General features: G+C 71.1%; 54 protein-coding genes and 3 pseudogenes (1 of these 57 cut by a window edge). 29 read left to right on the top strand and 28 right to left on the bottom strand.

The features are described from left to right. Positions 1-133 precede the first annotated feature (133 nt). The 4 genes and pseudogenes from ACIA77_RS16265 to ACIA77_RS16280 form a co-directional block, all read right to left on the bottom strand. Positions 134-866 (bottom strand): annotated as a pseudogene (locus ACIA77_RS16265) (IS5 family transposase). Positions 867-891: 25 nt separating this feature from the next. Then, positions 892-2064, bottom strand: a complete 1173-nt coding sequence (gene solA, locus ACIA77_RS16270) for an N-methyl-L-tryptophan oxidase (RefSeq protein WP_395886684.1) — start codon at positions 2062-2064, stop codon at positions 892-894. Then, entirely contained in the window at positions 2061-4487 is a 2427-nt protein-coding gene (locus tag ACIA77_RS16275) for an FAD-dependent oxidoreductase (protein WP_395886685.1), read from the bottom strand. Before ACIA77_RS16275 ends, solA begins: the two co-directional genes overlap by 4 nt. Positions 4488-4705: 218 nt before the next feature. Beyond that, positions 4706-5491 carry an IclR family transcriptional regulator gene (locus tag ACIA77_RS16280; protein WP_395886686.1) on the bottom strand — a complete coding sequence of 262 codons (786 nt, stop codon included), beginning with the start codon at positions 5489-5491 and terminating at the stop codon, positions 4706-4708. Between the two features lie 164 nt (positions 5492-5655). On the opposite strand from ACIA77_RS16280, the gene ACIA77_RS16285 reads away from it, so the two are divergent. From ACIA77_RS16285 to ACIA77_RS16320, 8 genes are all read left to right on the top strand, one after another. Then, positions 5656-5985, top strand: coding sequence for a bifunctional 3-phenylpropionate/cinnamic acid dioxygenase ferredoxin subunit (locus tag ACIA77_RS16285; RefSeq protein WP_395886687.1), 330 nt, complete (start codon positions 5656-5658; stop codon positions 5983-5985). 101 nt (positions 5986-6086) lie between these two features. Continuing rightward, complete coding sequence (mtrA, locus tag ACIA77_RS16290) at positions 6087-6764, top strand: MtrAB system response regulator MtrA (RefSeq protein WP_204093576.1); 678 nt, start codon at positions 6087-6089, stop codon at positions 6762-6764. Between the two features lie 7 nt (positions 6765-6771). Then, a complete protein-coding gene (mtrB, locus tag ACIA77_RS16295; RefSeq protein ID WP_395886688.1) occupies positions 6772-8544 on the top strand; it encodes an MtrAB system histidine kinase MtrB in 1773 nt (590 codons plus the stop codon). After that, the gene (locus tag ACIA77_RS16300; protein WP_395886689.1) at positions 8541-10295 is read left to right on the top strand and encodes an LpqB family beta-propeller domain-containing protein; all 1755 of its coding nucleotides are present in this window, start codon (positions 8541-8543) and stop codon (positions 10293-10295) included. Before mtrB ends, ACIA77_RS16300 begins: the two co-directional genes overlap by 4 nt. 89 nt (positions 10296-10384) lie before the next feature. Then, positions 10385-11095, top strand: coding sequence for a ComF family protein (locus tag ACIA77_RS16305; protein ID WP_395886690.1), 711 nt, complete (start codon positions 10385-10387; stop codon positions 11093-11095). A 611-nt stretch (positions 11096-11706) separates the two neighbouring features. Next, positions 11707-12408, top strand: coding sequence for a ribosome hibernation-promoting factor, HPF/YfiA family (gene hpf / locus ACIA77_RS16310; RefSeq protein ID WP_395886691.1), 702 nt, complete (start codon positions 11707-11709; stop codon positions 12406-12408). A 239-nt stretch (positions 12409-12647) separates the two neighbouring features. Further along, positions 12648-15563 (top strand): preprotein translocase subunit SecA, encoded by a 2916-nt coding sequence (gene secA / locus ACIA77_RS16315; RefSeq protein ID WP_395886692.1) that lies wholly within the window; start codon positions 12648-12650, stop codon positions 15561-15563. 61 nt (positions 15564-15624) lie between these two features. Next, positions 15625-16830 carry a cytochrome P450 gene (locus tag ACIA77_RS16320; protein WP_395886693.1) on the top strand — a complete coding sequence of 402 codons (1206 nt, stop codon included), beginning with the start codon at positions 15625-15627 and terminating at the stop codon, positions 16828-16830. A 534-nt stretch (positions 16831-17364) separates the two neighbouring features. Here the strand turns inward: ACIA77_RS16320 and ACIA77_RS16325 are convergent. Beyond that, positions 17365-17844, bottom strand: a complete 480-nt coding sequence (locus ACIA77_RS16325) for an Rv3235 family protein (protein ID WP_395886694.1) — start codon at positions 17842-17844, stop codon at positions 17365-17367. 158 nt (positions 17845-18002) lie between these two features. On the opposite strand from ACIA77_RS16325, the gene ACIA77_RS16330 reads away from it, so the two are divergent. Further along, on the top strand, positions 18003-18386 hold the full coding sequence (locus tag ACIA77_RS16330) for an HAD-IA family hydrolase (protein WP_395886695.1): 384 nt from the start codon (positions 18003-18005) through the stop codon (positions 18384-18386). Here the strand turns inward: ACIA77_RS16330 and ACIA77_RS16335 are convergent. Beyond that, positions 18379-19143 (bottom strand): TrmH family RNA methyltransferase, encoded by a 765-nt coding sequence (locus ACIA77_RS16335; protein WP_395886696.1) that lies wholly within the window; start codon positions 19141-19143, stop codon positions 18379-18381. The genes ACIA77_RS16330 and ACIA77_RS16335 overlap by 8 nt on opposite strands. 34 nt (positions 19144-19177) lie before the next feature. Between ACIA77_RS16335 and ACIA77_RS16340 the strand changes: the two genes are divergently transcribed. Genes ACIA77_RS16340 through ACIA77_RS16350 form a run of 3 tightly spaced genes read left to right on the top strand, consistent with a single transcriptional unit; the run spans position 19178 to position 21626 of the window. Further along, a complete protein-coding gene (locus tag ACIA77_RS16340) occupies positions 19178-20584 on the top strand; it encodes a wax ester/triacylglycerol synthase family O-acyltransferase (protein ID WP_395886697.1) in 1407 nt (468 codons plus the stop codon). Then, positions 20581-21072, top strand: a complete 492-nt coding sequence (locus ACIA77_RS16345) for a DUF6912 family protein (protein ID WP_395886698.1) — start codon at positions 20581-20583, stop codon at positions 21070-21072. Before ACIA77_RS16340 ends, ACIA77_RS16345 begins: the two co-directional genes overlap by 4 nt. 38 nt (positions 21073-21110) lie before the next feature. Beyond that, the gene (locus ACIA77_RS16350) at positions 21111-21626 is read left to right on the top strand and encodes a DUF4240 domain-containing protein (RefSeq protein WP_395886699.1); all 516 of its coding nucleotides are present in this window, start codon (positions 21111-21113) and stop codon (positions 21624-21626) included. 64 nt (positions 21627-21690) lie between these two features. On the opposite strand, the gene ACIA77_RS16355 is transcribed toward ACIA77_RS16350, so the two are convergent. From ACIA77_RS16355 to rsgA, 4 genes are all read right to left on the bottom strand, one after another. Beyond that, positions 21691-22575: an NAD-dependent epimerase/dehydratase family protein gene (locus tag ACIA77_RS16355; RefSeq protein ID WP_395886700.1), complete on the bottom strand. Its 885-nt coding sequence runs from the start codon at positions 22573-22575 to the stop codon at positions 21691-21693. A gap of 56 nt (positions 22576-22631) precedes the next feature. Then, positions 22632-23390: a hypothetical protein gene (locus tag ACIA77_RS16360; protein ID WP_395886701.1), complete on the bottom strand. Its 759-nt coding sequence runs from the start codon at positions 23388-23390 to the stop codon at positions 22632-22634. Between the two features lie 153 nt (positions 23391-23543). Continuing rightward, the gene (locus ACIA77_RS16365; RefSeq protein ID WP_395886702.1) at positions 23544-24425 is read right to left on the bottom strand and encodes a hypothetical protein; all 882 of its coding nucleotides are present in this window, start codon (positions 24423-24425) and stop codon (positions 23544-23546) included. Between the two features lie 132 nt (positions 24426-24557). Beyond that, positions 24558-25604, bottom strand: coding sequence for a ribosome small subunit-dependent GTPase A (gene rsgA, locus ACIA77_RS16370; RefSeq protein ID WP_395886703.1), 1047 nt, complete (start codon positions 25602-25604; stop codon positions 24558-24560). A 113-nt stretch (positions 25605-25717) separates the two neighbouring features. Here rsgA and ACIA77_RS16375 point away from each other — a divergent pair, with 113 nt between their 5' ends. Together ACIA77_RS16375 and ACIA77_RS16380 are read left to right on the top strand one after the other, a co-directional pair. After that, positions 25718-26467 (top strand): SOS response-associated peptidase, encoded by a 750-nt coding sequence (locus ACIA77_RS16375; RefSeq protein ID WP_395886704.1) that lies wholly within the window; start codon positions 25718-25720, stop codon positions 26465-26467. After that, positions 26467-27075, top strand: coding sequence for an alpha/beta family hydrolase (locus ACIA77_RS16380; protein ID WP_395886705.1), 609 nt, complete (start codon positions 26467-26469; stop codon positions 27073-27075). Before ACIA77_RS16375 ends, ACIA77_RS16380 begins: the two co-directional genes overlap by 1 nt. Positions 27076-28105: 1030 nt before the next feature. Here the strand turns inward: ACIA77_RS16380 and ybaK are convergent. Then, entirely contained in the window at positions 28106-28582 is a 477-nt protein-coding gene (ybaK, locus tag ACIA77_RS16385) for a Cys-tRNA(Pro) deacylase (RefSeq protein WP_395886706.1), read from the bottom strand. Positions 28583-28783: 201 nt separating this feature from the next. Between ybaK and ACIA77_RS16390 the strand changes: the two genes are divergently transcribed. Together ACIA77_RS16390 and rsrA are read left to right on the top strand one after the other, a co-directional pair. Continuing rightward, on the top strand, positions 28784-29410 hold the full coding sequence (locus ACIA77_RS16390; RefSeq protein ID WP_395887032.1) for a sigma-70 family RNA polymerase sigma factor: 627 nt from the start codon (positions 28784-28786) through the stop codon (positions 29408-29410). Next, the gene (rsrA, locus tag ACIA77_RS16395) at positions 29407-29736 is read left to right on the top strand and encodes a mycothiol system anti-sigma-R factor (protein ID WP_395886707.1); all 330 of its coding nucleotides are present in this window, start codon (positions 29407-29409) and stop codon (positions 29734-29736) included. Before ACIA77_RS16390 ends, rsrA begins: the two co-directional genes overlap by 4 nt. 72 nt (positions 29737-29808) lie before the next feature. Here the strand turns inward: rsrA and ACIA77_RS16400 are convergent, their stop codons facing one another. Next, on the bottom strand, positions 29809-29883 hold the full coding sequence (locus ACIA77_RS16400; protein ID WP_098515123.1) for a 50S ribosomal protein bL37: 75 nt from the start codon (positions 29881-29883) through the stop codon (positions 29809-29811). 205 nt (positions 29884-30088) lie between these two features. On the opposite strand from ACIA77_RS16400, the gene ACIA77_RS16405 reads away from it, so the two are divergent. Beyond that, entirely contained in the window at positions 30089-31609 is a 1521-nt protein-coding gene (locus ACIA77_RS16405) for a sensor histidine kinase (RefSeq protein ID WP_395886708.1), read from the top strand. Here the strand turns inward: ACIA77_RS16405 and ACIA77_RS16410 are convergent. The 7 genes from ACIA77_RS16410 to ACIA77_RS16440 all read right to left on the bottom strand — a co-directional run bounded on the left by ACIA77_RS16410 (position 31606) and on the right by ACIA77_RS16440 (position 37044). Beyond that, the gene (locus tag ACIA77_RS16410; protein WP_395886709.1) at positions 31606-31884 is read right to left on the bottom strand and encodes a hypothetical protein; all 279 of its coding nucleotides are present in this window, start codon (positions 31882-31884) and stop codon (positions 31606-31608) included. The genes ACIA77_RS16405 and ACIA77_RS16410 overlap by 4 nt on opposite strands. A 74-nt stretch (positions 31885-31958) precedes the next feature. Then, positions 31959-32684 (bottom strand): SDR family NAD(P)-dependent oxidoreductase, encoded by a 726-nt coding sequence (locus ACIA77_RS16415; RefSeq protein WP_395886710.1) that lies wholly within the window; start codon positions 32682-32684, stop codon positions 31959-31961. Continuing rightward, a complete protein-coding gene (locus ACIA77_RS16420) occupies positions 32681-33355 on the bottom strand; it encodes a VC0807 family protein (protein WP_395886711.1) in 675 nt (224 codons plus the stop codon). The genes ACIA77_RS16415 and ACIA77_RS16420 overlap by 4 nt, the downstream gene beginning before the upstream one ends. Continuing rightward, positions 33352-34314, bottom strand: a complete 963-nt coding sequence (locus tag ACIA77_RS16425) for a permease prefix domain 1-containing protein (RefSeq protein ID WP_395886712.1) — start codon at positions 34312-34314, stop codon at positions 33352-33354. Before ACIA77_RS16425 ends, ACIA77_RS16420 begins: the two co-directional genes overlap by 4 nt. A gap of 34 nt (positions 34315-34348) precedes the next feature. Then, positions 34349-34726 carry a PadR family transcriptional regulator gene (locus tag ACIA77_RS16430; RefSeq protein WP_395886713.1) on the bottom strand — a complete coding sequence of 126 codons (378 nt, stop codon included), beginning with the start codon at positions 34724-34726 and terminating at the stop codon, positions 34349-34351. A gap of 876 nt (positions 34727-35602) precedes the next feature. Then, a complete protein-coding gene (locus ACIA77_RS16435) occupies positions 35603-35857 on the bottom strand; it encodes a WhiB family transcriptional regulator (protein WP_204096875.1) in 255 nt (84 codons plus the stop codon). A 275-nt stretch (positions 35858-36132) separates the two neighbouring features. Further along, positions 36133-37044, bottom strand: a complete 912-nt coding sequence (locus ACIA77_RS16440) for a diacylglycerol/lipid kinase family protein (RefSeq protein WP_395886714.1) — start codon at positions 37042-37044, stop codon at positions 36133-36135. Positions 37045-37379: 335 nt separating this feature from the next. On the opposite strand from ACIA77_RS16440, the gene ACIA77_RS16445 reads away from it, so the two are divergent. Continuing rightward, positions 37380-37862 (top strand): hypothetical protein, encoded by a 483-nt coding sequence (locus ACIA77_RS16445; RefSeq protein ID WP_395886715.1) that lies wholly within the window; start codon positions 37380-37382, stop codon positions 37860-37862. A gap of 3 nt (positions 37863-37865) precedes the next feature. Here ACIA77_RS16445 and ACIA77_RS16450 read toward each other — a convergent pair whose 3' ends face one another. Both ACIA77_RS16450 and ACIA77_RS16455 read right to left on the bottom strand, forming a co-directional pair. Next, positions 37866-38348, bottom strand: coding sequence for a GNAT family N-acetyltransferase (locus ACIA77_RS16450; protein ID WP_395886716.1), 483 nt, complete (start codon positions 38346-38348; stop codon positions 37866-37868). 4 nt (positions 38349-38352) lie between these two features. Next, positions 38353-38943, bottom strand: coding sequence for an acid phosphatase (locus ACIA77_RS16455; RefSeq protein ID WP_395886717.1), 591 nt, complete (start codon positions 38941-38943; stop codon positions 38353-38355). Between the two features lie 86 nt (positions 38944-39029). On the opposite strand from ACIA77_RS16455, the gene ACIA77_RS16460 reads away from it, so the two are divergent. Both ACIA77_RS16460 and ACIA77_RS16465 read left to right on the top strand, forming a co-directional pair. Beyond that, positions 39030-39500: a hotdog fold domain-containing protein gene (locus ACIA77_RS16460; protein WP_395886718.1), complete on the top strand. Its 471-nt coding sequence runs from the start codon at positions 39030-39032 to the stop codon at positions 39498-39500. A 143-nt stretch (positions 39501-39643) separates the two neighbouring features. Continuing rightward, a pseudogene (locus tag ACIA77_RS16465) lies at positions 39644-41044 on the top strand (GMC oxidoreductase). Here the strand turns inward: ACIA77_RS16465 and ACIA77_RS16470 are convergent. Further along, positions 41041-41643: a dTDP-4-dehydrorhamnose 3,5-epimerase family protein gene (locus tag ACIA77_RS16470; RefSeq protein ID WP_395886719.1), complete on the bottom strand. Its 603-nt coding sequence runs from the start codon at positions 41641-41643 to the stop codon at positions 41041-41043. The pseudogene ACIA77_RS16465 and the gene ACIA77_RS16470 sit on opposite strands and share 4 nt — an antisense overlap. Positions 41644-42104: 461 nt before the next feature. On the opposite strand from ACIA77_RS16470, the gene ACIA77_RS16475 reads away from it, so the two are divergent. The 3 genes from ACIA77_RS16475 (at position 42105) to ACIA77_RS16485 (ending at position 45214) form a co-directional block, all read left to right on the top strand. Then, positions 42105-43292 (top strand): NADP-dependent malic enzyme, encoded by a 1188-nt coding sequence (locus ACIA77_RS16475; protein ID WP_395886720.1) that lies wholly within the window; start codon positions 42105-42107, stop codon positions 43290-43292. A gap of 123 nt (positions 43293-43415) precedes the next feature. Continuing rightward, positions 43416-44291, top strand: a complete 876-nt coding sequence (locus ACIA77_RS16480) for a TIGR03620 family F420-dependent LLM class oxidoreductase (protein WP_395886721.1) — start codon at positions 43416-43418, stop codon at positions 44289-44291. Between the two features lie 47 nt (positions 44292-44338). Continuing rightward, entirely contained in the window at positions 44339-45214 is an 876-nt protein-coding gene (locus ACIA77_RS16485; protein WP_395886722.1) for a TIGR03620 family F420-dependent LLM class oxidoreductase, read from the top strand. Here the strand turns inward: ACIA77_RS16485 and ACIA77_RS16490 are convergent. After that, positions 45211-46635: a bis-aminopropyl spermidine synthase family protein gene (locus ACIA77_RS16490; protein WP_395886723.1), complete on the bottom strand. Its 1425-nt coding sequence runs from the start codon at positions 46633-46635 to the stop codon at positions 45211-45213. The two genes, ACIA77_RS16485 and ACIA77_RS16490, sit on opposite strands and share 4 nt — an antisense overlap. A gap of 94 nt (positions 46636-46729) precedes the next feature. On the opposite strand from ACIA77_RS16490, the gene ACIA77_RS16495 reads away from it, so the two are divergent. Genes ACIA77_RS16495 through ACIA77_RS16510 form a run of 4 tightly spaced genes read left to right on the top strand, consistent with a single transcriptional unit; the run spans position 46730 to position 50107 of the window. Further along, complete coding sequence (locus ACIA77_RS16495; RefSeq protein ID WP_395886724.1) at positions 46730-47818, top strand: ABC transporter ATP-binding protein; 1089 nt, start codon at positions 46730-46732, stop codon at positions 47816-47818. Next, entirely contained in the window at positions 47818-48513 is a 696-nt protein-coding gene (locus ACIA77_RS16500) for an ABC transporter permease (protein WP_395886725.1), read from the top strand. The genes ACIA77_RS16495 and ACIA77_RS16500 overlap by 1 nt, the downstream gene beginning before the upstream one ends. Next, the gene (locus ACIA77_RS16505; RefSeq protein ID WP_395886726.1) at positions 48510-49214 is read left to right on the top strand and encodes an ABC transporter permease; all 705 of its coding nucleotides are present in this window, start codon (positions 48510-48512) and stop codon (positions 49212-49214) included. Before ACIA77_RS16500 ends, ACIA77_RS16505 begins: the two co-directional genes overlap by 4 nt. Beyond that, positions 49211-50107, top strand: a complete 897-nt coding sequence (locus ACIA77_RS16510) for an ABC transporter substrate-binding protein (RefSeq protein WP_395886727.1) — start codon at positions 49211-49213, stop codon at positions 50105-50107. Before ACIA77_RS16505 ends, ACIA77_RS16510 begins: the two co-directional genes overlap by 4 nt. Here ACIA77_RS16510 and ACIA77_RS16515 read toward each other — a convergent pair whose 3' ends face one another. Beyond that, positions 50108-50833, bottom strand: a complete 726-nt coding sequence (locus ACIA77_RS16515) for a TetR/AcrR family transcriptional regulator (protein ID WP_395886728.1) — start codon at positions 50831-50833, stop codon at positions 50108-50110. Between the two features lie 43 nt (positions 50834-50876). On the opposite strand from ACIA77_RS16515, the gene ACIA77_RS16520 reads away from it, so the two are divergent. Further along, positions 50877-52295, top strand: coding sequence for an MFS transporter (locus ACIA77_RS16520; RefSeq protein WP_395886729.1), 1419 nt, complete (start codon positions 50877-50879; stop codon positions 52293-52295). Positions 52296-52578: 283 nt separating this feature from the next. Here the strand turns inward: ACIA77_RS16520 and ACIA77_RS16525 are convergent. From ACIA77_RS16525 to ACIA77_RS16535, 3 genes and pseudogenes are all read right to left on the bottom strand, one after another. After that, positions 52579-52803 (bottom strand): annotated as a pseudogene (locus tag ACIA77_RS16525) (IS481 family transposase); the annotation flags it as partial. 36 nt (positions 52804-52839) lie between these two features. After that, the gene (locus ACIA77_RS16530; protein ID WP_395886730.1) at positions 52840-53175 is read right to left on the bottom strand and encodes a hypothetical protein; all 336 of its coding nucleotides are present in this window, start codon (positions 53173-53175) and stop codon (positions 52840-52842) included. A 10-nt stretch (positions 53176-53185) separates the two neighbouring features. Beyond that, positions 53186-53704, bottom strand: a complete 519-nt coding sequence (locus ACIA77_RS16535; protein WP_395886731.1) for a GNAT family N-acetyltransferase — start codon at positions 53702-53704, stop codon at positions 53186-53188. A 190-nt stretch (positions 53705-53894) separates the two neighbouring features. Here ACIA77_RS16535 and ACIA77_RS16540 point away from each other — a divergent pair, with 190 nt between their 5' ends. Beyond that, positions 53895-55460, top strand: a complete 1566-nt coding sequence (locus ACIA77_RS16540) for a S8 family peptidase (RefSeq protein WP_395886732.1) — start codon at positions 53895-53897, stop codon at positions 55458-55460. Between the two features lie 120 nt (positions 55461-55580). On the opposite strand, the gene ACIA77_RS16545 is transcribed toward ACIA77_RS16540, so the two are convergent. Further along, positions 55581-55654 carry the final stretch of a multifunctional oxoglutarate decarboxylase/oxoglutarate dehydrogenase thiamine pyrophosphate-binding subunit/dihydrolipoyllysine-residue succinyltransferase subunit gene (locus tag ACIA77_RS16545; protein ID WP_395886733.1) on the bottom strand. The gene runs 3646 nt beyond the window's last position, so the window shows 74 of its 3720 coding nt (coding positions 3647-3720); the start codon falls outside the window, past its right edge; it ends in the stop codon at positions 55581-55583.

A 55654-nucleotide genomic window follows, 5' to 3' on the forward strand; every position in this document is an offset into this window, starting at 1 on the left:
CGCGTCACGCCACGACGTCTATACCATCACCAGCACGAACACCCGAAAATCCCAGCACGGCAAGAACACCAAGTCGAGCAACCCACGACCCCGCCGAACAGGTTAAAACTCAAGCTAGGTGCTGTCCTGTAAGTCATCGGAGCCAGAGGATGATGGTGGCGATGGTGAGTTCGGCCTGGTAGTAGGCGGTGCGTTGGGCGTTGCGGGTGGCCAGGTCCCGGAACTGGTCGAGCCGGTTGAAGCAGCGTTCGACCACGTTGCGCTGCCTGTAGACGTGGGCGTTGAAGGCCGGTGGTCGCCCGCCGCGGGAGCCTTTCGCCGCGCTGCGGGCGGTCTGGTCATTGCGCTGCGGGTTGTCGCCGGTCTGGCCCGGGGTCAGCAGGAACCGCATCGGCAGGCCGCGGCCGTCGACGGCGAGGTGGATCTTGGTGCTCAGCCCGCCGCGGGATCGGCCGAGTCCTTCCCCGTCGAGTGCGACGGCTTCGCTTCCGTCGCTGCATCCCTCTTTTTCCGGGCCCGGCGGAGTGTTGGTGGGCCCGGAAAAACGCTGGAGTCGACCGAGACGATCCAGTCGAGGTCGCCGACGGCGTCGTCTTTGACGATCACCCGGTCGAGGATCCGGCTCCACGTGCCGTCCTTGGTCCACAGCCGCAGCCGTTCATGCGCAGTTTTCAGGGTCCATAGCGTTCGGGCAGGGCACGCCACGGGGCGCCGGTGCGCAGTTTCCACAGGATCGCGTTGATCACCTGACGGTGCTCCCGCCATCGCCGGTCGCCGCCCCGCTGCGGCAGCAACGGCTCGATCACCGCCCACGCCTTGTCCGTCAGCTCACCCGACCAACCACCGCGCACAACTACCAGACCCACAACTCAACCACTCACAGGACAAGCGCTAGGGCCCGAGCGGTTCGGCCGGCGCCGGCTGGGCCGGCGCCGGGTCGGCGAACCGCGCCGGGTCGAACAGCGCGATCGGGTGCGCGGTCGTCCCGTCGACGACCAAGTCGGCCAGGATCTCCCCGACGACGGGCACGAACTTGAAGCCGTGCCCGGAAAACCCGCACGCCACGACCACGCGCGGGTGCGCCGGGTGCGGCGCGATCACGAAGTGCTCGTCGGGCGTGTTCGTGTACAGGCAGGTCACCGCGCGGCGGAACCGCGCGGGCAGCGTCGGCAGGCGCGAACCCACGACGTCCGCGAGGTGGCGCACCTCGTCCTCGTGCACGGTCCGGTCGATCGTGTCGGGCGCGCACGGGGTGCCGGCGATGTGCGAAGCCACCTTCACGCCCTGCGGTGTGTGCGCGGGGAAGCCGTAGAACTGTTCGCCCTCCTCGGTCTCCCACAGGTAGACCGGGTGCCGCTCGGCCGCGAACGGCGCGGCGTCGGCCGGGTCGAACCAGTACTGCACCTGCCGCTGCACCTCGAACTCGACCCCGAGCCCGGTCAGCAGGTGCGGCGCCCACGCGCCCGGGCACAGCACCAGCCGGTCGGCCGTGTAGTAGCTCGACGCGGTGCCCACGCGCACCCCGGATTCTGACGTGCTCCACGTGAACACCTGCTCCTCGTGGTGCAATTCGGCACCGTGCCTCGCGGCCAGCTGCAGGTGCGCGGCGACGCTGCCCTCCGGCGACACGAACCCGGCGCCGGGTTCGTAGAGCGCCACTTCGTCACGGCGCGGGGCCATCGTCGGGAAGCGGCGGCGGATGTCGGCCGCGTCCAGCAGCTCGTGCGGGATGTCGAACTTCTCGGCCGAGAGCACGCTGCCGGTGATCGTGCGCGAGTCCGGCGGCCCGGCCATCAGCCCGCCGCAGCGCGTGAACAGGTGCCGGCCCGTGTCGTGTTCCAGCTCGGCCCACAGCTCGTGCGCGCGCAGCAGCAACGGCACGTAGTCGGGGCCTTCGAGGTAGGCCTGGCGCGTGATGCGCGAGCCGCCGTGGCTCGAGCCGAGGTTGTGCACGGGCGCGAACTGGTCCAGTCCGAGGACCCGTTGTCCGCGTTGCGCGAGCCGGTAGGCCGCGGCGCTGCCCATGCCGCCGAGTCCGATCACGATCACGTCGTAGTGCGTCAAGCGGCGCTCCTCAGCCGGGTCAGCTCGGCGTCGAACAGCGGTTGCGCGGCCACGACCGCGGGGACCCGTTCGCCGAAGTACTCGATCTCCACCGGTGTACCAGGTTTCGCGCACTCCACGGGGAGCCAGGCGTACGCGATGTTCTCGCCGACCGTGTAGCCGTACGCCGCGCTCGTGACGTACCCGGCCGGGCGGCCCTGGAAGTACACGGGTTCCTTGCCCAGCACCAGGCCTTCGGCGACGAGGCAGGTCAGCTTCCGCCCGACGGTGGCTTCGGAACGGCCGCGCAGCGCGTCGCGGCCCAGGAAGTAGCCCTTGTCCGTGCGGACCGCGAACCCGAGCCCGGCTTCGTACGGGTCGTGCTCGGCCGTGAGGTCGGTGCCCCACTCGCGGTAGCCCTTCTCCAGCCGCATGCTCGTGAGCGCCGCGCGCCCGGCGGCGATGATCCCGTGCGGCCGCCCGGCTTCCCACAGCGTGTCCCACAGCAGGCGGCCGAGGTCCGCGCTCGTGTGCAGCTCCCAGCCGAGCTCGCCAACGGCGGACACGCGCAGCGCGATCACGGGCACGTTGCCGACGTACGCGTGTTTCGCGGTGTAGCAGCCCATCGCGTCGTGCGAGAAGTCCGTTGTGGACAGTGGCTGCAGCACGCGCCGCGCGAGCGGTCCCCAGAGCCCGATGCAGCACGTGCCCGCCGTGGTCTCGTGGATCTGCACCGCCCCGTCGCCGGGCAGGTGGCGGCGCAGCCAGTCGACGTCGAGGGCGCCGTTGACGCCGACCTGGAACCGTTCGGCGCCCAGCCGCGCCACCGTGAGGTCGCTGCGCACCCCGCCGTCTTCGCCGAGCAGCAGCGTGTACGCGACGGCGCCGGGTGGCTTCGCTAGGTCGTTGGTGGTCATGGTCTGCAGGAACGGCAGCGCGCCGGGACCGGTGACCGCCAGTCGGTTCAACGGCGTCAGGTCGAACATCGCCACGCGCCCGCGGGCGGCCAGCGCTTCGGCGCCCACGATCGGGGACCAGTGCCGCGCGGCCCAGCCCGTGCGCGGCGGCACGCGGTCGACTTCCGGCAGGTTGTCGTTGGCGCTGAACCACTGTGGCCGCTCCCAGCCGCCGGCTTCGAGGCACACCGCACCGAGTTCCGCGTGGCGCTCGTGGAACGGCGACGTGCGCACCGCGCGCGGCTCACCCGTGGGCTGCAGCGGGTGCACGACGTCGGCCACCTCGGCGTAGGTGCGGCAGCTGCGCGCGTGCACGTGGCCGGGCGCGAGCTGCACCTGTTCGAACCGCGCGAGATCGCACGTGTGCAGGTCGAGCCGCGGCTGCCCGTCGACGAGCCAGCGCGCCAGCTCCCGGGCGGCCCCGGCGGAGTACGCGAGTCCCACGGCCCCGGCGACCCAGAACCCGTCGAGATCCGGGTGCTCGCCGAGCAGCGGCCTGCCGTCGGGGGTCACGGCGAACAGGCCGTTCACGCCCATCTCGACCTTCGCGTCGGCCAGCGCGGGCAGCAGGTCGGCGGCCGCGGTCCAGGACTCCGCGAAGTCGGCCGCGGTGAAGGGCAGCTCCGCGGAGCCGCCGAGGTAAGCGGGCTCGACCGGCATCGGCCGGTGCGCGTGGCTGCCGATGCCGAGGCGGTCGACGTGCTCGCGGAAGTACAGGCCGGCGTCCTGGTGGCGCAGGATCGGCTTGCCGGCCTCGGTGAAGTCGTCGTTGTCCCCGGCGAGCACCGGCAGCGGGGTGGTGCGCGCGTACTGGTGCGCCATCGGCACCAGCGGCACGACGAGGTCCACGAGCCGCCCGACGAGCGGTCCCCACACACCGGCGCACGACACCACCACATCGGCGCGGAAGCGGTCGGTTTCGGTGACCACGCCGGTTACACGCCCGGCGCTGCGCTCGATCGCCGTGACCCGTTGGCGGGCCAGGAACTTCGCCCCGCGCTCAGCCGCGCGGCGGGCCTGGGCTTCGGCCGCACGCAGCGGTTTCGCCACGCCGTCGCCCGGCGTGTGGAAGCCGCCGAGCACCTTCGCCGGGTCGAGCAGCGGGTGCAGTTCGGCGCACTCCGCGGGCGAGCGCAGGTAACCGCGCACGCCCGACGCGGTCGCCCAGCCGTGCCGGCGCTTGAGGTCCGCGAGCCGCTCCGGCGTCGTAGCGATCTCCAGGCCGCCGACGGGCTGGAAGCACCACCGGCCCGCGTGCGTCAGGGTGGCGTACTTGGCGACGGTGTACTTCGCGAACTCCGTCAGCGTGCGGTCCGCGGTGGTCTGGAACACCAGGCCCGGTGCGTGCGACGTCGACCCGCCGGTGGCGAAGAGCGGCCCCATCTCCAGCACGGTGACGTCCGTCCAGCCGCGTTCGGTCAGCTCGTCGGCCAGCGCGCAGCCGACGACGCCCGCACCGATGACGACCACCCGGGGCCGAGCTGCCATCGCGGTACCTCCTGGCCTGGCTGGGACGCAGGCACGCCGAAGAACCCGCCGGGGCGGGCCAGGTTGCGGATGGGGGATGGTGTTCCGTCTTCAGCAACAAAGTGCGCGATCGTGGAGCGCGTGTCAAGACCGCGTCGGAAAGCGGCTTTTGCTTGCGCCCGGCCAGGTGATGCGCGTAACGCGGGTGTCGGCACAAGCGATCCGACGCCGGGGGAGTCTCAGCTGGTGAAGTAGCCCAGCTGCGCCGAAAGTTCCGTGGCCGCGTCGGTCATCGGCCGCACGATCTGCTTGATCCGCTGCTTCGACAACCGGTACGAGGGCCCCGAGGCGCTCATCGCCGCGACGACTTCGCCGCCCGGCCCGCGGATCGGCACCGCGACGGCGTGCATGCCGAGCTCCAGCTCCTCGAAACAGGCGGCGTACCCGTCTTCGGCGACGCGCTCGACCTCGGATTCGAGCTCCTCGGGGTCCACCACCGTGCGCTGCGTGTACTGCTCGAGGCCGTGGCCGAGCGCGCGCTTGCGGTCGCCCTCGTCCATCGCGGCCAGCAGCACCTTGCCGCTGGAGGTGGCGTGCAGCGGCGTGCGCTGCCCGGTCCAGTTCTGCGTGGTGATGGCCGCCGACCCGCGGGCCTGGCTGATGTTGATGGCCACGCCGTCGTCGGCGATCGCGATGTTCACGGTCTCGCCCAGCTCCTCGGCCAGGGTCTGGCAGGTCTGGCGGCCGAGTTTCGCCAGGTCCATGCGACCGGTGGCGGCACCGGCGAGGCGGACGACGCCGAACCCGATCGCGTACTTGCCGCGTTCGCCCAGCTGCTCGACGAGCCCGTGGGCTTCCAGGACACTCAGCAGCCGGGACGCCGTCGACTTGTGCACGCCGAGCTCACCGGCGATCTCCGTGATCCCCGATTCGCCGTTGCGCGCGAGCAGTTCCAGCACGCTGATCGCGCGGTCGACCGACTGAACTTGCGTTCCCGTTGCGTTGCCCGAGTCCTGGTTCCGCATAGCGCAACACTAACCGCTCCCGGACGATCTTTTCGGCTGAGCGGGCGAATCCCTTGACGGCGGGGGTGACTGAGCCGCACTGTTGCGCACAGTGCACATCAACGCGTAATGCGCAACATTAACGAACCGAATCCGGTTCCCGTGACCCGTTCCCGGAGGCTCCGATGATCCGTGCCTGCGCCGTCGCCGATCTGCCCGAGGGCGAGTCCGTCCGCCTCGACGGCCCGACCCCGATCGCGGTCTTCCACACCGAGACCGGGTTCTACGCCGTCGACGACACCTGCACGCACCAGGACGCCTCGCTCGCCGACGGCTGGCTCGAAGGCTGTTTCGTGGAGTGCCCGCTGCACGCGGCCCAGTTCGACCTGCGCACCGGAGTGCCGTCGTGCCTGCCCGCGAAGGACCCTCTGCGGACCTACGCGGTCGTGGTCACCGACGGTGCGGTCTTCGTCGACGCACCGCTGCCCGCCGTCGCCGGTGAAGGTGCCGCGTAGGCGGCCGGATGGAGCAGCGGACCCGTACGATCTTGATCTTTCTGGAGGTCAAACGCGCGGGTCGTGCTCGCGGGCGGCGCGGATAGTGCGAACATGTGCTCATGAAGGCACGTGTCTTGGTGGTCGACGACGACCCCGCGCTCGCGGAGATGCTCACCATCGTGCTCCGGGGCGAGGGGTTCGACACTGCGGTGGTCGCGGACGGTTCGCGCGCGCTGCCCGCGCTGCGTGAGCTCAAGCCGGACCTGGTCCTGCTGGACCTGATGCTGCCCGGCATGAACGGCATCGACGTCTGCAAGGCGATCCGCGGCGAGTCGGGTGTGCCGATCGTGATGCTCACCGCCAAGAGCGACACCGTGGACATCGTGCTGGGCCTCGAGTCCGGCGCCGACGACTACGTGGTCAAGCCCTTCAAGCCGAAGGAGCTCGTCGCCCGCGTGCGCGCGCGCCTGCGCCGCACGGAGGCCGAGCCCGCCGAGTCGCTGACCATCGGCGACCTGGCCATCGACGTGCCGGGACACGAGGTCACCCGCGAGGGCAAGGCCATCCCGCTCACGCCGCTCGAGTTCGACCTGCTGGTGGCACTGGCCCGCAAGCCGCGCCAGGTCTTCACCCGCGAGGTGCTGCTCGAGCAGGTGTGGGGTTACCGCCACGCGGCCGACACCCGGCTGGTGAACGTCCACGTCCAGCGGCTGCGGTCGAAGGTCGAGAAGGATCCGGAGCACCCCGAGGTGGTGTTGACGGTGCGCGGCGTCGGTTACAAGGCCGGCCCGCCGTGATGGGCCGATGACCGCGTCTGCCGACGCCGGCCCACCCGCCGGGACGAGAAGTGACCCGAAGGTGGGACGGCTGACGGCTTTCGCCCGAGCCACGGCGCACCTCGTGCGGCGCGTCGTGGCCTTCACGCGCCGCCGGGTGGTGGCGTTCAACGACCTGTGGCGCCACTCGCTGCAGTTCCGCGTGACGATCTCGACGCTCGCTCTGTCGGCGGCTGTGGTCTTCGTGCTGGGCATGGTGCTGCAGAACCAGATCACCGAGCGGCTGCTGGACACCAAGCGAAAAGCCGCGGTCGAGCAGACGCAGGCGCTGGCGGACACGGCGGCGCGCGAGCTCGTGGGGGTCGGCGGCGAATCGCCCGACGCGTTGCACACGCGCCTGGAGAACGCGCTCAAGAAGATCTCCACCACGTCGGCGTCCCCGACGGGGTCCACGGCGGGCACGTTCGAACCAGTGCTCGCGAGCGTCGGACGAGACCAGGCGGACTCCGACCCGGTGTTCGTCGGGCCGTTCACGTCCGTGCCGGTGCGGCTGCGCCAGTTCGTGGAGGGCGACAAGCTCGCGCGCGTGGAGCACACCGTGGTCGAGAACGGCGTGAGCACCACGTACCTCATCGTGGGCACGCCGCTGAACTCCGTGGCGAGCCCGCTGCAGCTGTACTTGCTGTTCCCGCTGACCAGCGAGCAGAACACCGTGTCGACGGTGCAGAACACGCTGCTCGTCGGCGGGCTCGTCCTGCTGCTGCTCCTCGCGGGCATCACGAACCTCGTGGTCCGGCAGGTGGTGCGGCCCGTCCGGCAGGCGGCCGCGGCGGCCGAGCAGTTCGCGGGCGGCGACCTCGACCAGCGCTTGGCGGTGGTCGGGGAGGACGACCTGGCGAAGCTCGCCGTGTCGTACAACGGCATGGCCGCGAGCATCCAGCGCCAGATCCGCCAGCTCGAGGAGTTCGGCGGCCTGCAGCGCCGGTTCACCTCCGACGTCTCCCACGAGCTGCGCACGCCGCTCACCACCGTCCGCATGGCCGCCGACGTGCTGCACGCCTCGCGCGAGCAGTTCCCCGCCGGCCTCGCGCGGTCCACTGAGCTGCTGGTCGACGAGCTCGACCGCTTCGAGGCGCTGCTCGGCGACCTGCTGGAGATCAGCCGCCTCGACGCGGGCGTCGAGGAGCTGTCGGCCGAGTACATCGACGTGCGGCCCATCGCGACGCGCGCCGTCGAGCAGGTCCGCGTCATCGCGGGCACGGCGGGCAGCGTCGTGGAGCTGAACCTGCCCGACGAGGACGCCTCCGCCGAGGTCGACGCGCGGCGCGTGGAGCGGATCCTGCGCAACCTGCTGGGCAACGCCGTCGACCACAGCGAGGGCAAACCCGTGCAGCTGACGGTCGCGGTCAACGAGACGGCGGTCGCGATCACGGTGCGCGACCACGGCGTGGGCCTGCGCACGGGTGAGGCCGAGCTGGTGTTCAACCGGTTCTGGCGAGCGGACCCGTCGCGCAACCGCCGCACCGGCGGCACCGGGCTCGGGCTCGCGATCAGCCAGGAGGACGCGCGCCTGCACGGCGGTGTCCTCGACGCCTGGGGGGAACTGGGCCACGGCGCGTGCTTCCGGCTCGTGCTGCCCCGCCGCCAGAACGTGCCGATCGAGGAGAACCCCCTGCTGCTGCCACCGCCCGACGCCGCACCGGAGATCACGCTGTCGCCGTCGTCGGTGCTCGAGGTGCAGCCGGCGCCGGACGCGATCTTCGCCGACCGCGACACCGACCGCGAGGAGGTCGGCCGGTGAAGCGCGTGCTCGTGGCGCTGGCTTGCCTGCTGCTGCTCGCCGGGTGCGCGAACGTGCCGCTGGAGTCGCAGCCGCTCGTCGTGTCCGCGGACACCCCCGCGCCGCCGGCCAACGACGCGCCGGAACCCCTCAACGACACCGACCCGCTTTCGCTGGTGCGGGATTTCGTCCGGGCCAACGCGGACCCGCGCTCGACCAACGCGGCCGCGCGCGCGTTCCTCGGCGACCAGCAGCGGGGCACGTGGAAGCCGAGCCGGTCGATCACGATCATCGACAACACGTTCAGCACGGTCTACGAGACACCGGCCGCGACGACGTCGACGCCGCCCGACCCGAACGTGCGCACGGTTTCGCTGCGCGGGTACACGCTCGGCACGCTGAGCCCCGACAGCGCGTTCATCCCGGGGTCGGGCCCGCTGGAGCAGTCGATCCAGGTGCGCAAGCAGCCCAGCGGGCAGTGGCGGATCTCGTCACCGCCGCCGACGTTGCTGGTGACCGACGACGACTTCGACGCGAACTACATCCGCGTCGCCGTGAGCTTCTACTCGCCGGACTCCGGCACGTTCGTGCCCGACTTGCGGTACGTGCCGGCGAAACCGCAATCGGGTCTGCCCGGGCGCGTGATGGACCTGGTCCTGCAGGGTCCGTCGGCCGGGCTCGCCGGGGCGGTGAAGAACCTGCTCGGCGACCAGGTGACGCTCGAGACGAACGTCAAGAACAACGACGACGGATCGCTGCTCGTGCAGCTGTCCGGCCTGACCGGCGCGAGTCCGGACACGAGAAAGCTGATCGCGGCGCAGATCGTGCTGTCGATGCAGACCGTCACGTCCACGCGCATCCGCCTGCTCGCCGACGGCGCGCCGCTGGTGCGCGGCCAGGAGTACTGGCGCAGCAGCGACGTGCCCTCCTACAGCTCCGCCTCGTCGCCCAGCTCGGACCTGCTCGGCCTCATGACGGTCGACGGCCGCGTCCGCTCCCTCGGCGACGGCGCCCCCGTGCCCGGTCCGGCCGGCGACGGGGCCTACGGAGTGGTCAGCGCGGCGCAGTCCATCGACGGCAAGCGGCTGGCCGTCGTCGAGAAGGACGGCGACCGCGTGAGCCTGCGCGTCGGCGACCTCGGCCACGACCTGCCCCTGGTGGACCTCAGCGGCGGCTCGCTGAGCCGGCCGACGTGGCGCCCCGCCCAGAGCGGCGGGGGCCCCTCGGGTGAAGTGTGGACGGTCGTCGACCACTCGATCATCGCCCGCATGGTCCTCGACCCGAACGGCCACTGGCTGCGCCAGAGCGTCAACGCCAACGACCTGGTCGCCCTCGGCGACGGCACCCCGACCATCGACGCGCTCCGGCTGTCCCGTGACGGGTCCCGCGTCGCCGCCATCGTCAACGGCCAGCTCGTCGTCGCGGCGGTCGTGCGCAACGGAGACACCGTGACCCTGCGGGAACCGCGCGTCCTGCAGCCGGGCGAGCTGGCCAACGTCGTGGACGTCGACTGGGGGTCCACTGCGGACACCCTGGTGGTCGCCACGTCGTCGACTTCCCAGCCCGTGCAGCGGGTTTCGGTGGACGGGCGCCGCATGGACGCGTTCAACGGCTCGAACCTCACGGCTCCCGTCCGCGCGGTCACCGCGGCCCCCAGCCGCCCGATCGTCGTCGCCGACGCGGGCGGCCTGTGGAACGCGACCGAACTCGGCGAGGTGTGGCGCCCGCAGCCCCATTCGATGGCCAACGCGAGCCCGTTCTACCCGGGCTGAGTCCCGTTTTCCGTGCGTGGCCTGGGTTTCCTCCTTGCGAGGCCGGCTGGGCCCGAAAACTGTCGGTGCCGGGGTGCACACTCTCGGTCATGGTGCTCGATCTGCTCGTCCCCGCCTGCTGCGCCGGCTGCGGCACGCGTGGCGCCCCCTGCTGCGCCGGCTGCTCACAGGTGTGGGGGTCGCTCAGGGAGGTGGTCCGCGCCCCGGTCGCCGGCCTCGCGCCCGTCTACGCCCTCGCGCCCTATCGGGGAACTGCCAAACGCTTGTTGATCGCCTACAAGGAACGCGGCCGGCGAGACCTCGCGCCCGCCCTCGGCCGGGCGATCGCCGTGGCGTTGCTCGGACTCCGCGGTTCCGGCCCGCCTCGTTCGCCGGCGGGGCCGTCGACCGATCCGACTGATCCGCCTGATCGTTCCCCGGCGACCGATCCCCGGCCGTGGTGTCTCGTCCCGGCACCCAGCCGCCGCTCGGCTTCCCGGCTGCGCGGCGGGCCGCACGTGCAACTGCTGGCCGAATCCGCCGCCCGTCGCCTCGCCGCCGCGGGCGCCGAGGCGATGGTCGCGCCGGCCCTCGCCCTCAGGGGCGCCCGCGACGCCGTCGGCCTCACCCGCACCCAGCGCATCGCCAACCTGTCCGGCCGCTTGCGGTTCGTCCCCGCCGGCCGGCCACCGCCCGGCACCCGCGTGGTCGTTCTCGACGACGTGATCACCACGGGGGCCACGGCCGCCGCCTGCCTCCACGCCCTGACCGGCGCCGGAATCACGGTCTCCGTGGTGCTCGCCTTGCTCGCCGCCGGGTGACCGTCTCGCTCAGCGGAACCCCGAAATCCGCGGCTGCCAGCCGGGATCGTCGTCACCCACCTCGCCGCAGAGTGACCAAATGTCACCTACAAGAGTGACGTTGCGGGGAACGCCCCACTGCTGCCGGCCGTTGTCCGGGCATGAGGGCGAAGCTCGGATTCACACCCGCGGCGGCCCACTCCACCGGGGTGGCGGCCGCGGCTCCCCGGGCGGTGACTCTCGGCTTCCAGGCCACTGACGCGTTGCGCCGTCCGCGTGAAAATCACCGGCGCGCGCTGGGCCGTCAGAGGTGGGAAATCGGGCTGTACACGAGCGTTTTGCTTCGGGCAGTAATGGATTCCCGAATCGTGACATCCCCCGGCCCGGGGGCTGTTGTAAGCGGCGTGATGAAGCTAACGTGCTCCGCTATCAGCAATCCCCGCAGGCAGGGAGGTGTGCAGCCCATGTCCCTGGCGCCGGAGGCGCGCTGAGTCCGCGCTCGAGCATCCGCCACGAGACGTCGTGACCGGCCCCCGAGCTCTTCTCAGCCCGCGATTCCGGGCTCCGTCCCCGCACTACCGGCGCCGTGTCAACACAACAGCTCGCAGTCATCTCAGCGAGGGAGGTCGTGTATGGACATCGTAGTTAAGGGCCGCAACGTGGAGGTGCCCGACCACTACCGGGCACTTGTCAGCGAAAAGCTGGCCCGTCTCGAGCGCTACGACAAGAAGGTCATCCGGTACGACGTGGAGCTGTTCCACGAGCCGAACCGCAGGCAGGCCAAGAGCTGCCAGCGGGTCGAGATCACCGGGAAGGGCCGTGGTCCGGCCGTGCGTGCCGAAGCGTGCGCCGCCGACTTCTACGCAGCGCTCGACTCCGCCGTCACCAAGCTGGAGAACCGGCTGAGGCGGACGCACGACCGGCGGCGCGTGCACTACGGGCGCAGCCGCCCGGAGTCGGTCGCCGAGGCGACCTCGATGGCGATGGCCGGCGGTACGCCGGACTCCGTCGCCCGTCCCACCGCGAGCACGGCGGTGCTGGACGCACCCGCCGCGGACACCGCACAACCGATCGACGGTTACGCCGCGGTGAGCTCCGGTGAGATCACCTTGCCCCAGCAGAAGCGCTGGGAAGACGAAGACCTGGGTTACCAGCCCGGCCGAGTCGTCCGCGAGAAGAAGCACGACGCGGACCCCATGACGGTGGATCAGGCTCTCTACGAGATGGAGCTGGTCGGCCACGATTTCTACCTCTTCAACGACTCAGAGTCCGGTCGGCCGAGTGTCGTGTACCGGCGGAAGGGCTTCGACTACGGCGTGATCCGGCTCGGCTGACCCCGACGATCGACCGATGCCACCGGTGGCCCGCACGCGCTCGCGTGCGGGCCACCCGCGTGCCGGGAGTAGGGTCCGGAGGGGCCTCTCGTGACCTGCTGCGCGCACGTGCGTGCGCGGACCACTCCGTGTTCCCTACGATGTGGTGAGACGGCGGCGCCGCGCTACCCGTGCGCGCCGTGCCCACAAGCCCGGGACCGGCTCGGGTGCGATCATGATCAGCTAGTGAGGTCGACCGGATGGTGCTGAACCGCCTGCTCCGCGCGGGTGAGGGCAAGATGGTGAAGCGGCTGCGCAACATCGCCGATCACGTCAACACCCTCGAAGACGACGTGAAGGACCTGTCGGACGCCGAACTGCAGGCGAAGACCGGCGAGTTCAAGGAGCGGTACGGCAAGGGCGAGACGCTGGACGAACTGCTTCCGGAGGCGTACGCGGTCGCCCGCGAGGCCGCCAAGCGGGTGCTCGGCCAGCGGCCCTACGACGTCCAGATCATGGGCGGTGCCGCGCTGCACCTCGGCCAGGTCGCCGAGATGAAGACCGGTGAGGGCAAGACCCTCACGTGTGTGCTCCCGGCCTACCTCAACGCGCTCTCCGGCGACGGTGTCCACGTCGTCACCACCAACGACTACCTCGCCAAGCGCGACGCCGAGTGGATGGGCCGCATCCACCGCTTCCTCGGGCTCGAGGTCGGCGTCATCCTCGCCGAGCAGGATCCGCAGGAGCGCCGCAAGCACTACAACGCGGACGTCACGTACGGCACCAACAACGAGTTCGGCTTCGACTACCTGCGCGACAACATGACGTGGTCGCTCGACGAGTGCGTGCAGCGCGGGCACAACTTCGCCATCGTCGACGAGGTCGACTCGATCCTCATCGACGAGGCGCGCACGCCGCTGATCATCTCGGGCCCGGCGGACCAGTCGTCGCGCTGGTACGTGGAGTTCGCCCGCCTCGGGCCGCTGATGCAGGGCATCGACACCACCACGATGGGCTCGCGCGAGCGCGTCGAGAAGGCCAACCTGATCAACTCGAAGTACCACTACGAGATCGACGTCCGCAAGCGCACCGTCGCCGTCACCGAGAAGGGTGTGCGGTTCGTCGAGGACCAGCTGGGCATCGAGAACCTGTACGAGGCCGCGAACACGCCGCTGGTCGGGTACCTGAACAACGCGTTGAAGGCCAAGGAGCTCTACAACAAGGACAAGGACTACATCGTCCGCGACGGTGAAGTCATGATCGTCGACGAGTTCACCGGCCGCATCCTGGTGGGCCGCCGCTACAACGAGGGCATGCACCAGGCGATCGAGGCCAAGGAGAAGGTCGAGATCAAGGCCGAGAACCAGACGCTCGCCACGATCACGCTGCAGAACTACTTCCGCCTGTACTCCAAGCTCTCCGGCATGACCGGTACGGCCGAAACCGAGGCCGCGGAGTTCCACCAGACCTACAAGCTGGGTGTGGTGCCGATCCCGACGAACCGGCCGATGATCCGCGCCGACCGCGCCGACCTGATCTACAAGACGGAGCAGGCCAAGTTCGAGGCCGTCGCCGAGGACATCGCCGAGCGGCACGAGAAGGGCCAGCCGGTGCTGGTCGGCACGACGAGCGTCGAGAAGTCCGAGCACCTCTCGAAGCTGCTGCTGAAGCTGGGTGTGCCGCACGAGGTGCTGAACGCGAAGTACCACGGCCGGGAGGCGCTGATCGTCGCGCGCGCCGGCAAGCTGGGCGCCGTCACGGTCGCCACGAACATGGCCGGTCGCGGTACCGACATCGTGCTGGGCGGCAACCCGGACATCATCGCCGACCAGGAGCTGCGCGAGCAGGGCCTCGACCCGGTCGAGAACTCCGACGAGTACGAGGCCGCGTGGCCGAAGGTGCTCGAGGACATCAAGGCCAGCGCGAAGGAAGAGGCCGAGCAGGTCATCGAGGCCGGCGGGCTCTACGTGCTCGGCACCGAGCGCCACGAGTCGCGCCGCATCGACAACCAGCTGCGCGGCCGCTCCGGCCGCCAGGGTGACCCGGGCGAGTCGCGGTTCTACCTGTCGCTGGGCGACGACCTGATGCGCCGCTTCAACGCCGTGATGGTCGAGCGCGTGATGACGACCATGCGCCTGCCCGACGACGTGCCGATCGAGCACCGGATGGTCTCCAAGGCGATCAAGAGCGCGCAGACGCAGGTCGAGCAGCTCAACATGGAGACGCGCAAGAACGTCCTCAAGTACGACGAGGTCATGAACGAGCAGCGCAAGGTGATCTACGCCGAGCGCCACCGCGTGCTCGAGGGCGAGGACCTGCGCGAACAGGTCGAGCACATGACCGTCGACGTGGTCGGCGCGTACGTCGACGGCGCCACCTCCGAGGGCTACGCCGAGGACTGGGACCACGACCAGCTGTGGACCGCCCTCAAGACGCTGTACCCGGTGAGCCTGAACTGGGACGACCTGGTGGAGGACGGCGACCTCGACGCGGAGGGCCTGCGCAACGCGCTGGTCAACGACGCGATCGACGCGTACAACCGCCGCGAGGGCGAGATCGACGAGCTGGTGGGCGAGGAGGGCGCGATGCGCCGCCTCGAGCGCCAGGTGATGCTGACCGTGCTGGACCGCAAGTGGCGCGAGCACCTCTACGAGATGGACTACCTCAAGGAGGGCATCGGCATGCGGGCGCTCGCGCAGCGCGACCCGCTGATCGAGTACCAGCGCGAAGGCTTCGACATGTTCCGCGCGATGCTCGATTCGCTGAAGGAGGAGGCCGTCGGCTTCCTGTTCAACCTGCAGGTCGAGCGCGCCGAGCCGGAGCCCGCGCCGCAGCCGGACCCGTCGGCGCTGCCCGCCGGCGTCACGTCGGCCACGGCCGCCGCGGCGGCTTCGTTCGGCGAAGACGGCGGCCGCCACTCCCGCCCGACCCCGCCGCAGCCGCCGACGACCGACACCGATTCCGTGCCGTCCGCGTTGCGCGGCAAGGGAACCGGCGGGGGTGTCCAATCCGGACTGACGATGTCGGGCCCGGCCGAGGGCGGTGGCGTCGAGTCGCATTCGGACAGCGCGTCGAACGAGACCGCGGGCGCCGCGGCCGGCGGCAGCACGCGGCGTGAGCGCCGGGCCGCCGAGCGCGCCCAGCAGAAGAAGGACAAGAAGGGCCCGCGTCGCTGACGCAGGCCTGAGCGGGCCGTCGGATCTCCGGCGGCCCGCTTTCTTTTTCGAGGGGGAGCCGATGCCGGACGTGGAGACCTTCACGCAGCTGTTCGCCGCGGAGCACAAGGCGGACCCGTACCCCCTCTACCGGAGCTGGCGCGAGCAGGCGCCCGTCGCCGAGCTCGCGCCCGGGTTCCTCGTGGTCAGCGGCCTGGCCGAGGCCACGGCCGTCGTGCGCGACCCCGCGTTCGGCCATCCGCGGCCCGAGGTCCTCCCGCCCGCGGACCGCCACCCCGACGACCTCGTCGACGACGAGGGCCGCCCGGTGGTCTCGTTCCTCGGCCTGAACCCGCCCGACCACACCCGCCTGCGGCGCCTCGTGTCGAAGGCCTTCACGCCGCGCACGATCGAGCAACTGCGCCCGCGCGTCGAGGCCATCACGGCGCGGCTGATCTCCGAACTGCTCGACGCGGGCACGGCCGACCTGATGACCGCGCTGGCCGCGCCGCTGCCGGTCGAGGTGATCAGCGAGCTGCTGGGTGTCCCGATGGCCGACCGGTCGCGCTTCGCCGAGTGGTCGCACGCCCTGGCCCGCGCGCTCGACCCGGCGTTCCTGGTCGCCGACTCCGTGCTGGCGGAGGCCGCCGTCGCGGGCCGCGAGTTCAACGCCTACTTCCGCCTCCTGGCCGCCGAACGGCGCCGCGCACCCGGCGAAGACCTCCTCTCGAACCTCGTCGCCGTCACCGACCAGGGCGACAAGCTCACCGAGGCCGAGCTGCTGGTCACGCTGACGCTGCTCCTTGTGGCCGGCCACGAAACCACCACGAACCTCATCGGCAACGGCGTGCTCGCACTCCTGCGCCACCACGGTCTGGCGTCGCTGGGCCCCGACGGCTCGGCGGCCGAGACCGCCGTCGAAGAAGTCCTGCGCTACGACTCCCCGGTGCAGCTCACCAGCCGCGTCGCCCTCCGCCCCACCACCGTCGGCGCGCTCCCGGTCCCGGCCGGCACCCAGGCCATCGTCCTCATCGGCGCCGCCAACCGCGACCCGGCCACCCACCCGTCCCCGGACACCTTCGACCCCACCCGGGAACCCACCCGCCACCTCGCGTTCGGGCAGGGCATCCACTTCTGCCTCGGCGCGCCCCTCGCCCGCCTCGAAGGCCGCACCGCCCTGCGCGCCCTCGCGGCCCACACGCCCTCCCTCACCCTCACCGACACCCCATCCTGGAACCCGACCACCACGATGCGCGGCCTGTCGAAACTCCCGGTCTCCGTCCGCTGACGCCCGCTCGGGTTGAGACGCGAACGGCCCGCTCGCACCTCAACCGTGTCTGGTCATGGCGGCTCGGAGCAGCTGCTGGGCGCGAAGGGACCGTTCGCACGCAGCAGCCGCGGTCGTCACCCACGGCGGCGGACGTCGACCGTTCGCCAGGAGTCCAGTCGACGCGGCACGGTTCGGCGCGAGGGGACCTCTCGCGCCGAGCCATGCCGCAGTCGCCAATTGCTGATGCGCGGAGCGGTGGCCGATCGCGCCGCCGCTGCGTTTTCCTCGGACGCCACCACTGTCCGAGCGCCTCGACCATCGGGGTCGGCGGAGCGCGAAGGGATCGTTCGCACGCAGCAGCCGCGGTCGTCACCGCAGCCTCGCGATGTGGCTCGCGATTTCGTGCGCGAACGGACCGCGCATCCCCGAACCGTGCCGGAGTTCAAGCGCGAACGGCCCGCTCGCACCTCAACCGTCCGCACGGCCCGACCTGCTGACGCCGTGACCCGGCCGTCGGGACACCCGTCCCGACGACCCAGCGACCCCGAACCGTCAAGCAGCCGACGGCCGCTGGTTCACCATGCGCAACGGCCCGGTCCGCGGCGCCAGCAGGTGGAACCGCGTGCACACCCACCCGGTGCGATTCCGCTCGAACCGCGCCGCCAGGGCCAGGACCCGCGGGCCGCTCTGGATGGTCGTCGAGGCTTCCAGTGCGGTGTCCGTGGGGTGGCACAGGTGGAGGGTGCCGATGCGGTGGTGGGGGCCGGGTAACCGGCCGTGGGCCAGCAGGCGCGCGAAGAGCGCCGGGTCGACCAGTGGCTGGATCTGCGTGGCCGCGCGCAGGCCGGCGAGGACTTCGAGGATGGCGTTCAGCCGTTGCGCGAGGTGGCGTTCCGACGGCGGCCCCAGCAGTTGCAGCACGCGGTGGCCCGCGGCCGGCACGTCGCGCACCGGTGGTCGCGAGGACCGGTGCGGTGCGCGGTGGGCGGCGGGTTCGCCGGTGGTCAGCCCCCGGAGTTCGTGGGTCGTCATGTGTTCCTCCCCTGAAACGCGGACGATCCGCTGCCCGTAGTGGCTCCGCCGCGGCGGAATCAGGACATCGCGCGCCTGATCCGGCGAAATCCGCGAAACAGCCATCCGCGATCTGCATGTTGCGCTAGGCGGACGGCCCGGCGGCTAGGCTGAGCCGCGTGCTGAAAGGCTTGCTGGTCGACTACGCCGGCGTCCTCACCGATCCTGACGCCCACCTGCCGTACGACTACCTCCGCGCCGCTCGTCGCCACGGCACGCGCACGGGCCTGGTGTCGAACGCGCCCGGCGCCGGACCGGCCGCCAAGAACGACCTCGCGCCCTTCTTCGACGCGCTCGTCTTCTCGGGTGAGGTCGGTGTCGCGAAGCCGAACCGCGAGATCTACCTCGTCGCGGCGGAGCGGCTGGGGCTCGTGGCCGCCACGTGCGCGTTCGTGGACGACGCCGAGCGCAACGTCCGCGGCGCCACCGAAGCGGGCATGGTCGGCATCCACCACGTCACCATGGCCGGCACCCTCGACGAGCTCGCCGCCTTGTTCAGCTGACTCCGCGCCGCACCAGTTCGAACGAAAGGACCGCTGCCGCCGCGGAGACGTTCAGCGACTCGACCTCACCCGGCATCGGGATCGACAGCCAGTCCGTCACGAGCTCCGCGACCTCCGGGCCGACGCCGGCCGTCTCGCCGCCGAGCACGAACGCCGCCCGCTGCGGCAGCGCGACGTCGAACACCGTCGATTTGCCCGACGCACTCAGCGCGTACAGGCCGTACCCGGCTTCAGTCAGCAGCTCGGCGGCCTCGCGCGCGCTGCCGCACCGCAGCACCGGCGCCCGGAACGCCACGCCCGCCGAAGCCTTGACCACCAGCGGATCCAGTGCCGCGACACCCCGGCGCGGCACGATCACGCCGTCGAGCCCGGCCGCGGTGGCCGTGCGCAGGATCATGCCGACGTTCGCGGGCGTCGTGATGCCGTCCAGCAGCAGCACTCGCGCGGGCGGGCGGCGGCTGTCCAGCGCCGTGCCGAGCGACCGCATCCGCGGCGCCACGACGTCGGCGAGCACACCCTGGTCCTGCTTGCCGTTGCCGGCCAGCACCTTCACGCGGTGGGCGCTCGCGCGCTGCACCGGCACTCCCGCGGCCCTCGCGGCGCGCTGGATCTCGGCGGCGCCCGGGCCGCGCGCGGTGTCGGCGAGGATGACCTTGTCCACCTGCAGACCCTCGTCCCCGAGCGCCTCGAGCACTGGTTTGCGGCCGTAGACGGTCAGGAAGCGGTCCTTCGGCGAAACCGCCGCGTCATCACCCACGCCGGTCAGTCTCGCACTGTGCGAGTATCGGCCCATGCCCGACCGCCTGTCCGCGCTGGACGCCTCGTTCCTCTACGTCGAGGACCACGCGACCCCGATGCACGTCGGCGGCGTGGCGATCTTCGAGCGCCCGCGTGCCGGCTTCGACTACGCGGACCTGCTCGACCTCATCGGCTCGCGGCTGCCGTACCTGCCGCGCTACCGCCAGCGCGTGCTCGACGTGCCCGGCCACCTCGCGCGCCCGGTGTGGGTGGACGACGTCGACTTCGACCTCAACTACCACGTCCGCCGCTCCGCGCTGCCGCAGCCGGGCACCGACGAGCAGCTCTTCGAGCTGGTCGCGCGCCTGATGTCGCGCCGGCTCGCGCCCGAGCGGCCCTTGTGGGAGGCCTACTTCGTCGAGGGCCTGGCCGGGGACCGCGTCGCGCTCGTGACGAAGACGCACCAGTCCGTTGTGGACGGTGTCGGCACCATCGACCTCGCCCAGCTGATCCTCGACGACGCCCCGGCGCCGCCCGAACCGGCCGAGGACACCTGGACGCCGCGGCGCGAGCCGAGCCGGGCGCAGCTGGTGTTCGACGCCGTCAGCGAAGCGGTGCAACGCCCGGGCGAGCTGGTCGAGAACGTCCGCTCCGCGGCCAACGACGCCCTCGCGTCGGCCGGCAAGGTCGCCGAGACGCTGGGCGACGTCGCTTCCACCCTGCGCACCGTCGTGAGCCCGGCGCCCCAGGGCCCGCTCAACGTGCGCGTGTCCGGCGGCCGCCTGTTCTCCGTCGTCCGCACGCGGCTGGAGGACTACCGCAAGGTCCGCGCGGCGCACGGCGGGACCGTCAACGACGTGATCCTCACGGCGATCACCGGCGCGCTGCGCGAATGGCTCCTCTCGCGCGACGTGAACCTCACCTCGACGGCCACCGTGCGCGCGCTCGTGCCCATGGCCGTGCGCGACGCCGAGACGGCCGAGTACTCCACGCCGGCCCTGATCGGGAACCAGGTCGCCGCCTACCTCGTGGACCTGCCGGTGGGTGAGCCGAACCCGGTGGTGCGGCTGCAGCACGTCGGCCACGCGATGGCCGACCACCTCGACTCCGGCCGCTCCGTCGCGGCGCGCGGCCTGCTGAAGGTGAGCGGGTTCGCGCCGGCGACGCTGCACTCGCTGGGCGCGCGGGCGGGCGGTTCCCTTTCGGGCCGGATCTTCAACCTCATGATCACCAACTCGCCGGGGCCGCAGGCGCCGGTGTACGCGGGTGAGGCGAAACTGATCGAGATGTTCCCCGTGATGCCGCTCATGCGCACGCAGGCGCTGGCGATCGGGGTGACGTCCTACCACGGTGGTGTCTACTTCGGACTCAACGGCGACCGCAAGGCCGCGTTCGACGTCGGCCTGCTCGGCGGGATGATCGAGGAAGCGTTGGAAGAGCTGAAGGGCGCGCACTGGTGAGGGTCTACATTCCGGCGACGATCGCGATGCTTCGCGAACTCGACGCGAACGGTGAGTTCCGGGCGCGCAGCGGCACGGCCTTCGCGCTGACGCCCGCGCTGCGCGAGGCGTACGTGAGCGGCTCCGACGAAGAACTGGAGTACGCCGCGCTGCTCGACGCCGCGCGCGCGTCGCTGCGCCTGATCAACGCGGAGGAGAAGGGTGAGCCGCGCCGCGCCGTCGTGTCGGCCGATGTGGACAACGTGACGCTGCGCGCGGATCTCGACGCCCCCGTCGTCCGGCTCGACGGTCCCGTGGTGCTGTCCCAGATCGCCGCGATCCACGTGGACGCCGCCGAAGCCGCCGACGCCGTCGCGGCCGCCGCGGCGGTGATCGACGCGGCCGACCTCGGCGACGAAGACGCCGAATTCACCCTCGGTGACGCGGAGGACCACGAGCTGGCCTGGTACGCGCCGCAGGAGCTGCCGTTCCTGCTGGAGCTGATGTAGCCGGTTTTTGTCGTACCCCACTGGCACAGTTGCTGTCCGTGACCGACGAAGACCTCGCTGCCACCCGCTTCTGGCAGCTCATCGACTCCGCCCGCACCTCCGGTGGCTCCGCCGCCGAGCTCCTGGCGGGCCGCCCCCGCGACGAGATCGTCGCTGCCCAGCGCACGCTGGACGAGCTCCTCGCGACCTCCCACCGCAGCACCCTGTGGGCCGCCGCGCACCTCGTCAACGGCGGCTGCTCCGACGACGGTTTCGACTACTTCCGCGGCTGGCTCCTCACCCAGGGCCGCACGGCGTTCGAGGCCGCCGTCGCCGATCCCGACTCCCTCGCCGACGTCGCCGCCGTCCGCGCCGCGGCGGCCGACGGCGCCGAGCTCGAGTGCGAAGACGTCCTCTACCTCGCCACCACCGCCCACCTCACGGCCACCGGCGAACCCCTCCCCGCCGGTGGCCTCCTCACCCGGCTGCCACCCCTGGAACCGGACTTCGACGTCGAAGACCCGGACGAGGTCCGCGAACGTCTGCCCCGCCTGTCGGAGCTGTTCGAGAGCTGACGCGCGCCCGGCACCGGGAGCGGTGGGCCGGGCTACCCCCAGCGAAGCCCGGCCCACCGGCGAGTCAGAACCAGTCCGGCCCCGGCACCGGCTTCTCCGGGCGCCACCCCGTGGCGTCGGCCAGCCGGTCCGACACGACGCGGTGCGAGCGCGACAGCACCTCCGTCGGCCCGAACAGCCGGGCGGCCCAGCGGGGGAGCGCGCGGGGCCGCGAAACGCCCGCTGCCACTGCCAGAGCAGCGCCCAGCTGCTGCTTGCGCACGGGCGTCGCGCCGACGTTGTAGACGGCGCTGGGGGCGCGCAACGCCGCAACGGCGGCCGCGGCGGCGTCGGCGGGGTGGATGGCCGTCGTCCAGGCGTCGCGGCTGCCCATGATGAGCGGGGAGCCGCGGCGCGCGGCGGTGAGCATGGCCGTCGTCATGGGGTCGGCGCTGATCAGGGTGCCGATGCGGAGGCGGACGGCGGTGCGGCCGTCGGCTTCGAGGCCGGCGACCGCCGCGTGCGCCTCGAGCGACGACGAGGCCGGGAAGCGCGCGTCCAGAGGTGCGTCCTCGCCGAGCTCAGCGTCGCCGCCGTCGGCGTAGACGAGGGACACGCCTTCCTGCACGACGATCGCCAGCTCGTCCACCGCGCGCACGGCGGCGGCGAGCGTGCGCGCGCCCTCGGTGCGCAGCCGGTCGTTCTCGGCCCAGCCCGACGTGCGCGCGGCGTGCTTTGCGTCGGGGATCCGCGTCGCCAGGTTCAGCACGGCGTCGTGGCCGCGCAGCGCGGCCGTCAGCGACTCGACGTCGAACACGTCGCCCAGCACCGGCTTCGCCCCCGTCGCCCGCACCGCCGCCACGCGCGACTCCTCGCGCGCCAGCCCGCTCACGTCGTGCCCGTCGGCCAGCAGCCGCCGCACGGCGGGGACCCCCAGCACGCCGGTCGAGCCGATCACCATCACTCGCATGTCCCGCTCCTTCCGCGTTCAGCACCACGACGAAGCGAACGCGGAAGATGTGACAGTCAGGCGCCGACGAGCGTCCCGACCTGGTCGGCCGGCGGCGGCGAAACGGCCACCGGCGACCCCCACGCCGAGTACCGCGCGGTGATCCGCGCGCCGCCCTGCGCGCTGACGACCGGCGAGAGGTCCAGCACCAGCTGCAGCGGCCGGTTCTCGTTGTCGAGCCACAGGTCGAGCAGGACTTTCGTGGTCAGCTTCGCGCCGGCCGGCAGCCCCGCGGGCAGCTGCGAGCCGAGCTTCGCCAGGTCGACGTCCACGCGGTAGTGCTCGGCGGCGGCGCCGTCGAGCTGCGTCGCGTCGCTCGCCGTGAGGGTCCCCGCCGTGCGGACCTGCGCCAGCGTGCGCGCCGGGTCGTTCTGCTCGGCCAGCTGCGCGAGGCTGCCGCCGAGGACCTGCGAGAACGGGTCGCTCCCGTCCGGCGACACCCGCACCCACGCTTTGCCACCTGCAACCTGGTCGCGCGCACTTTCGGGCACCTTCGCGTACAGGGTCCGGTCGACCAGCCGCAGCTCCAGCGGCTCGCCGACGTAGTCCGTGGTCATCACGAGCGCCGTGCCGCCCGGGCCGAACTCCGCCTGGCCCTGGCCGTGCGACACGAGCGCGCCAGCGGAGACGTCGGTGGTGAACTTCGCGGACCGCGCCGCGTTCGTCGCCGCGACGGCCGCGTCGGCCAGCGCGCGGGCGTCGGCGAACCGCGGCTGCTCACCCGAACACGCCGCCACCGCGAGCAGCGCGGCGCACGCCACAGCCGTCCTGCGCATCCGGAAAACCCCGTCCTGACCTGGCGGAAAGATGCCTCACCCAAGCACAGCGGACGGCTCGGCCCCGTTCGGGGGAAGCGGTACTACCCGCAGTAGCGCGAAGGGCGCCTCGACGGTGGTCGAGGCGCCCTTCACGGCAAGTTCCGGCAGCGGTCAGCCGCCCATCTTCTTCAGCATCTCGCTCAGGTCGGTCACCTGGTCCGCGGGCGGCGCGGCGACGGTGACCGGGGTGCCCCAGTCGCTGTACTTGAGCGTCATCTTGCCGGTGCCGGCCGCACCCGCGCCCATTGCCTGGGCCATGGCGCTTTCGTCCATCGTGATCTGCAGCGGCAGCTGGTTCTTGTCGACCCAGATCTCCATCGGGATCTTGACGTCCTTGCCCTTGAGCGCCTGCTCGGCCTGCGCCTTGGCCTCGGCGGGCATCGACGCGGTGAACTTGTCCATCGCCTTGGCGATGTCGACCTCCACCGTGTAGTGGTTCGCCTGCTGGCCGTCCAGCGTGGTCTGTTCGGAGCGGACGATCCGGCCCGCCTCGCCGATCTGGTCGAGCATCTTGGTCGGGTCGCTCTGCTCACCTGCCGAGCCCACGCTGCCGGAAAGCGACTTCGAGAGCGGGTCGTCCGCGTTCGGCGCGATCTTCACCCACGGCTTGTCGGTGCCCATCTGGGCCAGCTGGGCCGCCGGAAGCTTCATGTACATCGTCTTGTCGACGACGCGCATCTCCATCTGCTGACCTTCCACGGTCATGGTCAGCGTCATCACGGGGTTGGCCGAGTCGTAAGACGCGGCGCCCTGTGCGGTGATGGTCTTGCCACCGGAGGTCATCTCCATGGAGACCTTCGCCGACTTCGACTTCTGCGTGCCCTGCTTCGACGCGGACGCCAGCTCCAGCACGTTCTGGAACGGCGCGGCGAGCCCGGACGCCGCGTTGTTGCCGGCCGGCGAAGCGGTCCCGCCCTCGCTCTTCGAACCACAGCCCGTCAGCACGAGCGCCAGCGCGGCACCCGCGGCGACGACGAAAGTGGTTTTGCGCATGCAATCCCCCTATGAAGGTCATTGATCCACCCGCAGTATCGCCGGATCGGACGAAGAGTTACGCCGTTTCGGTTACGATTCCGGCAGCCGTTCGCCCGATGTGCCGTCGATCTGCGGAGTGACGATGGGACGCTAGGTGAGCGCGTCCGGTTCCGCAACGGGATTGGTGATTCCTCCACCGCCCGCGCGCGAGACGAGCAGCCGGCGCAGCGACGCTAGCCGTTCGGCGCTCGCGCGGCCCTCGGTGACGACGGCGTCGAGCGCGCAGTTCGGGTCCTCCGGCGCGCCGAGGTGACCGCAGTTCGGCGGGCACTCTTCGGCGGCCTCGGCGAACTCCTCGAACGCGTTCACGATGTCGTCGGCGGTCACGTGGGCCAGGCCGAACGAGCGCACGCCCGGCGTGTCGATCACCCAGCCGCCGCCCTCGAAGGGCAGCGGCAGCGCGACGGCCGCCACTGACGTGTGCCGCCCCTTGCCGACGGCGCTGACCACACCCGTCGCGAGTTCGGCATCGGGCACCAGGCGGTTGACCAGTGTCGACTTGCCGACTCCGGAGTGGCCGACGAGGGCCGTCACCTGGCCTTCGAGGCGTTCGGCGAGGTCTTCGGGCTTCTCGTCGAAGCGCGTGACGACGGCGGGCACGTCCAGGCCCGCGTAGCGGGCGAGCAGCTCGTCGGGGCTCGCGAGGTCGGCCTTCGTCAGGCACAGCACCGGTTCGAGGCCGCCGGCGTAGCAGGCGACCAGGCACCGGTCGATGAACCCGGTCCGCGGCGGCGGATCGGCCAGCGACGAGACGATGAGAAGCTGCGCGGCGTTCGCGACCACCACCCGCTCGTACGGGTCGGTGTCGTCGGCGGTGCGGCGCAGCACGCTGGTGCGCTCGTCGACGCGGACGATGCGCGCGAGCGTGTCCGGGCGGCCCGAAACGTCGCCGACCAGCGCGACCATGTCGCCGACGACCACGGACACCCGGCCCATCTCGCGCGCCCGCATCGCCGTGACGACGCGTTCGGGATCGGCCTCGACCGCGCACGTCCAGCGGCCGCGGTCCTTGCCGATGACCATGGCGGTGACGGCGTCGGCGTGCTCGGGCCGGCGCTTCGTACGGGGCCTGGAGCCTTTGCCGGGACGGACCCGCACGTCGGATTCGTCCAGCCTGCTCCAGTCGCCTCGCGCCAAACCGCCCACCGTCCTCCCGGTCGTCCTGCCTGGTCGAAATGATCCCATGCCGGTCGCGCCCGGCCCGGCCTGCGTGTAACGATGTCGTCTTGAAGACCCGCTAGGAGGCTGGCATGTGCGGCCGTTACGCCGCGACGAAGGACCCCGCGAAGCTGATCGACGAGTTCGCCGCGGTCGACCGGACCGAGGGTGCCGCGCGGGAGGACTACAACGTCGCGCCCACCAAGAACGTCGTCACCGTGGTCCAGCGGCACCCCCGCGACGCCGAGGGCCAGGTGCTCGACGACGAGCCCGCCGAGCGATCGCTGCGGATCATGAAGTGGGGCCTGGTGCCGTTCTGGGCGAAGGACCCGTCCGTCGGCTCGCGCATGATCAACACGCGCGCTGAAACGGCGGCCGAGAAGCCCGCGTTCAAGCGCGCCCTGGCGTCCCGCCGCTGCCTCGTCCCCGCCGACGGCTGGTTCGAGTGGCGGCGCACGGGCAAGGAGAAGGAGCCGTTCTACATGACGGACCCGTCCGGCGCGTCGCTCGCGTTCGGCGGGATCTGGGAGAGCTGGCGCCCGAAGGACGGTTCGGCCGACGACCAGCCGTTGATCACGTTCTCGATCATCACGACGGACGCCGAGGGTCAGCTGCGCACGATCCACGACCGCATGCCGCTGATCGTCCCGCGCAACCACTGGGACGGCTGGCTCGACCCGGACCGGTCCGCGGTATCGGACCTGCTGGTGCCCACACCCGCCGACCTCGTCGAATCGCTCGAACTGCGGCCGATCTCGAACCTCGTCAACAACGTCCGCAACAACGGCCCGCAGCTCCTGTCGCGAGTCGAACCCACTGTGGATTCGGACGCGCTGTTCTGATGACCACGCTCGAGATCGACACCCCCCACGGCCCGGCCCGGGCCGAGCTCCACTGCGCCAAGGACGGCGGCGCGGTGCTCATGCTGGGCCACGGCGCCGGGGGCGGGATCGGGGCGAAAGACCTGGTCGCCGTCGCGCGCGCCGCGAAGGAGGCCGGGGTGCACGTGGCCTTGGTGGAGCAGCCGTACCGCGTGGCGGGCCGCCGGGCGCCCGCACCGGCGAAGCAGCTGGACGCCGCGTGGCTCGCCGTGGCGGACGAACTGTCGGCCCACTTCGACGACCTGCCCCTCGTCTTCGGCGGCCGGTCCTCGGGGGCCCGGGTGGCCTGCCGCACCTCGTCGGCCGGCCAAGCGGTGGCGGTGTTGTGCCTGGCGTTCCCCGAGCACCCTCCGGGCAAGCCGGAGAAGACCCGGCAACCGGAACTGGACGCGGTCGCCGTGCCGACCCTCGTGGTGCAAGGCGAGCGCGATCCCTTCGGGCGCCCTTCGGGTGGTCCGCACCACGAGGTCGTGGTCGTCTCGGGCGACCACACCCTGGCGGCCGACCTGGACGCCGTGTCGCGCGCCGCGGCGGAATGGCTGGGGCGGGTGTTGCGACCGCACCTCTGAGGGGTTCGCGGGTCAGGGGTGCGTGGGGTTCCGCTTCGGGGTTCGCGGTTATGGGGTCCGGGTGGCTTCTGTTCGGGGATCGCGGGGTTGCCGCTTCGGGGTTCGCAGCTTGGGGGTTCTGGAGTTTCGTGGCCTCGCGGTGCGCGGCGTTTCCTGCCCGCGGCCCGCGACGTAGGGATCGGGGATCGGGCGTTTTCTCGTCCGGGTTGGCTGCCTAGAGGCCCGGTCGCTTTCTCTTCGGGGTTAGCGACCTAGGCGCTCGGAGCGCTGTCTGCTTGGGGCTCGCGGCTTAGCGGTGCGCGGGGTTTCCTGTCCGTGGCCGGTGGCCGGTGGCCGGTGGCTCGTGGCTCGTGGCTCGTGGCGCAGGGGTCCCGGGGCTCGGTCGGTTTCTTGTCGGGGTTGGCGGCTTAGAGCCCCGTTGCCTAGGGGCTCGGGCGCTTTCTCGCTAGGGCCCGCGTCTTAGAGCGCCTGGTAGAACCTCTTCGGGGTTGGTGGCCTAAGCGCTCGGAACGCTGCCTGCTCGGTGTTCGCGGCTCGGAGGTTCGCCGCGTTTCCCGGTTCCCTCGGTTTCTCCGCGGGGCTCACCCTGCCTCACCAACGGCTGCACACCGCTTCACCCAGGGTTCTAGTGCTTCCCCAAAGGTTTCTGCGTTGCTTCCCCAAGTTGTCCACAGGTTCTCCCAGTTGTGGACAACTCCGTCCTGACCAGGGCTTTTCGCCGGTTTTGTCGGTGGTGGCCAGTAGAATGGGTCTGGGGACGCCCCCCTCGGGAGGGCGGGGGCATGTCTGGCGTCGGGGATGGCCGACACAACCGCCGTGAAGCGTCGGCGAGGTCGCGTAGCTAAGCCGTCCACCAGGCCTCCCCGCCGGCCCTCCTGAGACGGCAGTGCGTAGGCCGCGCGGCGCGAGGCTGTCCGGCCAGGTTGTCGACCGGTCGCCTGCCTAGTTCGCCGCAAGCCGGCCCGTCCGCAGCGGGCGTCCCGAGCGGGCGGCCGAAACCAGCGGTCAGCCGGCGCCCCGAGCCAGCCGATCAGCCGGCGATCGAAGCCACCACGGCGCCCGTCAACCGCACCAGATCGGCCGGTGCGAGCTCCACCTCCAGGCCCCGGCGGCCGGCCGAGCAGTACACCGTCGGAAACGCCGAGGCGGACGAGTCGATCACCACCGGCAGGCGGCTGCGGTGGCCCAGCGGCGAAATCCCGCCGAGCACGTACCCCGTGGCTCGCTGAGCAGCGGCGGGATCGGCCATCCGCGCCTTCTTTCCGCCCGCTGCCGCGGCCAGGGCCTTCAGGTCCAGCTGCCCGGTGACCGGCACCACGCCCACGGTCAGCTTGCCGTCCACGTCGGCGACCAGCGTTTTGAACACGCGCGCCGCCTCGAGGCCCAGGGCTTCGGCCGCTTCGAGGCCGTACGAGTCGGCGCGCGGGTCGTGGTCGTACGCGTGCAACGTGTGGGCCACCTTCTGCTTCGTCAGCAGCGCCGTCGCCGGGGTTCCCTTGCCTGCCATGGGATCGGAGTCTACGAAGGGGTGGGGAATGGACGCCCGCCACGTTCTGTTGAACCCACTGTGACGACGACGCTGACCACTACCCGCCCACGCAGGCGTGACCCCGAGAGGCCGGGGGGTCGGACTGTGCCCGGACCCCGCGTAAACTCTTCGTTGCCGTATGCGCAGAAGCGCATCGACGCCGAACGGGAAGGGAACGGTTTGCCGAGCACCCCCAACACCGCGCCGGAGACGGCGACCGACGAGCTGGAGCTCGCCGAGCGCTTCGAGCGCGAAGCGATGCCCCTGCTCGACCAGCTGTACTCGGCCGCGATGCGGATGACGCGGAACCCCTCCGACGCCGAGGACCTGGTCCAGGAGACCTACCTGAAGGCGTACGCAGCGTTCGCGTCCTTCAAGGCCGGCACGAACCTCAAGGCGTGGATGTACCGCATCCTCACCAACACCTACATCAACGGCTACCGCAAGCGTCAGCGGCAGCCGGTGCAGCAGCCCACCGAGGAGATCACCGACTGGCAGATCGCCAAGGCGGAGAGCCACACCTCCAGCGGGCTGCGCTCGGCCGAGGTCGAGGCGATGGACAACCTGCCCGACACCGACGTGAAGGCCGCGCTGCAGAAGCTGCCCGAGGAGTTCCGGCTGGCCGTCTACCTGGCGGACGTCGAAGGCTTCGCGTACAAGGAGATCGCCGAGATCATGGATACGCCGATCGGCACCGTGATGTCCCGTCTGCACCGCGGTCGCGCGCAGCTGCGCGACCTGCTGGCCGACGTCGCGCGTGAGCGCGGCTTCATCCGCGGTGGCCGCGAGGAGGTGGCGAAGCGATGAGCACGGGTGACGCGTCCGAAGCTGCGAAGGACAAGGTCCGCTGCGAAGAGGCGCTTTCGGAGATCTACCTGCTCCTCGACAAGGAGTGCAGCCCGATGCGCGACGCCGAGCTGCGCCGCCACATCGAGGACTGCCCGCCGTGCCTCGAGGAGTACGGCATCGACGAGGCGATCAAGCAGCTCCTGGCCCGCAAGTGCGGCGGCGACCACGCCCCGGCGGACCTGCGCAGCCGGCTGCGCGCCTCCATCCGCCAGACCGTCGCCTCGAGCGGCGGCGTCACGGTGGAGCGCACCGAGATCACCGTCGAGCAGCGGACCGGCGAGTAACCCCGAGCTCCAAGACGACGACGGCCCCCGTACCTGCTGGTGCGGGGGCCGTGTCGCGTCCGGACGCCGGAATCAGGCGTTGGGCTTCTTGCCGTGGTTCGCGCCGTTCTTCTTGCGGTCGCGACGCTTGCGGGCGCGCTTCGACATGCTTCACTCCTCGTGTTCGCGCTGGGTGGCCCGTGTGCGGGGTGCCGGAGCACCTGCCGGGCTCGGGTCAACCGCTCCAGTGTGGCATGCGTGCCCCGGCTCACCTGCGGCGCCCGTGCTGATCGGGCGCCGCTCTGGTTGGATGGTGGGTCAGGAGGTGGTCGGAATGACCGGACGAACCACGCAGCAGGGCGACGAGTAGCTCGTGTCCACGCTCTCCGACCTGCTCGCCGAGAACACCGGCCTCCCCGGCGAGGCAGCCGACCACCTGCAGACCGTCGTCGCGGAGTGGCAACTGCTGGCCGACCTGTCCTTTGCCGACTTCCTGATGTGGGTCCCCGTCTCGAAGGACCTGCAGCCCGAGGGCGGCGACTTCGTGTGCGTCGCGCACGCGCGCCCCACCACGGCGCCGACCGCGCACCCAGAGGACGTCGTCGGCACGCGGTTCACCGTCGACGAGCACCCGGAGCTGGCGAAGGCCATGCGCGAGGTGCGGATCGGCCGCGAAGACGACCCGCACTGGTACCGCGACCTGCCGATGCGCCGCGAAGCCGTGCCCGTGAGCTTCGGCGGCGAGGTGATCGCCGTGCTGAGCCGCGAGACGAACCTGGCCGCGCCGCGCGTGCCGAGCCCGCTGGAGATCGCGTACCTGGGCAGTGCGGGCGACCTGTGCCAGATGATCGTCGACGGCACGTTCCCGCCGTCGGGCGGCAACCAGACCGACACGCACACGAGCCCGCGCGTCGGCGACGGCCTGATCCGCGTCGACCCGAGCGGCACCGTCGTGTTCGCCAGCCCCAACGGCCTGTCCGCCTACCACCGCATGGGCCACGAGTCCGACCTGGTGGGGCAGCGGCTGGCGCCGTTGACGCGCTCGCTGATCCGCGACCCGTTCGACGCCACCGAGGTCTCCCACCGCATCATCGAGGCCCTCGACGGCAAACCCTCCACCCGCACGGAGGCCGACTCGCGCCGCGGCGCCGTCGTGCTGTTCCGCGCCCTGCCATTGCGCCCGGCCGGCCAGGCGGCGGGCGCGCTCGTGCTGGTCCGCGACGTCACCGAGGTCAAGCGCCGCGACCGCGCGCTGCTGTCCAAGGACGCGACGATCCGCGAGATCCACCACCGCGTGAAGAACAACCTGCAGACGGTCGCCGCGTTGCTGCGGCTGCAGTCGCGCCGCGTGACGAGCGAAGAGGCCCGCCTGGCCCTCACCGAATCCGTCCGGCGCGTGTCGTCGATCGCGATGGTCCACGAGGCCCTGTCGATCTCCGTCGACGAACGGGTCGACCTCGACAAGCTGCTCGACAACGTCCTGCCGATGGTTGGCGAGGTCGCCACGGCGGAGTCGCAGGTCGGGCTCACGCGCAAGGGCTCGTTCGGCATCGTCATCGCCGAGATCGCCACGCCGCTCGTGATGGTGCTGACGGAGCTCGTGCAGAACGCCATCGAGCACGCCTTCCCGCAGGGCCGGCCCGGCAAGGTGGAGATCATCGTGGAGCGCTCGGCGCGCTGGCTCGACGTCCTCATCCGCGACAACGGCCGCGGCCTGCCCTCGGGCTTCTCCCTGGAACGCTCCGACGGCCTCGGCCTGCAGATCGTGCGCACCCTGGTGGAATCGGAACTGCGCGGCTCCCTCTCCCTGCGGAAGGTCCGGACCGACTCGACGGGAGCCCGCGTGCCGGGCACCGAGGCGGCCCTGCGGATCCCCTTGTCGCGGCGGCTCTAACCCGTTCCGTACGGCCATTCCCAGCCGCTGGCGCCCGGCACGCGCGGCACCAGGACCAGCGCGCCGGCCGGGTCCTCCACCTCGATCTGCAGCTCGCCGCCGTAGGTCTGGTCCGACTCGTACTCGGGGCTGATCTCGCTGACCGGCAGGTGACAGGGCGCCACCGAAACCTGGTCGACCACGCCATCGGGGCCTCGGGTCTGGAAGGAAGTCAGGTCGAGCAGATCGCGAATGGCCGGGGCGTACCGGTTCAAGATGTCGAGCGCTGGAGTCATCACCGAAACCGGTCCCGGCGTTACCTCTGCCGTCCGAAGAGGACGCCGGGCCGGGTGGGCCCGCGGCGGCGGGGTCAGGTGTGGCTGAGCGTGACCGGTGGGAACTGCACGCGTTCCGGGGCACGGCCGGCCTGCAGCATCCACGCGTCGCCGGAATCGGGGGACGCGGCGATGGTCGCGACGGCGGCGGCGATCTCGGCGGGGGTGGCGATGGCGAGGCCGTGCTCGGCCAGGGTGGAGCCGAAGCCCGCGATCATGCGGGTGTCGACGAAGCCCGGGCAGATGGCGTTCAGCGTGATGCCCGCTTCGGCGCACGCGGGGGTCAGCGACCGCACCAGGCCGATGATCGCGTGCTTGGTCGCGGAGTACACGGGATCGAAGGTGGCGGGGGAGATGCCGGCGAGGCTGGACGTCACGACGATCGCGCCGCCGCCCGTGTCGCGCAGGGCGGGGTAGGCGGCGCGCAGGCCGAACACAGTGCCGTCGACGTTGACGGCGAGCGTGCGGCGGTAGCGGTCCACGTCCAGATCGTCGAGGCCGCCCGCGCCGCCTGTGCCGGCGTTGAGGTGGACGACGTCCAGCCCGCCGTACGTGGACAGCGCGGCGCGTACGGCCGCTTCGTTGTCGGCTTCGCTGGTGACGTCGGTGCGGACGAACAGGCCGCCGATCTCCTCGGCGAGCGCGGTGCCCGCCTCCTCCTCGATGTCGGCGACGACCACGTGCGCGCCGTCGGCCGCGAAGTGGCGCGCGACCGCCGCGCCGATGCCGTTCGCGCCTCCGGTGATCAGGACGACGGTCATGCCAGGGTCTCCTCTCCGACTTCGGCCGCCACCGCGGCGGCCACGCTCTTGCGGCGGGCGTACACCCGCGTGGTGATCTCGAGGGCGAGGTACACGCCCACGTACTGCAATCCGCTGATCAGCGGCACCCGGTCGACGGGCAGCGTGTAGGCGAGCAGCACTCGCACGCCGGCGTCGAGCACGAGCACCACGCCCCACATCGTGGTCGTCACGCGCAGGACGTGGCGGTACGTGGGTGAGCCGAGCCAGTTGCGTTCGACGCGCTCGCGCCCTTCGGTGCCGAGGAACGACCGCAGCACCTGGTACAGGAACGGTTTCCGCAGCAGCGTCGCCAGCATCCAGCCGCCCGCGGCCGCCGTCATCCAGCCGTCCTTGGCGAGCAGGAACCGCGGGCTGCCGGACAGGAACGACGTCGCGACGCTCAGCACCAGGATGCTCAGCGTGAACACGGCGAGCGTGTCAACGCGCCGTTTCCTGACAACGGTCTGCACAGCCCGCACAGCCGGCGGGACCACCCCTGCCAGCAGCGCCAGCCACTGGTTCACGCCGAGCGCGCGCAGACCGTAGAACAGCGCGGCCGGTGCGACGAGGTTGACGGCCAGGTTGACGATCAGCTCCCGCCGCAATTCCGGTGGGGTGGTTGGCTTTTGGCGCGGTGCGAGCGTGGTCATCGGCCGGCCTCCACACTCTGGCGGTCGCGGTGGCCCCACGTCTTCGCCAGCACGGCAACGGTGCTGACGACGAGAACGATCAGCGCTAGCCACGCGATCCAGCTGCCCGACCGCGTGAACACCGGGCCGAGCGCCGGGTTGAGCACGTGCGCGGTCCAGAACAGGTAAGCGAGCGGTCCCGTCGCCGCCACGATCAGGACGGTGCCGGCGACGGCGGTCCCGGGCGTCCACCGGCCCTGGCGCAGGTTGGCGACGGCCAGCGCGATCGCCAGCACCAGCACGACCAGGAAGAACGGGATCCAGAAGCCCCACAGTTCCGGGTCGAGCACCGGCACGCGCGCGCCGTTCGCCGTGGTGACGAGCGTGGCGGACCGCTGCACGAACAGCGCCACGACGATGAGCACCGCGAGCACGCAGCCGCTGACGACTTCGTTCCACGTCGTGGTCGTGGTGGCGTCGGCGAACGGGAGCTGGTCGGGCGCCCACTCCTCGTCCGGTTCACCGGGGCCGCGCTCGCTGCCGAAGCGATCGAGGAGTACATAGAGGACAGTCACGCCGACGAGCAGGTACATCGCGACGGTGAGCGTGACGCCGAGGGGCGAAAAGATCGCCGCGCCCACGTTTTCGCGGCGCACCCAGTGCCCGATCGCGTTCACGACGTAGGTGATCGGCAAGACGGTGGCGCACAGCAGCTTGAGCGCCCGGACGTAGTGGAGGTACGTCGCCGGCCCGATCAGCACGGTGGCCTTGTCCGCGTAGCGCGTGGCCAGGTGCGCGGGATCGCCGAGGTCCGTCAGCGCCGCGTACTCGGCCCCCGCGGGGCTTTCGCCCATCGCGACGCGCGCCTCCACGTCGTCGGCGATCGCGGCGCGCAGCTCGCGGTCGATCTCCTGGCGGTGCCTCCCCGCGACGTGCCGCACCGTCGCGGCGACGTATCGGTCGGTGAGTGTGGTGGTCATGGTTGTTCCCCCAACGTGGTGAGTTTCGCTTGGTTCAAGTGGTCGCCGGGCCGGCATCGCCGTCGGCGGTTTCCGTCTCGGCTTCGGTCGCCAGGTGGCTGAGCGCCCGGTCGATGGCGCTCCACTCCTTCTGCAGCTCCCGCGCGAGCCGCACGCCTTCGCGGCTCGTCCGGTAGAACTTGCGCGGCCGGCTCCCCGAGGTGTCCCACTCGCTGGTCAGGAGCCCCTGGCCCTCGAGCCGGCGCAGCAACGGGTACAGCGTGTTGGCCGGCGCGGGCACCCCGGCGCGCTCCAAGGCGTCGAGCAGGCCGTAGCCGTAGCCGGGCTTCTGCAGTGCCAGCAGGCTCGCCAGCACGACCGTCCCCCGCCAAAGCTCCTGCCGGTGCGCATCCAGCAAGTCGGTGTCTTTCACGTCGGCAACGATAGTGTGTTAGACACAGTATCGTCAATCGGCAATGGTGTGTGTCAGGCGAAGCCGTGCTGCTTCAAGGGTTGTTTACGCAGGTCAGGGCGCCCCCTGGGGCGGAAACGTGCGGTGCGCGACAGGTCCAAGGCCGCTGAGGAGCGGCGCCCGGCGGCTGGTGAAGGTTCCGCACGAACGCGGCCCGTGGCATCAGGACGGGCAGCGCGCCCGCGCCCGCCGAGCGGCCGGAGGTCCTAAGCCGGCGAAAGGGCACGGCGGTGATGTGCGGTAGCCGGCGAGCGGTGTGGGCGCACCGAGCAACGCGGCGCGACGGAGAGACGCGGAACCGGCAGGGTGGCAACGCCCGGAGTGGGCAACTACGGCGAGGAGGCAAGGTGGTTGGGCGAACCGGCAAGGCGTTCACGCGCGCGGCGGCGAAGTGGGCAACCGGCGACGCGGCACGGCAATGCGGCGGCGATCGGCGAAAGCGGCAACGCGGTCGCGCGCAACGGGCGACGAGGTGCAGTCCGCCAGAGCGTCAAGCCGACGCCAAGAATCCGGACCCCAGCACTCCGAAAAGATCAAAACCCCTTGCCCCGCAGCGAAACCACACACCGAACCAACACCGTCCACAACGGACCCGCCTGACCGAACCCGACCCCGGACACGCCGAAGGGCCGGTACCGAAACTCCGGTACCGGCCCTTACGACGTTCCGCGGGAGGACTTGTTCAGTCCTGGTGAGGTGCAGTGCACCCGGGTGCGGGTGATTTCACTTCGGTTGTTACGATCGAACCGGAGGGGTATCGCCCCAGTCATCTGACTGAGGGGACGCAAAAGTCCCCCGGGGGAAATCCGGTTCGGGTTGTGCTGCTGAGCGCTGGGCTCAGGCGATGGTGCGCGTGCCGATCTGCGTACGGCGGCGCTTGAGCGCGCGTCGCTCGTCTTCGCTCATGCCGCCCCACACGCCGGCGTCCTGGCCGCTGGCCAGAGCCCAGGCCAGGCAGTCGGAAGCGACGGTGCAGCGGTGGCACACGGCCTTCGCCTCGGAGACCTGCAGCAGAGCAGGACCGCTGGTTCCCACGGGGAAGAACAGCTCGGGGTCCTCGTCTCGGCAGGCCGCGTCGTGGCGCCAGTCCATGTTCGTGAGCTCCTTCACAGTGGCGCGGGAGGACCGCAGCCACAGTCGTCATGGCGGTCGTGTTTTTGGGTGCTTGTGAATGCTTTCACGAAGCACCGCGTTCGACAAGGGTTTCTTGAAGATCGGTGAGTCAGCTCACCCGGCCGAGCGACGCCTCTGACCTGCGGTTTCTGTCCGAAACAGGCCGCTCGGCGGAAGCGCGATGCGGTGAGCGGAGGTTCTGCGTCGACGAGCGGCAGAATGCACTTTGCCGCAGGCGATCAGTACTCGAACCGTCACACGATTACTGTGAGTGCATCCGGGACGCTCTGGAACTCCACTCGCGTGCGCTGCCCGACGAGGTCGCCGTCGACCTGGAAGTTCACCGGTTCAGCTGCGTCGATGCGGATGAGCGGGACGTCGTCCAGGCGCACCAGGTGTCGCCCGCGTTGGTTGCTCTTCGTGAGCAAAGCTTGGCGTACATGAGTGAACACGGTGGGCAACGTGAGACCGTTCAACGCGAACAAGCCCAATCCCGTCTCGAACGAGCAACCCGAGTTGAGGTGCACGGGCCGCTCGCCCAGGTAGGTCCACGGATCGGTGTTCGACACGAACGCGGTCACCACCTCGGCGGGTTCCTCGCCCGGGATCCGCACCGTCAGGGCGGGCCGGCCCAGCGGCGGCCGGAAGTAGGAGCGCACCGCGGCGCGCATGTACAAGGAAGCGCTCGTCTCCTTGCCCCGCCACTTCGCGACGCGGCCCACCACGTCGGCGTCCCAGCCGAGCCCGGCGTTGAACGTGAACCAGTGCCCGTCCGCGAGCCCGAGGCCGATGCGCCGGCGCCGATCCCCTTCGAGGGCGGTCAGCAGATCGTGCGTCGCCTCGACCGGATCCACCGGGAGGCCGAGGGCGCGCGCGAAGACGTTGGCCGAGCCACCCGGCACGACGCCCAGCATGGGCGCGGTCCCGTCGGCACCGTCGGCCAAGAGCCCGTTGACGACCTCGTTCACGGTGCCGTCGCCGCCGTGGGCCACGACCAGGTCGAAACCGTCGCGGGCAGCCGAGCGCGCCACGGCCATCGCGTGACCGCGGTAGTCCGTCTCGACGACGTCGAGCTTCACCTGGCTGGCCAGCGCGTGCGCCAGCACGTCCCGGCCACCGGCGGTGGTCGAGGTGGCCTGGGGGTTCACGACGAGGATGGCGCGCACTGCCGCAGCGTAAGTGACTTGCGCCCGGCTGGAGAACCTTCGACGGCACAAGGTGACGCGAAGCTCAGCGTGACGAGCGGCATCCTCGACGACCGTTGGCGGCCCTTGGCGACCCTGTGGCGGGCGGTCCTCCCTCGTGTCCGGCGAACATCCGCTCGTCGTGACAAGTGCACCCGGGCCGACCGCCCGCTCATCGACGACAACCCCGATTTTCACGTGCCCGGCGTCCCGCGAAAACGGCCGACCGGGTGGCATACCATCGAAAGTGCTCACCCACCGTGACCCGTGCTGGTCGGGTCGCTGTGCTCCCGCAAAGCAGCTGGAAGGCCGCCCCCGTGTCGCTCACCGAGAAGCCGCCGCACACCCCGTTCGAGGTCCGGTTGGCCGGGTTCCTCACCGCGCTGCCCGGCCTCGGGCTCCTGACGCTGGGCGTCGTCATCCTCGTGCGGGGCCTGCAGGAGCCGTCGCGGCCCGGCAACAACATCTGGGCCGAGTTCGCGACCTACGCCGTGCTGGCGCTGGCTTTCCTCGCCGCGTCGGTCGGTCTCGTGCTCGGCCGGCAGTGGGCGCGGTCACCGGGGGTGGTCGTCGCGCTGCTGCTCATGGGCGTGGGCTGGTACATCCTGGGCCCGTCCGGGCAGCCCGCGTGGGGTGCGCCGATCGGCGTGTGCGGCCTGGTCGCGCTCGTCCTGCTCTTCCGCCGCCCGGCCCGCGCCTGGGCGCTCGGCTTGCGCGACGGCGAGACGGAAGAAGAAGCCGCCGAACGAGGCGGGCTCGCCGGGCGCCGCGCGGAACGCGAGGGGCACGAAGAGGACTGACCGTCAGGCGTCCGCGGCCAGTGCGCGCAGCGGATCGTCCGTGAGCCGGTACGTCGTCCACTCGTCCTGCGCCACCGCGCCCAGCGCGCGGTAGAACCCGACCGCCGGGTTCCAGTTCAGCACGGACCACTCGAGCCGCTGGTACCCCTTGTCGACGCACTCCGCGGCCAGCGCGGCGAGCAGCGCCTTGCCCAGGCCCGAACCGCGCAGTTCGGCGCGGACGAACAGGTCTTCCAGGTAGATGCCGTGCGTGCCGCGCCACGTCGAGAAGTTGAGGAACCACAAGGCGAACCCGCCCACGGTTCCGTCGACCTCCGCCACGTGCCCGAACAACGCCGGAGCCGGGCCGAACAGCGCGTCGTGCAGCTGCGGTGGTTCCAGGTGGCATTCGTCGGGCGCGCGTTCGAACTCCGCCAGCGCGTAGACGAGCTTCACGACGGCGTCGACGTCTTCGGGTCGGATCCGCCGCACTCGGGGGTCGGGCAAGGTATCAGTCTTCCAGTGCCGGCAACAGGTTCAGGTGCTCGATCTGCGGTTCGCCGCGCTCGTCGCCGAGCACCGCGATGCCGGCGGGATCCAGTCCGAAGTGGACACCCGCGGACGAGGACAGGTCGACCCAGCGCGCGACCAGCACCCGGCTGAAGTGCCCGTGGCCCACGAGGACCACGTCGCCGTTGTCGATCTCGTGGCGCGCGCGGTCGAGGACCTTGTCGGCGCGCGCGGCCACGTCGGCCGCGCTCTCGCCGCCGGGGATCGGGTGTGTCCACACGGTCCAGTCGGGGACGGTTTCGCGGATCTTCGGTGTGGTGAGACCTTCGTAGTCGCCGTAGTCCCATTCGGCGAGGTCGTCGGTGATTTCGTCGATGCGCAGGCCGGCGAGTTCGGCCGTGCGCTTCGCGCGTTCACGCGGGCTGGAGATCACGAGTTTCGGGCCGCCGAGCAGGGTCCGCAGGGTACTGCCCGCCGCGCGCGCCTGTTCTTCGCCCGCCTGTGTGAGCGGGATGTCGGTGCGCCCGGTGTGCCTGCCGTTGACGGACCACTCGGTCTGACCGTGCCGGAGGATGAAGAGCCGATGTGCCACGAGCCCGAATATAGCCCCGCTCCCGTTTGCGAGCAGGTCGCGCGATGTGCTTACCTACTCGTGAGTAACTTCCCGGGGAGGTCCTGATGGGTGCGAGCCCGACGTTCGCGATGTGGCGCCGGCTGGCCGGCAAGCCAGGCGGTGAGCAGCTGTTTTCCGCCGCGATGTGCCTCCGCGTGCCCTACTTCGCAACGGTGCTGCCGACGGTCCGGCAGCTGCGTCCCGGGCACTGTTCGGTCACCGCGCCGAAGTGGTGGGGTGTCCACAACCACATCCGGACCTTTCACGCGATCGCCACGGGCAACCTCGCGGAGATCGCGATGGGCCTGCTCGCGGAGGCGACCGTGCCGTCGACGCACCGCTGGTTGCCGAAAGAGATGGCGGTCCAGTACCTCGCGAAGGCGACCACCGGGCTGCGCGCCGTTGCGGAACTGCCGGAGCTGCCCGAGTTCGGCGACGGCGGATTCGACCTTCCCGTACCCGTGCGCATCCTCGACAAGCGCGGGACGACCGTTGTCACCGCCACGATCACGATCTGGGTCACGCGCAGGAAATAGCCGTTTTGCCGGGACCGCGGCGCCACAATTCCCGTCGCGGAATTGACCCGCCCGGGTGAACTTAACGCCGTTTACTGAGGTGCCGCCGAGTCGGTCGATTTCCGGTCTTGCCAGCCTCGGAACAGCGCCGACACGATGCCCGCATGCCAGCACTGACGCGCCGCCGATTCCTCGGCCTCGCCGCGCTGAACACCGCCGCGGCCTTCGGACTGACCGGGATTTCCACCACCACCGCTCGCGCCGCGACGAATGCGCTGCTGCCCGAGTTCTCGCCCGCCGTGGTGATCGGCACCGGTTACGGGGCGGCCACCACCGCGTTGCGGCTCGGCGCGGCCGGCGTGCCCACGCTGATGCTCGAAATGGTTCGCTCGTCAACGGCGCGATGGCCGTCACGCCGAAGCGCTCGTACTTCGAGGAGATCCTGCCGCGCGTGGGCGCCGAGGAGATGTACGGCACGTACTTCCCGCGCGCGAGGGCCGGGCTCGGCGTGAACTCCGTGGTCCCGCGGTGGTTCGAGCGCTGCCGCTCCTACCAGTACGCGCGCGTTTCGCGGAAAGCCGCGCGGAAAGCCGGGTTCAGCACCACGTTCGTGCCCGGCGTCTACGACTTCTCCTACCTCGAGCGGAAAGAGGCCGGCGCTGCCCAGCGGTCGGCGCTCGCGTCCGAAGTCATCTACGGCAACAACCACGGCAAGCGCTCGTTCGACAAGCCCTACCTCGCCGCCGCGCTCGGCACCGGCCGCGTGACGATCCAGACGCTGCACGAGGTCCGCGAGATCAGCCACCAGCCCGACGGCACGTACACGCTCGTCGTGCGCGAAATCGACCCGTACGGCGCCGTCGTCGCGATCAAGCACGTGACCACCCAGCACCTGTTCCTCGGCGCCGGCTCCGTCGGTTCCACCGAACTCCTGCTGCGGGCAAGGGAAACCGGCCGGTTGCCCGACCTGCCCGACGCCGTGGGGCGGGGCTGGGGCACCAACGGCAACGTGATGCTCGGCCGCGCCAACCACGTCTGGGACACCACGGGCAGCCTGCAGTCGGGGATGCCCGCGCTCGGCATCGACAACTGGCACGACCCCGTGCACCCGGTCTTCGCGGAGATCGCGCCGGTGCCCGCCGGGCTCGAGACGTGGCTGAGCCTGTACCTCGCGATCACGAAGAACCCGGAACGTGGGCACTTCACCTACGATGCGGCGACGGATTCGGCGAAGCTGCAGTGGGCGGCCGCGCAGGGGCAGCCGTCGATCGACGCGGCGAAGGCGCTGTTCGACAAGATCAACTCCGCGAACGTCACGATCTACCGCTACGACCTCTTCGGCGACACGCGTCCGTTCGAGAACCGCTTCACCTACCACCCGCTGGGCGGGCTCGTGCTCGGTGAAGCGACCGATGACTACGGACGCGTGAAGGGCTACCGCAACCTGTACGTCACCGACGGTTCGCTGATCCCGGGCAGCGCGGGCGTGAACCTCAACGCGGGCGATCACCGCGCTGGCCGAGCGCAACGTCGAGCGCGTGCCGGCCGAGGACGTGCTGGGTTAACGCGCGCGCAGCTTCTCGTAGTAGGCGGTGCAGTCCGCGTACGAAGGCAGCAGACCCTGCTCTTCGGCCTCGGCGAGCGTCGGCGCCGAACGGTCCTTTTCGGACACGATGGGCGTGAGGTCCGCGGGCCACGGGAGGCCGAGCGCCGGGTCGAGCGGGGTGATCCCGTGCTCGGCCGGCGGGTTGTACGGCTCGGAGCACAGGTACGACATGACCGTGTTGTCCTCGAGCGCGATGAACGCGTGGCCCAGCCCTTCGGCCACGTACACCGAGCGGAAGTCCACGGGGTCCAGCCGCACCGCGTCCCACTGCCCGAACGTGGGGGAGCCCGTGCGCAGGTCCACGACCACGTCGAGCAGCGAACCGGCGGGGCAGTAGACGTACTTCGCCTGGCCGGGCGGTACGTCGGCGAAGTGCACGCCGCGGATGGTGCCGCGCCGGGACACGCTGTGGTTGGTCTGGCCCACTCGCATCGGGTGCCCGGCCGCCTCGATCAGCGAGTCCTCCTGGAACGGCGCCACGAACAGCCCGCGCTCGTCGGGGAACGCGCGCGGCGTGAACTCGTAAGCGTCGGCGACCTTCAGCGCGCGGAATTGCATGCGCTCACCTTATCGAGGGCGCCGAATGCGGAATTGGTGGTGCTCCGGACGGAGTGGCCGCCATCACTGGATCGGTTCCGACTGCGTTAGAAAACCGGACGGACGTCTTGGGATTAGGGGTTCTTCTCGGAATATCGGCAGGAAGACGCCGGAATCTGTGACATGAACCGCACCGAGGGTTCGCCGTCCGCGGGACGCCTGTCATGATTGGCGGACCGCAGCGTCCGCGGCCGTCAGCCACACCCCACGGATCGAACGGCCGCTGTGACGCCTCGCCGACAGGCCGGCGCTACCGCGCTGGGCTGCCGTCCGGAGGACTAGATCCACAGGTGCGGGTGCGCCTGCCCCGCCGCCAGTGGTCCCCCGCTCGCAGTCCCAGGAGTTGTGTTGTGACCCAGATCCACCCCGCGAGTTCCGTGATCCCCGAAGGGCGATCGCCGGAAACGACGACAGGAACCCCGATGACCGACCAGGCCAGCACGGCCGCCACCGCCGCGCCGGTGACCGACGCCGAGATCTTCACCGGGCACGAGGGCGGCAAGCTCTCCGTGGCGGCCGCCCGGCCCATCGCCGACCCGCGCGACCTCTCGATCGCCTACACGCCCGGCGTGGCGAAGGTGAGCCGGGCGATCGCCGAAGACGCCGCCCAGGCGAAGCGGTACACCTGGGCCGACCGTCTCGTGGTGGTCGTCAGCGACGGCACCGCCGTGCTGGGCCTCGGCGACATCGGCGCGAGCGCGTCGCTGCCCGTCATGGAGGGCAAGTCGGTGCTGTTCAAGACGTTCGGCGGCCTCGACTCGATCCCGCTGGTGCTCGACACCACCGACGTCGACGAGATCGTGGAGACGCTGGTGCGCCTGCGCCCGTCGTTCGGCGCGGTCAACCTCGAGGACGTGTCGGCGCCGCGGTGCTTCGAGCTCGAGGACAAGCTCAAGGCCGCGCTCGACTGCCCGGTCATGCACGACGACCAGCACGGCACCGCGATCGTCACGCTCGCGGCGCTGCGCGGTGCGAACCTGGTGCTCGACCGCGCGATCGGCGACCAGCGCGTGGTGATCTCCGGGGCGGGCGCGGCGGGTGTGGCCTGCGCGAAGATCCTGCTGGAGGCGGGCGTCGGCGACGTGACGGTGCTCGACTCGCGCGGCATCATCCACTCCGGACGCGACGGCCTGAACCCGATCAAGCAGCAGCTCGCCGGGACCACGAACAAGACCGGCCTCACCGGCGGTCTCGAGGACGCGCTCAAGGGCGCGGACGTGTTCCTCGGCCTGTCGAGCTCGACGGTCGACCCCGAGCTGCTCGGCTCGATGGCCGACGACCCGATCGTGTTCGCACTGTCCAATCCGGACCCGGAGGTGCACCCGGCCGACGCGGCGAAGTACGCGGCGATCGTGGCGACCGGGCGCAGCGACTTCCCGAACCAGATCAACAACGTGCTGGCGTTCCCGGGGGTGTTCCGCGGTGCGCTCGACGCCGGCGCGCGGGCGATCACGGAGAACATGAAGCTCGCCGCGGCCGATGCCATCGTGGCCGTCGCGTCGGACGACCTCGGCCCGGACCGCATCGTCCCGAGCGCGCTCGACCCGCGGGTCGGCCCGGAGGTCGCGGCGGCGGTGGCGAAGGCGGCCGTGGCCGACGGCGTCGTCTGAACAGTTCGGTGGCAACGGGCTCCCCGCGCTGGGTGTGCGCGGGGAGCCCGTTTCTTTCCCGGACGGACCTTGCGCCACCCTTCGCCGTGACCGCGCCGGCGAGCTTCGCGCTACAAGACCCGCATGACGATCGCACTCGGCCGGTACGGCATCTGGCAGCCGGCGGCCTCGACCACTCCGGACCAGGCACGGGAGATCGAGCGGCTCGGCTTCCCGACGCTGTGGGCCGCCGGGGCGCCGGCTGATCTCGCGGGCGTCGACGAACTCCTCGAAGCGACCTCGACGCTGGTGGTCGGAACCAGCATCGTCAACATCTGGCGCGGCGACCCGGGTGTCGCCGCGGCGGCGTACCACCGCGTGTCCGAGCGTTTCCCCGGCCGGTTCTGGCTCGGTGTCGGCGCCGGCCACCGGGAGCACACGCCGGAGTTCCGCAAACCGCTCGCCGCGATGAACGCTTACCTCGACGCACTCGACGCGGGTGGCGTGCCGGTCGAGGGCCGGGCGATCGCGGCACTGGGCCCGAAGATGCTGGCGCTGACGGCCGCGCGGGCGGGCGGCGCGGTGCCGTACCTGGTGCCGCCGGCGCACACGAAGCTCGCCCGGGAGGCGCTGGGCCCGGCGGCGGTGCTGGCGCCGGAGATGAAGGTCGTGCTGGACGCGAACCCGGTGCGCGCCCGGGACACCGCCCGGCCGCGGATCGCGAACCCGACGCTCGGCCTGGTCAACTACACCGCCAACCTGCGCCGCCTCAGCTTCACCGACGACGACCTGTCGGGCGGCGGCAGCGACCGGCTCATCGACGCGCTCGTCGCGCACGGCGCCGCGGCCACCGTCGCCGCGCGGCTGGCCGAACACCACGCCGCGGGCGCGGACCACGTCGCGATCCAGGTGATCACGCCGCGGCACGCCACCCACCCGGACCTGCCGGGCGTGCAGCTGCAGGTCCACGACTACGAGGTGGTCGACGTCTACCGGACGCTGGCGGCCGAGCTGCTCTGACGTTTCTGGACTTGCCGGTCCATTTTTTCGTGGCCACGCTGGACGGCATGACGATCGAACTCGGTCCGTACGGCGTCTGGCAGCCGGCGGCACTGACCACCCCGGACATGGCGCGGAAGATTGAGCAGCTCGGCTACACCACGTTGTGGGTCGCCGGCCCACCCGTGGACCTCGCCGGCGTCGACGAACTCCTCGAAGCCACCTCGACGCTCGTGCTCGGCACCAGCATCCTCAACATCTGGCGCGGGGATCCGGCCGCCGCCGCGGCGGCGTACCACCGCGTGACCGAGCGCTTCCCCGGCCGGTTCTGGCTCGGCATCGGCGCGGGCCACCCCGAGCAGACGCGGGAGTTCCGCAAGCCGCTCGCCGCGATGAAGCAGTACCTCGACGGGCTCGACGCGGGCGGGGTGCCGGTCGAGGGGCGGGCGATCGCCGCGCTCGGGCCCAAGATGCTGGACCTGACCGCGGAACGGGCGGGCGGGGCGGTGCCGTACCTCGTGCCACCTGCGCACACGAAGCTCGCGCGGGAAGCGCTGGGCCCGGCGGCGGTGCTGGCACCGGAGATGAAGGTCGTGCTGGACGCGAACCCGGCGCGTGCCCGCGACACCGCCCGGCCGCGGATCAAGCACCCGTACCTCGGCCTGGTCAACTACACGACCAACCTCCGCCGCCTCGGCTTCACCTACGACGACCTGGCCGGCGACGGCAGCGACCGGCTCATCGACGCCGTCGTCGCCCACGGCGACGCACCGACGGTCGGTGCGCGGCTGGCCGAACACCACGCGGCGGGCGCGGACCACGTCGCGATCCAGGTGATCACCACGCGCCACGCCGCTCACCCGACGCTGGCCGACGTCGAGCTGCAGGTCTACGACGACGAGGTGTTCGCCGCGTACGAGACCTTGGCCGCCGAGCTGTTCTAGCGCTCCAGCAGCTCCACGAGCCGGTGCCGCGGCACGTCGACCAGCCGGAGGTCCGTCAGGTCGGCCGGGACGTCGAGGGCGACGTTCGCGAGCCGGGCGTGGGCGCGGGTCAGGATCTCCGACGGGTGCTCGACGGCATCGGCCGTGACGATCGCGTGCCGGTTGTCCGGGGTGCTGCGCAGGAAGCGCAGGCGGTACTTGGCGGCGACGAGATCCGTCAGCGCCGTCTGCGCCGCCGCGTCGGCGAGGTCCGGGTGGTTGTTCGGCACGAGCAGCGCCAGGCGGCGGGCGTTGGTGCCGAGCAGCGTGCGCAGGAGCCACGGGCCCGAGTCGGCGGTGAGGTCCATCGCGACGGCGTCGCCCTCGGGGCCGGAGGCGGACCAGTCGACGGGCCGGGTTTCGAGTGCGAGGCCGCCGTCGGTGGCGATCTCGCGCAGCGCCGACAGGAGCGCGGGTTTCGTCCCGGACGCTTCCACCGACTGCGGGCCGTGGGTGTAGATCGCCGCCTTTCCCTTGCGGCCACCCGATTTCTTGGCCTTCGCCGTCGGCTGGCAGACGTAGAGGTCGGCGGCGGAACCGACGGCCTGCGCGCCGGCGTAGCGGTTGAAGTCCGGCAGGATCGCCTCGAACGTGAGGCCCAGCGTCGCGAGCGAACGCTGCACCTGGGCGCCGAGCGCGGGGTGGCGGGGGCTGTAGCCGTAGGCCAGCAGGATGCGGCCGTCGGTCGGCTCGCGCAGCGCCTGCACGGCGCGCGCGGCGAACAGCCCCATGCCCTCCGGCGTGTACGGCGGGTCGCTGAACACGAGGTCCGCGCGGCCCGCGACGGCGGGCGGCAGCCCGATGCGCAGATCGGTGTGGGCGAGAGCGATCGTCCGCCCGCTCGTGGCGTCCAGGTAGGACAGCACGCGTTCGTCGAGGTCCACCACGGTCAGCTCGGCTTCGGGGCACACCGCGCGCACGGCGAGCGAGGTGAGGTCGTGGTCGCCGAGGAAGAGCAGGCGGGCGCGGCGCAGGTCGTAGCGGGCGCTGAGCCACAACGCGCGGCGCAGCACCGTCTCGGGTGTCGCCTGCACGTGGTCGAGTGCGGCCAGCGGCGGCGGCACGGCGGCGATCTGCGTCGCCAGCTCCGCCAGCAGGTCCGAGTGCGCGGCCACGGCGTCGTCGAGCGGGTCGGGCAGGCGCGGCAGCCGGTAGGTCTCGTACGCGGGCAAAGCGTCCGGCGAAATCCGGACACCCGCGGCGGAACGCTCCAGATCGGCCTCCAGCGCCGCCAGCACGTCCTCGACGCTGCGGCGCGGTGCCGCGCTCAACCGCACCAGGTCCGCGAGCTCGCGGGGACCCGTGCGGAGCAGGTCGATCACCTCGTACAGCGGGCGCACGCCGGCGCCGTGCGCGGCCAGGACGTCGTCGAGAGCGGTCACGGTCGCCGAGCCTAACCGGCCACTGGACGGGAAAGGCTGCCAAGGCCCGCGGAGTGGGCTACGGTCGATGGGCATCTGACGTGGGGAGTAGTCCGTGACAATCGAATTCCGCGACGTGACCAAACGGTATCCGGATGGCACGGTGGCCGTGAACGGACTCTCGCTCACCGTCGAGGACGGCACGATCACCGTGCTCGTCGGCCCGTCCGGCTGCGGCAAGACCACCTCGCTGCGGATGATCAACCGCATGGTCGAGCCGACTTCGGGCGCCGTGCTGCTCGACGGCAAGGACGTGAGCGAAGGCGACCCCGCGCTGCTGCGCCGCGGCATCGGCTACGTGATCCAGCACGCCGGGCTCTTTCCACACAGGACGGTGCTCGACAACGTCGCGACCGTGCCCCTGCTGTCCGGTTGGGACAAGCGCAAGGCGCGCGCCCGCGCGGCCGAGCTGCTGGAGACCGTCGGCCTGCCGAAGGAGCTCGGCAAGCGGTACCCGGCGCAGCTCTCGGGCGGCCAGCAGCAGCGCGTGGGCGTGGCCCGCGCGCTCGCGGCCGACTCGCCGGTGCTGCTGATGGACGAGCCGTTCTCCGCCGTCGACCCCATCGTGCGCGAGGAGCTGCAGGACGAGCTGCTGCGGCTGCAGTCGCAGCTGGGCAAAACCATCGTGTTCGTCACCCACGACATCGACGAGGCCGTGCGGCTGGGCGACAAGATCGCGGTGCTGCGCGTCGGCGGCGTGCTCGCGCAGTACGGCACGCCGTCCGAAGTGCTGCGCCACCCCGTCGACGACTTCGTCGCGTCGTTCGTCGGCAAGGACCGCGGGTACCGCGGGCTCTCCTTCGTGTCCGCGAACGGCGTCGAAGTGTCTCCTGTGGACCTGCTCGAACTCGGCACGAAGGTGCCGGGGCCGACCGAGGGCTGGCAGCTCGTGGTGAACACTGAGAAGCAGCCCCGCGGCTGGCTCCCGCCCGAATCCACTGTGGACGGTGACCTGACCGAGGCCGACCTCGTGGCCGGCGGTTCCCTGTACGTGCAGGGCACCCCGATCCGCGGCGCGCTCGACGCCGCGCTCTCGTCGCCCGCCAGCCTCGGCGTGGTGGTGGACGACGGGCACCGCGTGGTCGGCACGGTCGTGGCGCGCCAGGTCCTGGATGTGATCGAGGCCACCCCGCAGGCGTCCTGATGGGCGGGTTCTTCGGCGAGCTCGGGCGGTACCTGGGCAGCGCGAACAACCGCGGCGAAATCCTGGGCGACCTCGGCGAGCACGTCTACCTCGCGCTGGTGCCGCTCGTGGTCGGGATCGTGCTGGCGATCCTGCTCGGCTGGTTCGGGCACCGCTGGCAGCCGGTGCGCAGTGTGCTGCTGGTGCTGTCGAACCTGCTGTACACGATCCCTTCGCTGGCGCTGTTCGTGGTGATCCCCGGCCTCATCGGAACGAAGATCCTCGACAGCGCCAACGTGATCGTCGCGCTGACGATCTACACCACCGCGCTGCTCGTGCGCCCGGTGCTCGACGCGCTCGACGCCGTGCCGCAGCACATCATCGCGGCCGCGACGGCGATCGGGTTCCGCGCTCCGCGGCGCTTCTTCGGGGTGGAGCTGCCGCTTTCCGTGCCGGTGCTCGCGGCGGGCGTGCGCGTGGCCTCGGTGAGCAACATCAGCCTCGTGAGCGTCGGCGCGCTGATCGGCACAGGCGGACTGGGCGTGTTGTTCACCGACGGGTTCCAGCGCGAGTACTTCTCGCCGATCGTCGTCGGGATCGTGCTGACGCTGGTGCTGGCATTGGTCGTCGACGGGGTGCTCGTGGTGCTGCGCAACGCTTTGACGCCATGGGAACGCGCCGGCCGGGCGCCCGTCGCCGCGGAGGTGGCCGCGTGATCGGCGACGTCTTCGGCTGGTTCTTCACCGCGGCCAACTGGCAAGGACCCGACGGCATCGGCACGCGGCTCGGCGAACACGTCGCGTATGTGGTGTTCGCGTTGCTCATCGCGGTCGTGATCGCATTCCCGCTCGGGCTGTGGGTCGGTCACACCGGCCGCGGCGCGGTGGTGCTCGTGGGCGCGGGCAACGCCATCCGCGCGCTGCCGACGCTGGGGCTCATCACGTTCCTGTTCCTGCTCTTCACCGAAAGCACCACGGCGACGATCATCGGGCTCGTGGTGCTGGCGATCCCGCCGGTGCTCGCCGGCACGTACGCGGGGTTGCAGGCGGCCGAGCACGACGTGGTCGACGCCGCCGAGGGCATCGGCATGACGGGCTGGCAGCGGCTGTGGCAGGTCGAGCTGCCGATCGCGCTGCCGCTGGTGCTGGGCGGGATCCGCAACGCCGTGCTGCAGCTGATCGCGACGGCCGCGGTCGCCGCGTACGTCGGACTCGGTGGCCTCGGACGGTTCCTGCTCGACGGATTGGCCATTCTGGACTACACGGAGGTCGTCGCGGGCGCGATCCTCACCGCGCTGCTGGCGATCGTGATCGACCTGGCGCTCGCCGCCGTGCAGCGGGCGCTCGTGCCGAAGGGCGTCCGGCTCGCGGCGCACGCGGCGACCGGCCGGGCCGCGGCCGCGGGAGGTGTGGCGTGAAGCGCTGGGCAGCGGTCGCGGCGGTGCTGGTGCTCGGCCTGGCCGGCTGCGGCAACCCCCTCGCGGGCGGCGGCGAGGGTGGCAGCACGGGTGACATCATCATCGGCGCGTCGGACGTCGGCGAAAGCCTGCTGCTGGCCCAGATCTACGCCGGCGCGCTCCGCAACGCGGGCGCGGACAACGTGACGGTGCGCCCGCCGGTCGGCAGCCGCGAGGTCGTGGTGAAGGCGCTGCAGGACAAGTCGCTGTCCGTCGTCCCCGACTACAGCGGCAACCTGCTGCGGTACTTCGACAAGAACACGCAGGCGACCACTTCGGACCAGGTCTACGCGCAGCTCGAGCAGAAGCTGCCGGCCGGGTTCGAGGTGCTCGACCAGGCGCCCGCGCAGGACAAGGACCTGCTGGTGGTGCGGCCGGAGCTCGCGGCGCAGGGCGTGCGGACGTTCTCGGACCTCGGGCGGCGCTGCGGCGAGCTGGTGATGGGCGGGCCGGGTCAGTGGAGCAGCCGCTGGAAGGACCGCATCAAGCAGCTCTACGGGTGCGAGTTCAAGGAGATCCGCACGACCGACACGGGCGGCCCGGTCACCGTCGCCGCGCTGAAGTCGGGTGAGGTGCAGGTGGCGGACCTGTTCAGCACTTCGTCGACGATCGCGGCCAACGGCTTCGTGCCGCTGGAGGACGACAAGAACATGTTCCCGGCGCAGAACATCGTGCCGCTCGTGGCCCGGGGGACGTTGTCACCGTCCGAAGTGGCCGCGGTGAACCGCGTGTCGGCGGCGCTGACGACGGATCAGCTGACCGAGCTCAACGTCGAGTTCACCGACGAGAAGCGCAACCCGCTCGACATCGCCGACGACTTCTTGGCGCGCAACGGGTTGAAGGCCGCGACGTAGTCAGTGGCGCTTGCCCCGGGCGAGGTTGTCGATCATCAACGTGAGTGTGAAGTCGAACCGGTCGTGGCCGGTGCCCGACGTCAGTTCGGCCGCGTGGCGCCGCGTGTTCGGGAAGCGGTCGGCGGGCAGCGCGCTGAAGCGCTCGATGAGGTCTTCGCGGCTGAGGACCCAGTCGTCGTGGTGTTTGTGCTGCTGGACCAGTGAGCGTTCCAGGGCGTAGGCGCTCACATACAGGGTGAGCGAGTCGAGTGCCCACGCGGCGGTCTGCGGTTCGACGCCCCCGGCGAGCAGGATCGCCAGGAGGCCTTCCCTGACCCGCAGGGTTTCGAGGTGCGTGGGAACCATGGCCAGCGCGGCGCGGGCGACGCCGGGGTAGGCCAGGAACTGGTCGCGGATCCGGCCGTAGACGGCGCGGAGCTGGTCCCGCCACGCGGCCGGGTCGGGTTCGGGCAGCTCGATCTCGGCGAAGAGCCGGCCGATGAGCAGGTCGTCGAGGTCGGTCTTGGTGAGGATGTGCGCGTACAGCGACGAAGGCGCGGTGCCGAGCAGGGCCGTGACCCGGCGGATCGTCAGCGCGTCGTAGCCCTCGGCGGCGATGACTTGCAGCGCGGCGTCGGTGATCCGGTCGGCGGTGATGGGCTGCTTGCGCGGCCGGGGCGGCGCCGAGTCGAGCTGGGCGTGGCGGGCCGCGCGGCGCTGCCGGGGGTCAGCTGGCATGCCGGTCACCCTACCTTGACACGAACTTAGTTCGTCGTTTAGAACTTTGTTCGTGACTACTGAACTTAGTTCGTTGCCGCGAATCGCGCCCCTGCCGCTCGGCCGGGCGTGGCTCGTCCTCGTGGTCGTGGTGCTCGCCGAGCTCATGGACCTGGTCGACACCAGCGTCGCGAACCTCGCCGGCCCCTCGATCCGCGCCGACCTCGGCGGCGGCCCGATGACGCTGCAGTGGGTCCTGTCCGCCTACACCGCGGCGTTCGCCCTTGGCCTGGTCACGTCCGGCCGGCTCGGCGACCTGCTGGGCCGCCGCCGGCTGTTCCTGCTCGGGATGGCCGGCTTCACGCTCGCGTCGCTGGCCTGCGGGCTCGCGCCCGGCGCCGGGTTCCTGATCGCCGCCCGCGTGGGCCAGGGCTTGTTCGGGTCGGTGCTGATCCCGCAGGGGATGGCGCTGGTGAAGGTCGTGTTCCCGCCGGAGCACCTGCGCAAAGCGCTGATGCCGATGGGCCCGGTGATGGGGCTCGCCACGGTGGCCGGCCCGATCCTCGCCGGCTGGCTGCTGCACCTCGACCTGTTCGGCAGCCAGTGGCGCGCCATCTTCCTGATCAACGTCCCGTTCGGCGTCCTCGCCGGCGTGCTCGGCTGGGGCGTGCTGCCGCGGCACAGCGGTGAGGACCGCGGCACCCGTCTGGACCTGCTGGGTGTCGGCCTGCTCACCGCCGGTTCGGCGCTGCTGATCGTGCCCCTCATCCAGGGCCGTGACCTGGGCTGGCCCGCCTGGACGTTCGTGCTGATCGCCGCCGCGGTGGTGGCCTTCGGGCTGTTCGGGTGGTCCGAACGTCGCAGCGGCCACCCGGTCATCACGCCGTCACTGTTCGGCAAGCGCGGGTTCGTCGTCGGGCTGCTGATCGTCGGCGGGTTCTACGCGTCGCTCAGCGCGTTCGTCCTGGTGCTGAACCTGCTGCTCCAGTCGGGCCTGGGCTGGACGCCGCTGCACGCGGGCTTCGCCCTGGTGCCGTGGGCCGTGGGCACCGCCGTCGCGACCCTGGCCTCCGGCGCCGTGCTCGCCGAGAAGCTCGGCCGCACCGGTCTGCACCTGGGCCTGGCCGTCACGGTGGTGGGTTTGCTCGCCCTGTGGTGGTCCACCGCGCACTGGGGCGACGCCCTCACGGCCGCGAACCTGGCCCCGGCCCTGTTCGTCACCGGCGCCGGCTCGGGCCTCCTGTTCATCCCCCTCTTCGACTTCATCCTCGGCGACGCCACCCCCGCCGAGGCCGGCCCGGGCGCCGGCGTGCTCAACGCCGCCCAGCAGTTCGCCGGCGCCCTCGGCGTCGCCGCCCTCGGCACGGTGTTCTTCGCCCGCGCCGGAGAGTCGGTGTTCACCGCTGCCGAGCTGGTGTTCGGGCTCTGCGCCGGAGTGTGCGTCCTGGCGCTGGCGTTGGTCGGGCTGCTGCCGAAGCACGCGGCCCGCTAGCTGTTGGGCCTTGGGACGTTGTTGACGCGGGTGATGGGTGGCCGTCCGTTGAGGGCGGTGTGGGCTCGGTGGTGGTTGTAGTGGTGCAGGAATCCCGGTGGTGCTTGGGCGCGGTGGTGTGAGTTGGTGAAGACCCGGGCGGAGGAATCCGGCGCAGGTGGTGGCGGTTTGGTCGGAGTGGATTTCGGCGTAGGCGATGCGGGTGTGGTCGTCGATGGCGCAGTGGACGTAGTCGTAGCCGACCCGGGGGTGCGTTGCGTGCGGCTGCGTGCTGGGTGCTGTCGCGTCCGTGTGCTCGCCAGCCGACCCCTTCGCACAGCCGGCCCAGTTTCTTGACATCGATGTGCAGCAGTTCGCCGGGCCGGTCGCGTTCGTAGCGGCGGATCGGTTGTCCCGTGGGGCGGTCCAGCGAGGCCAGTTTCGGCATGTCGTGGCGGGTCAGGACCCGGTGCACGGTCGAGGCGTGCAGACCGAGGATGCCGGCGATGCCGGCGGGTCCCGGGCGCCGGGTCTGGCACAGGTCGATGATGTGCTGCTCGATCGCTCAGCGGAACTCGTGCACGACCTCGATCTCGCCCATGAGGTGGCGGTTGAACTCGTCGAGCTCCTCGGCGGGTACCCACAGCTCGAGGATCGTCTCGCCGCCCGCCTGCTGCACCGGGTAGCGCTTCAGGAATTCGGTCTCGACCTCGAAGCGCGTGACGAACCCGGCGCCGTCGTGGCGGACGTTCCAGTCGCGGGCGATGCGAATGGCGTAGTCCTCGTTCAGCACCGGGTAGAAGATCGGCTGCTCGGGCAGCCGCGGCGGCCACGCGCGCCAGTTCAGCTGCCGCACGAGCTCCAGCTCCACCGGGCCCGTCGGGCGCCACAGGGTGGTCATCGGGGTTCCTTCAGAGTCGGTCGAAGGCCGGGGCGTAGCGGAACGCGCCGCGGTTTTCCGGGGTGTACGCGGCGAGCGTGCGGGCCTGGAAGTGCGGCGCCCAGCCGGCCACGGGCGGGGTGATGCCGAGCTCTTCGGCCAGGACGAAGCCGAAACGGGTGTAGTACGCAGGGTTGCCGAGGAGGACGAGGACGCCGTAGCCGAGGGCGTTGGCCGCGCCGATCGTCGCGTGCACGAGGGCGGAGCCGATGCCTTCGCGCTGGTTCGAGGGCAGCACGCCGAGCGGCCCGAAGCCCAGTGCGGACTTCGGATCGTCGCCGAGCGTGGCCGGGCTGGAGCACGCGTGGCCCCCGACCGCACCGTCCACTGTGGCGACCAGCGACAGCGCCGGGAGGAGGTCGCCGTCCGTGCGCAGGCCGTCGACGAGCACGGCCTCGGGCACCACGTCCAGCCCGTCCTGAGCGAACGCGGCGGTGTGGACCGCGCGGATGGCGGGCTCGTCACGAGGGGTGGCCTGGCGGATCAGCATGCTTGAAATTGTCTCCGGGCGCGCGCCCGCGCGTAAAACCGTTTTCCGACGTGCCCATGTGCTTTTGTGCCTGCTCCGAACAGCGGAACGCCGTTGAAAATCCGCCGCGAGGACCGTGCTTCCTGCGACCGGGGCCGCGCACCTAGCCTCGGGCCAACAGGTGTTCGCGCTGGTCGAGGAGGGACGAACTGTGCGGAAATCCCGGGGAACGTTGAGCAGAAGCCTGGCGGTGCTGGGGAGTGTGGCTTCGATCGCGACCCTCACCGTGTTCGGGGGCGGGGTGGCGCTCGCCCAGGAAGGCCCGATCGTCGGCGCGGGCAGCGCTGGCGCGGTGAAGGACAGCTACCTCGTGGTGCTCAAGGACGGCACCTCCGTGGAGGCGGCCGCGAAGAACGTGACCGGCCGCCACGGTGGTTCGATCAACCGGACGTTCTCGACGGCGTTGCACGGCTACAGCGGCACGATGTCCGAGACGGAGGCCAAGCGCACCGCTGCCGACCCCGCTGTGTCCTTTGTGGAGCAGAACCGCGTCCTCCACGCCTCGCAGGACCAGTCGGACCCGCCCTCGTGGGGCCTGGACCGGGAAGACCAGCGTGACCTGCCGCTCGACAAGAAGTACGACTACAGCACGACGGCGGCCAACGTACACGCGTATGTGATCGACACCGGGATCAACCTCACCCACTCCGAATTCGACGGCCGCGCCGTCTCCGGTCACGACTTCGTGGACAACGACGACGACGCCACCGACTGCTACGGCCACGGCACGCACGTGGCCGGCACGATCGGCGGCAAAACCTTCGGCGTGGCCAAGGAAGTCTCGCTGACGGCCGTCCGCGTGCTCGACTGCACCGGCAGCGGGACGACCGACCAGGTCGTCGCCGGCATCGACTGGGTCACCGAGAACGCCGTGAAACCGGCCGTGGCGAACATGAGCCTCGGCGGCGCCGTGTCCGATGTGGTGGACCAGGCCGTGCAACGGTCGATCGCGGCCGGCGTCACGTACGGCATCGCAGGTGGCAACTCCTCCGGCGCCAGCGCGTGTGACGCTTCGCCCGCGCGCGTGCCCGAAGCGATCACCGTCGGCGCCACCACGAACACGGACGCCCGGTCCGCCTTTTCCAACATCGGTACTTGTCTCGACATCTTCGCGCCGGGCACCGACATCACGTCCGCGTGGATCGGCAGTGACACCGCGACGAACACGATCAGCGGCACGTCGATGGCGACCCCGCACGTGGTCGGCGCCGCGGCGCTGTACCTGGCCGACCACCCGTCGGCCACGCCCGAGGAGGTTCGCGACGCACTGGTGAACGCGGGCACGAAGGACAAGGTCACCGACGCGGGCACGGGCTCACCGAACGTCCTGGTCTACTCCGGCTCCGACGGTTCGTCCGGGCCGCCGTCGGCCGGCTGCACGGCCACGGACGACAGCGACGTCGCCATCCCGGACTCCGGTCGCGCGGTGAAGAGCTCGGTGACGCTGTCGGACTGCGCGCGCTCCGCCTCGGCGAAGGCGACGGTCGACGTGCACATCGTGCACACCTACGTCGGTGACCTGGCCATCGACCTGGTGGCACCCGACGGCGACAGGTACCGGCTGAAGAACCCCGGCGACGACGCGACCCACGACGTCAACGCCACCTACACCGTGGACACCTCCGAGCAGGACGCCGACGGCACGTGGCAGCTGCGGGTGCGCGACACCGGCCGCGATGACACCGGCTGGATCGACAGCTGGACCCTGACGGTCTGACCACCCGAGCGCCCGCTCGCCGTTCCGCAGCTGGGTGGCCGACGGGGCCGCGAGCCGGGTGAAACGGCGGAGGCCGCCACGGGACGAACCCGTGGCGGCCTCCGCCGGATCAGACCTCGATCACTCGAACGCCTTGGCGATCAACGCCTTCTGCTCGACCTCGTGGACCTTCGACGAACCGGCCGACGGGGCGG

This window comes from Amycolatopsis sp. NPDC051903, assembly GCF_044452505.1.
Lineage (GTDB): Bacteria > Actinomycetota > Actinomycetes > Mycobacteriales > Pseudonocardiaceae > Amycolatopsis.

Excerpts from the sequence above, each read along its gene's own strand:
- ACIA77_RS16275 (WP_395886685.1), bottom strand. The coding sequence starts at position 4,487 with ATGGCAGCTCGGCCCCGGGTGGTCGTCATCGGTGCGGGCGTCGTCGGC.
- ACIA77_RS16280 (WP_395886686.1), bottom strand. The coding sequence starts at position 5,491 with ATGCGGAACCAGGACTCGGGCAACGCAACGGGAACGCAAGTTCAGTCG.
- ACIA77_RS16285 (WP_395886687.1), top strand. The coding sequence starts at position 5,656 with ATGATCCGTGCCTGCGCCGTCGCCGATCTGCCCGAGGGCGAGTCCGTC.
- mtrA (WP_204093576.1), top strand. The coding sequence starts at position 6,087 with ATGAAGGCACGTGTCTTGGTGGTCGACGACGACCCCGCGCTCGCGGAG.
- mtrB (WP_395886688.1), top strand. The coding sequence starts at position 6,772 with ATGACCGCGTCTGCCGACGCCGGCCCACCCGCCGGGACGAGAAGTGAC.
- ACIA77_RS16305 (WP_395886690.1), top strand. The coding sequence starts at position 10,385 with ATGGTGCTCGATCTGCTCGTCCCCGCCTGCTGCGCCGGCTGCGGCACG.
- hpf (WP_395886691.1), top strand. The coding sequence starts at position 11,707 with ATGGACATCGTAGTTAAGGGCCGCAACGTGGAGGTGCCCGACCACTAC.
- secA (WP_395886692.1), top strand. The coding sequence starts at position 12,648 with ATGGTGCTGAACCGCCTGCTCCGCGCGGGTGAGGGCAAGATGGTGAAG.
- ACIA77_RS16320 (WP_395886693.1), top strand. The coding sequence starts at position 15,625 with ATGCCGGACGTGGAGACCTTCACGCAGCTGTTCGCCGCGGAGCACAAG.
- ACIA77_RS16325 (WP_395886694.1), bottom strand. The coding sequence starts at position 17,844 with ATGACGACCCACGAACTCCGGGGGCTGACCACCGGCGAACCCGCCGCC.
- ACIA77_RS16340 (WP_395886697.1), top strand. The coding sequence starts at position 19,178 with ATGCCCGACCGCCTGTCCGCGCTGGACGCCTCGTTCCTCTACGTCGAG.
- ACIA77_RS16355 (WP_395886700.1), bottom strand. The coding sequence starts at position 22,575 with ATGCGAGTGATGGTGATCGGCTCGACCGGCGTGCTGGGGGTCCCCGCC.
- ACIA77_RS16360 (WP_395886701.1), bottom strand. The coding sequence starts at position 23,390 with ATGCGCAGGACGGCTGTGGCGTGCGCCGCGCTGCTCGCGGTGGCGGCG.
- ACIA77_RS16365 (WP_395886702.1), bottom strand. The coding sequence starts at position 24,425 with ATGCGCAAAACCACTTTCGTCGTCGCCGCGGGTGCCGCGCTGGCGCTC.
- ACIA77_RS16375 (WP_395886704.1), top strand. The coding sequence starts at position 25,718 with ATGTGCGGCCGTTACGCCGCGACGAAGGACCCCGCGAAGCTGATCGAC.
- ACIA77_RS16380 (WP_395886705.1), top strand. The coding sequence starts at position 26,467 with ATGACCACGCTCGAGATCGACACCCCCCACGGCCCGGCCCGGGCCGAG.
- ybaK (WP_395886706.1), bottom strand. The coding sequence starts at position 28,582 with ATGGCAGGCAAGGGAACCCCGGCGACGGCGCTGCTGACGAAGCAGAAG.
- rsrA (WP_395886707.1), top strand. The coding sequence starts at position 29,407 with ATGAGCACGGGTGACGCGTCCGAAGCTGCGAAGGACAAGGTCCGCTGC.
- ACIA77_RS16410 (WP_395886709.1), bottom strand. The coding sequence starts at position 31,884 with ATGACTCCAGCGCTCGACATCTTGAACCGGTACGCCCCGGCCATTCGC.
- ACIA77_RS16415 (WP_395886710.1), bottom strand. The coding sequence starts at position 32,684 with ATGACCGTCGTCCTGATCACCGGAGGCGCGAACGGCATCGGCGCGGCG.
- ACIA77_RS16420 (WP_395886711.1), bottom strand. The coding sequence starts at position 33,355 with ATGACCACGCTCGCACCGCGCCAAAAGCCAACCACCCCACCGGAATTG.
- ACIA77_RS16425 (WP_395886712.1), bottom strand. The coding sequence starts at position 34,314 with ATGACCACCACACTCACCGACCGATACGTCGCCGCGACGGTGCGGCAC.
- ACIA77_RS16435 (WP_204096875.1), bottom strand. The coding sequence starts at position 35,857 with ATGGACTGGCGCCACGACGCGGCCTGCCGAGACGAGGACCCCGAGCTG.
- ACIA77_RS16460 (WP_395886718.1), top strand. The coding sequence starts at position 39,030 with ATGGGTGCGAGCCCGACGTTCGCGATGTGGCGCCGGCTGGCCGGCAAG.
- ACIA77_RS16470 (WP_395886719.1), bottom strand. The coding sequence starts at position 41,643 with ATGCAATTCCGCGCGCTGAAGGTCGCCGACGCTTACGAGTTCACGCCG.
- ACIA77_RS16475 (WP_395886720.1), top strand. The coding sequence starts at position 42,105 with ATGACCGACCAGGCCAGCACGGCCGCCACCGCCGCGCCGGTGACCGAC.
- ACIA77_RS16480 (WP_395886721.1), top strand. The coding sequence starts at position 43,416 with ATGACGATCGCACTCGGCCGGTACGGCATCTGGCAGCCGGCGGCCTCG.
- ACIA77_RS16485 (WP_395886722.1), top strand. The coding sequence starts at position 44,339 with ATGACGATCGAACTCGGTCCGTACGGCGTCTGGCAGCCGGCGGCACTG.
- ACIA77_RS16500 (WP_395886725.1), top strand. The coding sequence starts at position 47,818 with ATGGGCGGGTTCTTCGGCGAGCTCGGGCGGTACCTGGGCAGCGCGAAC.
- ACIA77_RS16530 (WP_395886730.1), bottom strand. The coding sequence starts at position 53,175 with ATGACCACCCTGTGGCGCCCGACGGGCCCGGTGGAGCTGGAGCTCGTG.
- ACIA77_RS16535 (WP_395886731.1), bottom strand. The coding sequence starts at position 53,704 with ATGCTGATCCGCCAGGCCACCCCTCGTGACGAGCCCGCCATCCGCGCG.